Raw genomic sequence first — 56,468 nt, 5'->3', positions numbered from 1 at the left:
TTTCGATGTTGTAGCCGCGGCCCGAGAACAGGCCGATGACGCGCGCGAGCACGCCAGGCTCGTTCTGCACGAGCACGGCGAGCGTGTGCGTCTCGTTCGGATCGTGGCGCTCTTCGATGAAATAGGCGGATGCGGGCTGGTTCATTGTCGTCCCCTCAAATGTCGCTCGTCACACCAGCGCCTTGCCGCCGGCGAACGCCTTCGCGGTCGCCTCGTCGTTGGCCTGCTCCGGCAACAGCATCTCGTTGTGCGCCTTGCCGGACGGAATCATCGGGAAGCAGTTTTCGAGCGCCGCGACGCGGCAGTCGAACAGCACCGGGCGCTTGACCGAGATCATCTCCTTGATGGCGCCGTCGAGATCGCCGGGCTTGTGCACCTGAAGGCCGACGGCGCCATAGGCTTCGGCGAGCTTGACGAAATCCGGCAGCGCCTCCGAATAGGAATGCGACAGCCGGTTGCCGTGCAGCAGCTGCTGCCACTGCCGCACCATGCCCATGTACTGGTTGTTCAGGATGAAGATCTTGATCGGCAGCTCGTACTGCACCGCCGTCGACATCTCCTGCATCGTCATCTGCACCGAGGCATCGCCTGCGATGTCGATGACGAGACTGTCGGGATGGGCCACCTGCACGCCGACCGCGGCCGGCAGGCCGTAGCCCATGGTGCCGAGACCGCCCGACGTCATCCAGCGATGCGGCTCCTCGAAGCCGTAGAACTGCGCCGCCCACATCTGATGCTGGCCGACCTCGGTGGTTATGTAGGTGTCCCTGCCGCGCGTGGCTTCGAACAGGCTCTGGATCGCATGCTGCGGCAGGATGACGTCGTTGCTCTTCTTGTAGTAGAGCGAGTTGCGGGCGCGCCACTGCGCGATCTGCTGCCACCACGACTTGATGTCCGGCTTCTTCGCCTCAGCCTTGAACACCTGCAGGATGTCGCCGAGGACGTTGGCGCAATCGCCGATGATCGGCACGTCGACGCGGATGTTCTTGTTGATCGAAGACGGGTCGATGTCGATGTGGATCTTCTTCGAGCCAGGGGAGAACGCATCGACGCGGCCGGTGATGCGGTCGTCGAAGCGCGCGCCGACGCACAGCATGACGTCGCAATCATGCATGGCCATGTTGGCCTCGTAGGTGCCGTGCATGCCGAGCATGCCGAGCCAGTTCTTGCCCGAGGCCGGGTACGCGCCGAGACCCATCAGCGTCGACGTGATCGGGAAGCCGGTGACCTCGACCAGCTCGCGCAACAGCCTGGTCGCCTCGGGGCCGGAATTGATGACGCCGCCGCCGCTGTAGATCACGGGGCGCTTGGCGCCCGCCAGCAGCGCCACCGCTTTGCGGATCTGCGCCGCATCGCCCTTCACGCGCGGTGCATAGGAGCGGTGCACGTCGGACTTGCGCGGCGGATGATAGGTGCCGGTCGCGAACTGCACGTCCTTGGGAACGTCGACCAGCACCGGGCCGGGACGGCCGGAGGTCGCGACGTAGAACGCTTCGTGCAGCACCTTCGCAAGATCATTGACGTCGCGCACCAGCCAATTGTGCTTGGTGCAGGGGCGCGTGATGCCGACAGTGTCGCATTCCTGGAACGCGTCGTTGCCGATCAGATGCGTCGGGACCTGGCCCGAAATGCAGACCAGCGGGATCGAGTCCATCAGCGCATCGGTCAGCGGCGTCACCATGTTGGTGGCGCCGGGGCCGGAGGTCACCAGCGCGACGCCCGGCTTGCCGGTCGAGCGGGCATAGCCCTCGGCGGCGTGGCCCGCACCCTGCTCGTGACGGACCAGGATGTGCTGGACTTCGCTCTGCTGGAAGATCTCGTCATAGATCGGAAGCACGGCGCCGCCGGGATAGCCGAAAATGTCGGTCACGCCGTGATCGATGAGCGCGCGCACGATCATCGCGGCGCCGGTCATCTGGTTCGGATCGTGGCTCTTGTCGCTCATTGGCTTGCTCCGGATGCGCTGTTGTCAGCGGCTTCGTTCGTGTCGGGTTCGGGAAATAAAAAAGGCCCCGAAGAGGGCCCATGCACACCGCCTGTCTTGTGGATGGCAGCTAGCCATCCCCGGCGGTGTGCCTGGGTACGACGGCGATAAGGAGTTTGGTAATAATGTTACGCATGGCAGGCGCTCGGCTTCCCAAAGGTTGCGCGAACATAGCGGCCAAAGCCTGGATGTCAAGGCAATGCGGCCGTCTCCGCGCGATTTAGGCAGTGTAGCGGTGTTCCCCGAGTTCGGCGAGAGGTAAATTGGGGAACCGGACGGAAAAGCGCGTCAGCCGCGGGCGCGGACCGCGTTGACGTTCGCAGCGACCCATTCCCTCGCCTGCTCCGGCCTGACCCATTCGAACTCCGGCAATTGATGCCGGAACCAGGTGAATTGCCGCTTGGCATAGTGACGGGTGTCGGCGCGGCCGATTGCGGCGGCCTGCTCCAGGCTGAGCTCACCGCGCAAGTGCCGGATCAGGGCGGGCACGCCATGAGCCTTCATCGCCGGCAGCAGCGGATCGAGCTGTCTGGCGGCAAGGCGCTCGACCTCCTCCAACGCGCCGGCGGCCAGCATGGCGTCGAAACGGGCGTCGATCCGTGCGTAGAGCGTGTCGCGCTCGGGTGCGAGAAACACCGCGCGAAAACTGTCCTTGGGCAGCAGCGGAGGCTGGCCTTCCCGGTGCCAGTCGAGCAGCGAGCGGCCGGTCGCCTCGACCACTTCGAGCGCACGCGCGATCCGGGTGCGATCGCGCAGGTTCAATCGCGCTGCGGCAAGCGGATCGCGACGCGCCAATTCCGCATGCAGCGCCTCCGCGCCGTTCCGTTCCAGCCGCGCGCGCACGTCCTCGCGCACCTCGGCGGGAATTGGCGGCACCACGGAGAGCCCGGCGGTTAGCGCCTTGAAATAGAGCCCGGTGCCGCCGATGAAGATCGGCAGGCGGCTTTGCGCGCGCGCCTCGTCGAGCGCCTTTGCCGCGTCGGCCACCCAGGCGCCGGCCGAGAAATTCACGGCTGCATCGACATGGCCGTAGAGACGGTGCGGAGCGCGGGCCTCCTCATCCTGTGTCGGCCGTGCCGTGATGATGCGCAGGTCGCGGTAGACCTGCATGGAATCGGCATTGACGACGATACCGCCGCTGGCGAGCGCGAGCTCCAGCGCCAGCGCCGACTTGCCGCTGGCGGTCGGGCCTGCGATAAGCACGGCCTCGCCAACGGGCCTTCTGCCGACTTGCTCCTCGCTCACGAAAACCTCAAATGTCCCTCGTCGCCACGCTGATCTGCAACCCCGACAATCCCGCGCTCGATACGACCATCGTCGACGGCGCCCGCGCCGTGCTGCCGCAGGCCGCGCCCGCGCACTGGCTGTTCGACGGGGTCGCGGTCGATATCCCGTTCGGCGCCGACAGTCACCTCGAAGCCGACCGTCACGCCATCGAGCAGCGGCTCCGCGAGCTTCGCGGCGACCTGCCCATCGACATCGTCGTGCAGCCTGTCGGCGTCAGGCGCAAGAAGCTTTTTCTCGCCGACATGGATTCGACCATGATCGGGCAGGAATGCATCGATGAGCTCGCCGATCTGGTCGGGGTGAAGGCGCATGTGGCCGCCATTACCGAACGCGCCATGCGCGGCGAGATCGAGTTCGAGCCGGCGCTGCGCGAGCGCGTCGCGCTGCTGAAGGACTTGCCCGCCAGCGCGGTCGACGAGGTGCTGGCCAAGCGGATCACGCTGACCCCGGGCGGCCGCGAGCTGGTCGCCACGATGCGCAAGCACGGCGCCTATACCTGCCTCGTCTCCGGCGGCTTCACGCTGTTCACGACCGCGGTTGCCGCCAAGATCGGCTTTCAGGAGAACCGCGCCAACGAACTCGTCGTGCGCGACGGCAAGTTCACCGGCGAGGTGAAGGAGCCGATTCTGGGACGCGCGGCCAAGCTCGCCACGCTGGTCGACCTGATGGAATCGTTCGATCTCGACGACATCGACTCGGTCGTGGTCGGCGACGGCGCCAACGACCTCGCGATGATCCAGGCGGCGGGGCTCGGCGTCGCCTATCACGCCAAGCCGGCCGTCGCGGCGGCGGCAGCCGCGCGGATCGATCACGGCGATCTCACCGCGCTGCTCTATGCGCAGGGGTACCGGCGGGAGGAGTTCGTGGAGGGGTAACCGCTCTTGTTGCTCGCTCAGCGATCGTAGGGTGGGCAAAGCGAAGCGTGCCCACCATTCATCCATTACAGCAAGAGAGCGTGGGCACGGCGCAAGAGCGCCTTTGCCCACCCTACGGGACCGTACTTGCGGCTACTGCACGCTCAGCGCCACGAAGCGCAGCTCGCCCTCGGCGTTCGAGACCAGCAGCAGCACCGACTTCTTGCCGTCCTTCTTGAGCTGATCGACCCGTTTCTGGATGTCGGCGCCGCTCGACACCGCTTCCTGCGCGACCTCGACGATGACGTCTCCGGCCGAGAGGCGCTTCTCCGCCGCGTCGGAATTGGCATCGACACTGGTGACGACCACGCCCTTGACGCTCTCCTTGATCTTGTAGCGCGTGCGCAGATCCTTGTTCAGCGCGGCGAGATCGAGGCCGAGCGCCTTCTGCGTCACCGGCTTCTCGGGCGCCGGCTCGTCGGTCTTGACCGCGGCCTGCACCCTTTCGGGATCCTGGAGGCGGCCGAGCGTGACTTTCTTGGTCTGCTCCTGGCCCTTGCGGATGATGACGACGTCGACCTCCTTGCCGACCGCCGTGTCGGCGACGACGCGCGAGAGATCCTTCGGATCTTTCACGTCCTTGCCGTCGAACCTGACGACGACGTCGCCGGGCTCGATGCCCGCGGGCTTGGCCGGGCCCTTGTCGTCGATGCCGGCGACCAGCGCGCCGCGCGCCGGCTTGATGTTGAGGCTCTCTGCGATCTCGTCGGTGACGCTCTGGATGCGCACGCCGAGCCAGCCGCGGCGCAACTCGCCGAACTGGCGCAGCTGATCGACGACGCCCACGACCGTCTTCGACGGCACGGCGAAGCCGATGCCGATCGAGCCGCCGGAGGGCGAGATGATCAGCGTGTTGACGCCGATGACGTCGCCGTCGAGGTTGAACAGCGGACCGCCGGAATTGCCGCGGTTGATGGAGGCGTCGGTCTGGATGTAGCTGTCGTAGGGACCTGAGGAGATGTCGCGATTCTTCGCCGAAACGATACCGGCGGTGACCGTGCCTCCCAGGCTGAAGGGATTGCCGATCGCGACCACCCAGTCGCCGAGGCGAAGCTTGTCGCTGTCGCCGAACTTCACCGCGACGAGGGGCTTCGGCGGCTTGATCTTGAGCACCGCAAGATCGGTCTTCTTGTCGACGCCGACCAGCTCGGCCTTGATCTTGGTGCCGTCGTTGAGGATGACGTGGATCTCGTCGGCATCCGCGATGACGTGATTGTTGGTGACGACGACGCCCGCCGTGTCGATGATGAAGCCGGATCCGAGCGAGTTGGTCTTCTTCGGAGCGCTGCCGCCGTCGCCGCCCTTGCTGCCGCCGGGGCCCCTGCGGTTCTTGAAGAAATCGTCGAAGAACTCCTCGAAGGGCGAGCCGGGCGGCAATTGCGGCATGGTGTTGCTGCCGCCGCCGCTGCCCTTGGCCTCCACGGTCTGCGAGGTCGAGATGTTGACGACCGCGTCGATCACCTTCTCGGCGACGTCGGCGATGCCATCCGGTCCGCGCGCCTCGGCCGGTGTGCCAAACGCACTGAAAGCACTGACGACGAGCGCGGCCAGCCCTAAACGCAAGCGGGTCGGGGCAATGGTGGCAGCGGGCATTGGTATCTCCAGAGAATAAGGATTCGGTCCAGACTGCGCTCGAACGGGGGGACGGCGCAAGCACGGAGCTTAACGGGCCTCAAGAGCCCGATAATACGGCGAAAACCGGTCTTTCGGCTTCACTTTGGCGTTGGTGCGAGGCCTAGACCGGCCGCCGCATAACCCAGATCAGGACCAGGCCGACCACGGCGGAGCCGATCCCGACCGCCCGCAGGATGTTATCCGGCGTGGCGATGGCGCTCTTCATGGCCTTGCGCATCCAGTTTGGACTCGCCGCAAACATCAAGCCCTCCAGCACGAACAGGATGCCCAAGCCGATGAGGAAGTCGGCGAACGCAATGGACCTCATCGGATTGGAACCTCCCGTTGTGCTGTTCTTGTCTGGACGAAGGGCGGCCGGACCTGCCGCCCCCTGTCGCGCTTACGGCTTCGCCGGCGTATCGGTTGCCATCTTGCCGGACGGGTTGCTGAAGTACCGGAAGAAATCCGATTCCGGCCGCAGCAGGAAGCGGGTATCGTTCGACTTCAGGCCGTTCTCATAGGCGGTCATCGACCGGTAGAAGGCGAAGAAGTCGGCATCCTTGCTGTAGGCTTCCGCAAACAGGCGGTTGCGCTCGGCATCGCCCGCACCGCGGGTCTGCTCGGCCTGCGAGTTGGCTTCCGCGATGATCACGGTCGCCTCGCGGTCGGCCTTGGAGCGGATCTCCTGGGCCTTCTGGCCGCCCTGCGCGCGGAACTCGGCCGCTTCGCGCTCGCGCTCGGTCTTCATGCGCTGATAGACCGCCTGGCTGTTCTGCTCCGGCAGGTCGGCGCGTCGGATCCGGACGTCGACGACCTCGATGCCGTAACCGTCGGCCTCGCGATCGAGCTGGTCGCGGATGCGCTGCATCAGCCTCTCGCGTTCGTCGCGCACCACGTTGATGAAAGTGACTTCGCCGAGCACGCGGCGCAGTGCCGCGTTGAGGAGCGTGGTGAGCTGGATGTTGGCAGCCTGGATCGAGCCGACGCTCTGATAGAAGCGTAGCGCGTCCTTGATGCGGTAGCGCGCGAATGCGTCGACCACGAGCCGCTTCTGGTCGGACGCGATCGCTTCCTGCGAGGGGTTCTCCAGGTCGAGGATGCGCTTGTCGATGTTGATCACCGAATTCCACGGCGCCTTGAAGTGCAGGCCGGGCGCGGTGACCACGTCGACGGGGCGGCCGAACAGGAGCACGATGGTCTGCTCGGTCTGCTGCACCGTGAACAGCGACATGTAGCCGAGCACTGCGACGAGCAGGAGCGCGAGCAGGGTGACAAAACCCGTGACCGGAGACCTCATCGGTTGCCTCCGCTCGAGGGCTGCCCGGCGGTAGGCGGCCGCTTGCTGGTCAATTCGCCCAGCGGCAGATAGGGCACGATGCCCTGTCCCGAGGAGCCGCCGTCATAGATGAGCTTGTCCGCGCCACCGAGCACGCGCTCCATCGTCTCCAGATAGATCCGTTCACGCGTCACGTCGGGCGCCTTCTTGTATTCGTCGTAAACCTTCAGGAAGCGCGCGCTCTGGCCCTTGGCCTCGGCGACCGCCTGCTCCTTGTAGCCTTCGGCGGCCTGCTGAATCTGCGCCGCCCGTCCGCGTGCCTGCGGCACGACCTGGTTGGCGTAGGTCTGCGCCTCGTTCTGCAACTGCTCGAGATTGGCGCGCGCCGCCTGGACGTCGCGGAAAGCGTCGATCACCTGCGCCGGCGGATCGACCTTCTGCATCTGCACCTGGCTGATCTGGATGCCCGCGCCGTAGCTGTCCAGAGTCTTCTGGATCAGCTCGTGCACGTTCTGCTCCGTGACGTTCCGCGCACCGGTCAGGATCGGCTGGATCTGCGAGCGGCCGATCACCTCGCGCATCGCGCTCTCGGCGACCGCCTTCACCGTGCCTTCGGGATTCTGGATGTTGAAGAGGAAGTCACCGACGCCATCGGGCTTGATGCGCCACAGCACGGTGAAATCGACGTCCACGATGTTCTCGTCGCCCGTCAGCATCAGGCTCTCTTCCGGCACGTCACGGATGGAGCGGCCGCGCCGCGCCGGATCGTCGATCAGCGTCATGCCGATCGAGATGGTGTTGACGCGCAGCGCCTTGGGCAGCAGCACGGTCTCGATCGGATAGGGCAGATGATAGTTCAGGCCCGGCTGTACGGTGCGGACATGCTTGCCGAAGCGCAGCACGACGCCGAGCTCTTCGGACTGCACGCGGAAGAAGCCCGACAGCAGCCAGAACGCGATGATGAGCAGGACGATCAGCGTGATGCCGATGCCGGAGAAATAGCCGCCCGGCATGATCTGCTGGAGGCGGTCCTGGCCGCGCCGCAGAAGGTCTTCCAGATCCGGCGGCCTCGGCCCGACCGGTTGCGGACCTGAGCCCCACGGTCCCTTTGGACCCGAGCCCCATGGGCCACCGCCCTGATTCTTCCACGGCATTCGACGCTCTCCTCGGCAGGGTGGAATTGTCCCCGCCCGCTTTGTCCGGTCCGGCTTTATAGGGGACAGGCAGGTCCCTTACAACGCGGCCCTGACCGTCTTCCGAGCTATGCTCGGGCACGAAAAAGTCAATGTAAACATTGACGAAAGCGGTTAATGGCCGCGCCGCCGACGATATGTCACATAGGAGAAGTCGGCGCTGTCGTTGGGACCGGCAGGATGGCGGATACGGTCGACCTCGTCCCATTCCCCCTTGTTGATGTCGAAATGCGTATCCCCTTCGGGCCGGGCATGGACTTCGGTGATTTCGAGGCGATCGGCGCGATCGAGCCATTGCCGGAAGATCTCGGCGCCGCCGATTACCGCGATGTCAGTGGCCGAACGTCGCAGGGCATCCCCGCGCGCAACCGCGCCGGCGTCGGCGGAGGATGTCGTGACGATGGCCCCGTCGGCACGATAGGCCGGATCGCGCGTGATCACGATATTGGTGCGGCCCGGCAGGGGACGGCGGGGCAGCGATTCGAAGGTCTTGCGGCCCATGATCACGGGCTTGCCGATGGTCAGCGCCTTGAAGCGCGCCATGTCGGATTTCAATCGCCACGGCATCGCATTGCCCGCGCCGATGACGCCGTTCTCCGCGATCGCGACGACGAAGACGATCTCCATCAGGCAGAGCTCCCGGCAAGCCGCGTCAGCGCAGGCCCGGTGACGCGGCATAGCGTCCAGTCGTCCATCATGACGGCGCCGAGCGATTTGTAGAACGCGATCGACGGCGCGTTCCAGTCGAGCACCGCCCATTGCAGGCGCGCCCAGCCGTTGTCGACGCATTCCTTCGCGAGATAGACCAGCAGCGCCTTGCCGAGCCCCCTGCCCCGATGCGACGGCCGCACGTAGAGATCTTCGAGATAGATGCCGTGGCGGCCGCTGAAGGTGGAGAAATTCGTGAACCAGACCGCGAAGCCGACGGCCTCACCATCCCATTCGGCGATCGCGCAATAGAGTTGCGGTCGCTCGCCGAACAGCGCGTCAGCGACGTCGGTCTCGGTCGCCTCCACCTCGTGCGAGAGCTTCTCGTACTCGGCGAGCTCGCGGATGAAGGAGAGGACGAGCCCCGCTTCTCCGGGCTGCGCACGGCGGATGGTCAACGACATCGGCGTCAGACCGCGACTTCCGCCTTGATGTGCGGATGCGGGTCGTAGCCGACGAGCTCGAAATCCTCAAAGCGGAAGGAGAAGATGTCCTTCACTTCAGGATTGATCCGCATCACCGGCAGCGCACGCGGCGCGCGGCTGAGCTGGAGCTTTGCCTGCTCCAGATGGTTGGAATAGAGATGGGCGTCGCCGAACGAATGCACGAAATCGCCGGGCTTCAGGCCGGTGACCTGCGCCACCATCATGGTGAGCAGCGAATAGGAGGCGATGTTGAAGGGCACGCCGAGGAAGACGTCGGCCGACCGCTGGTAGAGCTGACACGACAGCTTGCCATTGGCGACATAGAACTGGAACAGGCAATGGCACGGCGGCAGCGCCATCTTGTCGACTTCGGCCGGATTCCACGCCGAGACGATCAGGCGGCGCGAGTCCGGATTGCGCTTGATCATGTCGACCACGTTCGCGATCTGATCGATGCTGCGGCCGTCGGGCGCGGGCCAGGAGCGCCATTGATGGCCGTAGACCGGGCCGAGATCGCCATTGGCATCCGCCCACTCGTCCCAGATCGTGACGCCGTTGTCGCGCAGATATTTGACGTTTGTGTCGCCCTTCAGGAACCACAACAGCTCATGCACGATCGCCTTCAGCGGCAGCCGCTTGGTCGTCAGCATCGGGAAGCCGGCGGACAGATTGAAGCGCATCTGGTGGCCGAACACCGAGAACGTGCCGGTGCCGGTGCGGTCGGTTTTCTCCGCGCCGTCTGAAAGAATCCGCTCGAGCAGGTCCTGATACTGGTGCATGTGCGACTATGCCTTTGGGAAGGCGGCGAACTTAGCGGCCACCCCCGCGCTGCAACAGCGGCGATTCGCTGTCCGCACCGATTATACCCGGAAAAGTGAGCGCTCCCGGCGCAAACGACAAGGGGCGGAACCCGGCGTCCCGCCCCTCTCCTATCGACCTGATCGCGTTGCCTAATTTGCCGCCTTCAGCACCGGGCTCCACTTCGCGATCTCGTTCTTGACGAGGGTCGCCAGCGCCTCCGGCGTGCGGTCCTTTGCCGCCGGGATGACGCTGCCGAGTTCGAGCAGGCGCTTCTTCACGGTCTCGTCGTCGAGCGCCTTGATGGCGGCTGCGTTCAGGCTCGCCACGATGGCAGGCGAGGTTCCCTTGGGCGCGAACATCGCGTTCCAGGCCTGGGCCTGGAATTTCGGCAGGCCGGCTTCAGCCGTGGTCGGCACGTTCGGCAGCGACGGATTACGCTCGGCCGTGGCGATCGCATAGGCCTTGATGGTGCCGGCGTTGATCTGCGGTACGGCGTTGACGATCTGGTCGCACATGTAGTCGACCTGCCCTGCCACCAGCGCGTTCATCGCAGGTCCGGTGCCGCTGAAGGGCACGCTGACCGGCTTGACGTCGAGGATCGAGTGCAGGAGCTCGCACGAGACGTGCGAGACCGAGCCGACGCCGGCATGCGCCGCGTTCACCTTCTCGGCGTTGGCCTTCACGTAAGTCACGAACTCGTTCAGGTCCTTGGGCGGGAAATCCTTGCGTGACAGGATCAGGATCGGCGTGCCTGCGAGCAGCGCGATCGGCTCGAAATCCTTCTCGGGATGATAGGCGAGCTTCGGATAGAGCGGCACCGAGGCGGCATGCGTGCCCATGTGCCCGGTGATCAGCGTATAGCCGTCATTGGCCGCACGCGCGGCGCGCGTGGTCGCGGTGGTGCCGCCGGCGCCGACCACGTTCTCGATGATGATGCTCTGCCCCAGCGTCTGCGCCATGTGCCCGGTGACGATGCGCGAGATCACGTCGGTCGGCCCGCCAGCCGCGAACGGCACGATCATCGTGATGCTGCGCGTCGGGTAGGTCTGGGCCTTTGCCGGTGCGACAAAGGCGCATAGCGAGGCAAGCGCTGCGGCACATGCACCCGAAACCAACGTGCGAATGGAAGTCATTTTCGGTCCCCCGGGACAAACTAAACGCCGGCCACAAGGGCCCCTATTTTCATTTCACGAAGCCGTCACGCAAGTCGATTCGACTTCCGAATGCGGCATGCCGACGCAGGTGCGCTGCGCCGGCACAAATGCGGTGCTCAGTTCTCGGATTCGGTGAACACCTCGTCGCGCTTCGATCGCAGCGAAGGCAACACGGTCAGGACGAGGAGGCCCGCCGCGACCGCCAGCAGCACCGCCGACAACGGACGCGTCAGGAACACACTCCAGTCGCCGCGCGAGATCAGCAGCGCCCGGCGCAGGTTCTCCTCCATCAACGGTCCCAGCACCATGCCGAGCAGCAGAGGTGCCGGCTCGAAATCGTGCTTGATCAGCCAGTAGCCGACCAGACCGAACACGCCGGCGAGGATGACGTCGACCGGCGCGTTGTTCACCGAATAGATGCCGATCGCGCAGAAGATCACGATCGAGGGGAACATCAGCCGGTAGGGCACGCGCAGCAGCCGCACCCAGATTCCGACCAGCGGCAGGTTGATGATGATCAGCATCAGATTGCCGATCCACATCGAGGCGATCATGCCCCAGACGAGATCCGGCTGCTTCTGCATCACCTGCGGGCCCGGCACGATGCCGTGGATGGTCATCGCACCCACCATCAGCGCCATCACCGCGTTCGGCGGGATGCCGAGCGTGAGCAGCGGAATGAAGGAGGTCTGCGCGGCGGCGTTGTTGGCGCTCTCCGGCCCCGCCACGCCCTCGATCGCGCCGCGGCCAAACCGCGACGGGTCCCTGGCGAGCTTCTTCTCGAGCGTATAGGCGCCGAAGGATGCAATCGTCGCGCCGCCGCCGGGCAGGATGCCGAGGATCGAGCCGAGCACGGTGCCGCGCAGGATCGCGGGCGTCGAGTCGATCAGATCCTTCTTGGTCGGCATCAGGCCGGTGATCTTCTGCTGCACGAGGTCGCGGCTCATCTCGGCGCCGGCATCGAGATTGCGGATGATCTCCGCAAAGCCGAATACGCCCATCGCCACCGTCGCAAAGCCGAGGCCGTCGGCGAGTTCCGGAATGTTGAAGGCCATGCGGGAGGCGCCGGTTTCGATGTCCGAGCCGACCATCGACAGCAACAGGCCGAACACGATCATCGCGATCGCCTTCAGCACCGAGCCCTTGGCCAGCACGACCGCAAAGATGAGGCCGAGCACCATCAGCGAGAAATACTCGGCCGGACCGAACGCCAGCGCCAGCTTGGTCAGGGGCGCCCCGAGCACGGCGATGAGCACGGTCGCGACGCAGCCGGCGAAGAACGAGCCGATCGCGGCGATCGCCAGCGCCGGGCCGGCACGGCCCTGCCTGGCCATCTGATGACCATCGATGGCGGTCACCACCGATGTCGCCTCGCCGGGTATGTTGACGAGGATCGACGTGGTCGAGCCGCCATACTGCGCACCGTAATAGATGCCGGCCAGCATGATCAGCGCGCCGACCGGCGGCAGTCCGAAGGTGATCGGCAGCAGCATCGCGACGGTCGCGATGGTGCCGATGCCCGGGAGCACGCCGACCAGCGTTCCGACGAGAGCGCCGATCAGGCACATCAAGAGATTGATCGGGGAGAACGCGACGGCGAAGCCGTGAGCGAGGTTGGCAAAAATATCCATCACGCCCTCACTGGATCAGGAAACGCGGGTACATCGGCATCGGCAGCCCGAGAATGTATGGAAACAGGATTGCGCAACCGATCGTCAGGCAGGCGCCGACGATCACCGCTTCCAGCCACCGCGTCTCCTGCGAGCCCGCCGCTGCGATCATGAAGCTCGTGAAGGCCGTGACCACGAGGCCAAGAGACCGGATCGACAGGGCGAAGAAGAGGATCGCGGCGACCACGAACAGCGGTCCCCGCCAGGAATAATGGGCCATCGCCGGCCCATTGGTCAGAAGGCCGGTCAGGGCGATGGCCGCGGACAAGGCAACCAGCAGTCCACCGAACATGCGCGGCGCGGTGCCGGCACCGAAGGAGAAGCCCGCATGCCCTGCAGATCGCTTCCCGCCCACAGCGCGAACAAGGCAACCGCCATCAGGACGACGCCGCCGACATAATCCTGCGCCGACCGTACCGTCATGAACAGCGTGAGGATCGCCACGACCAGCAGCGGATAGGAATAGATCAGGGCCAGCAGCACCTCGGACGACATTTTCTTGGTGCCGCCACCGAACGATCCGAAGATCGCACTGGGCGCACCTGCGAGCAGCGCCGTCACGTGACTGGTGACCACCGTCGCCGGACCGCGGCCGGTGCCCCAGCCGAAGATCGTCCCGATCGACCAAATCAATTCGAAGATCTGCGGCGCAATCGCCAGCAGACAAAAGCCGAGCGCCAACCGGGTATTTCGGTTGGCCGTCGCTGAGTGGCCCATCGTGTCGGCCATGCCTGTCTCCTCCGCGACCCGTAAGTCACGAGCACTGTTGTTCTAAATCGGCTGGAACTGGATCCCCCGCCCGGAACACTGCCTAGCGATTTTCATGACACAATGCCAGCAAAACCCAACAGCCCGCCGGCAAGCAGGAGCCACAGTGGATTGATGCGCGAGATGGATGCGATCACCGCAACCATTGCGGTCAGAAGCAGTGCAGCAATCGTGCGATCGGTCGACTGGGCCAGGATCAGGGCGCTCGCCGCCATCAATCCGATCGAGAGCGGAACCAGTGCAGCTTGGATCAAGCCGGGCCAGCGCGACTGGCTGGGCCGATTCAGGAGCCGGCTGACATAATAGGCAAGCAGCGCCGTCGGCAGGCACATCGCCAGCGTCGCCGCCAGCGCGCCGGGAATGCCGGCGACGGCATAACCGATTAACGTCACGATAAGAACGTTCGGACCCGGCGAGAGCTGCGCGATCGCATAGGCATCGGTGAACTGCTTGTCGGTCATCCAGTGATTCACCTCGACCGCGATGCGATGCATCTCGGGCACCGCCGCCGCGGCGCCGCCGACTGCGAACAGCGACATCAGTCCGAAGGTGGCGATCAGGGCCCAGATCGGATTGTCGGCGTTCATGCTGCTACTTTCCGCCGCAGGAAATAGGTGGCGCCGATGCTCACGGGGATCGCGACCAGCAGCACCGCCTGAAGCGGCAGGCGGAGCACCCCGATGGCGAGGAACACACCAAGCATCAGGATCAGCGCGAGGGGGTCCGTCCGCTTCAGCAGCGGCGTCATCATGCGGAAGACCACCGCGATCAGGAGACCGACGGCCGCGCAGGAGATGCCGGCGAGGCTGCGGCGCAGCACGTCGAGGTCGCCAACACGGGCGTAGATAATCGCGAGAACCATCATGATCAGCGTCGGCGGCAGCAGCAGCCCGGCAAAGGCGGCAATGCCGCCGGCAATGCCGCGCAGCCTCGATCCGAACACCATCGACAGATTGACGATGTTGGGCCCGGGCAGGAAATGGCAGAGCGCGAAGGTCTCGTTGAACTCGTCCGCCGTCATCCAGCGGTGCTGTTCGACGATGGCCCTCCGGGCAAACACCAGGACCCCGCCGAAACCGGCCAGCGACATCCTGGCGAAGGCCAGAAACAGTTCCGGCAGGCCGGGCGCAGCAACGCCGGGCGCCGGCTGATCCGGCAGTCGATCTGATGGTCCGCCGGCCGGTGCTGAATCCTCGGACATCTCAGAAGCTTAGACCGTCGGCGCCGATGCGGCCAAGATCAGGCCCGCCTCGGTGCGGAACCTTTCCAAAGAGAATTGGGAGAGGCGTGCAAAACCCCTGTTTTTCGAAACCCTTGCGCCCTATATTGGGAGTGCCGGTTCGCCGGCTATGGAAATAAACGGTCGTCGCAATAAACCATTCGGACCCGGGGGCGGTACCCGGCGCCTCCACCAAAGCCCACCAACGGACTATCCGGAAGCGGGCTTTGGCGGGGGCGAAATAGGATCGACGAGGGCGTAAAGGGCGTACTTTTTCCCGGTATTGTTCCGCCGTTATCGGGCTACTGCAATAGTTGCCAACGACAACTTTGCTCCGGTTGCTCAGGCTGCGTAACGCAGTTTGAAAGACCATCTTAAAGTCCTAACGGGTTAAGCTCCGTTAGGCGGGGTTCGGAGGCACCTGGCAACAGAAGCCTCCACTTGCCTTTATTTCTTCTCCGGCGGGGACTCCTGCTGACCCGTCAGGCGCGATATTGTTGCGGCTTGGCGAGTCGAGTCGGTAGGGTCCGGCTTCGGGGACGCAACAGGACCACCATGGCGACCGATCATATCCGATACGACGTGCTGGCCCGCGACGCGCTGCGCGGCGTGCTGCGGAAGGTGCTGACCGATGCCGCGGCCCATGGCCTGCCGGGCGAGCACCATTTCTTCATCACCTTCGTATCGAAGGCCGAGGGCGTGAAGCTGTCGCCCCGGCTGCTCGCGCAATATCCGGAAGAGATGACGATCATCCTGCAGCACCAGTTCTGGGATCTGACCGTGCTCGAGGACCGCTTCGAGGTTGGCCTGTCCTTCGGCGGCATTCCGGAGCGGCTCGTGGTGCCGTTCAGCGCCATCAAGAGCTTCCTCGATCCGTCCGTGAAGTTCGGCCTCCAGTTCGACACGTCCGATGTCGCCGAGGTCGCGCCGGAGACTTTGCCGGCGGCCCCTGCCCCTTCGGCCGTAACGGTGCCCGCCGCCGCCACTGAAAAGGCGGAGACCGCGGAAGAGCCGACCCCGCCGAACCAGGGCGGCGCCGAGGTGGTGAGGCTCGATCGTTTCCGCAAGAAATGATCTAGGTTGGCCTTGCAGCCGTCGCGGCCGGCCAAACTGCCTATATAGAAGAGCACATGAAGAGGCCGCGCGGCGTTTCGCGCGGCGGAATGGATGTGCTCATGGCCAAAGCTTCCCGCCCGAAGACCGCTCCTCCGGCGACCCGCACCGAGACCGACAGTTTCGGTCCCATCGAGGTCCCTGCCGATCGCTATTGGGGCGCGCAGACCGAACGCTCGCGCCAGAATTTCCGCATCGGAACGGATCGCATGCCGATCGCGCTCGTCCACGCGCTCGGCATCGTCAAGCTCGGCGCCGCACAGTCCAATCTGGAGCTCGGCCTGCTCGACAAGCGCCGCGCCGGCGCCGTCATCCGCGCAGCGCGCGAGGTGATCGAGGGCAAGCTGGATGACCATTTTCCGCTGGTCGTGTGGCAGACCGGCTCCGGCACGCAGACCAACATGAACCTCAACGAGGTGATCGCCAACCGCGCCAACGAACTGCTCGGCGGCGAGCTCGGCGCCAAAAAGCCGGTGCATCCCAACGACCACGTCAACATGAGCCAGTCGTCGAACGATTCGTTCCCGACCGCGATGCACATCGCGGCCGCAAGCCGGATCAATGCCGATCTCATCCCCGCGCTCACCGAACTGCTGCGCGCGCTGCGCAAGAAGGAAAAGGCGTTCGCAAAAATCGTCAAGATCGGCCGCACCCACACCCAGGATGCGACGCCCCTGACGCTCGGCCAGGAGTTTTCCGGCTACGCCGCGCAGGTCGAAAGCGGCATCGCCCGGCTCAAGTCCGCGGTGAAGGAGCTTTATCCGTTGGCGCAGGGCGGCACCGCCGTCGGCACCGGCCTCAATTCGAAGCCGCGCTTTGCAAAGCTGTTCGCGAGGCACGTCGCCGCGATCACGAAACTCCCGTTCACCAGCGCCGCCAACAAATTCGAGGCGCTGGCCTCGAACGATGCCTACGTGCTGGCGCATGGCGCCATCAATTCGGTGGCGACGGGCCTGTTCAAGATCGCCAACGACATCCGCCTGCTCGGATCCGGCCCGCGCTCGGGGCTGGGCGAGCTGATCCTGCCGGAGAACGAGCCGGGCTCGTCGATCATGCCGGGCAAGGTCAATCCGACCCAGTGCGAGGCGATGACCATGGTGTGCTGCCAGGTGTTCGGCAATCACACCGCGATCACGATGGCCGGCAGCCAGGGCCATTTCGAGCTCAACGTCTACAAACCCGTGCTGGCCTACAATATGCTGCACTCGATCCGCCTGCTGGCGGATGCGGCGCGATCCTTCACCGAGCATTGCGTCAGCGGCATCCGCGCCGACGAGAAGCGCATCGACGAGCTGATGCAGCGCTCGCTGATGCTGGTGACGGCGCTGGCCCCGAAGATCGGCTACGACAACGCCGCCAAGGTGGCCAAGACGGCCCATGCCAACGGAACCACGTTGAAGGAGGAGGCGCTGCGGCTCGGCTTCGTCTCGGCCGACGAGTTCGATCGCCTGGTGCGCCCCGAGAAGATGACCAGCCCGGGATAAATTCCGAATTCCGATAGCCATCCGTAATGATACGGACCCCCTGCGCCCAGAAATGTGCGGCTTTGGGGGTGGGATTTGATTACCGTCAATGTTCCGGCGGGACGGCGTGCTACGCAACCCTTCCGCCCCCCGACGGGGCCGAATTCATCCTTTGATGGCCCAAGGGGCTGATTGACGAGGACGAGCGAATGGCGATCAAGTCTTGTAGGGCGCAACGCGGCGCTCTGTTTCTGAATGTTTCATCCCGCCTGACGAGGATCGGATGATGGAGACGCGGCATGGGGAACGTCATCAACCTGAATCGTTTCAGGAAGCGCGCCGAGCGGGAAGCCTCGGCGAAGCAGGCGGACGCCAACCGGTCGAAGTTCGGCCGCACGAAGGCGGAACGGTCGGCGGAGGAGACGCGCGCGGACAAGGCGAAGGCGCACCTGGACCGGCATCAGATCGACCGCGAGGAGCAGCCATGAAGTCGCCCGTCGTGAAGCGGTCGATCGTCGTCGCCGGGCACAAGACCAGCGTCAGCCTGGAAGAGGCGTTCTGGAACGGCATGAAGGAGATCTCCGGCCTGCGCAACATGACGTTGTCGGAGCTGGTCGGCGAGATCGACAACAACCGCCAGCAGGGCAATCTGTCGTCGGCGATCCGCCTGTTCGTCCTGGACTACTTCAAGAGCCGGGCGATGGCCGCGCAGCCGGACAAGGTCCCGGCCCAATAGCCAGCCCTCGGGGGCGCCTGTGAGGCGCCCCGCCATCCGCGCTCTTTAAAATCACTCTAAGGTGCGGTTTCGGCGAGCGCCCGAGCTTGACCTCAATGCCTTGCGTTGAAAATACAGGGCATGACCGACACCAACGACACGCGCCCGCACATGCCGCTCGGCCTGGCCCAGCGCGGCTATTCCGGCGTCATCCAGCACCTGTCAGCTAGCCAGGCGGGCTCGGCGCTTTCGGACATCGAGCTCGAGAGCCGCCTGATCGAACTCGGCTTCGTCGAGGGCGCCCGGGTCGAGGTCCTGCACGAGGGGCTGGTCGGGCGCGATCCGATTGCGGTGCGGGTCGACAGCATCACGATCGCGGTCCGCCGTCGCGAAGCCATGGCGGTCATCGTCGCTTAGCCTGCGGCCGGACGCCTCATCACAAGCCGTTTGCCAGGCCTTGATCCCATGGAATTACCCCTGCTGCATCTCGCCCTGGTCGGCACGCCAAACAGCGGCAAGACATCGCTGTTCAACGCCCTGACCGGCAGCCGGCAGAAGGTCGCGAACTATCCCGGCGTCACCGTCGAGCGCAAGGAAGGCTTCTTCGTCACCCCCCTGGGGCGCCAGGTCTCGGTGGTCGACCTGCCCGGCACCTACTCGCTGCGCGGCCGCAGCCCGGACGAGGAGATCACCCGCGACTTCGTGCTCGGCAAGGCCTCCGGCGAGGCCGTGCCCGATCTCGTCCTGTGCGTGGCCGATTCGACCAATCTGCGGCTGACCATCCGCCTGCTGCTCGAGCTCAAGCGCACCGGCCGGCCGATGGTCCTCGTGCTCAACATGTTCGACATCGCGGCCCGCCGCGGCATCAATGTCGACGTCGAGCGGCTCGCCAAGGAGCTCGGCCTGCCCGTGGTCACCTCGATCGCGGTGCGCAAGGGCGGCACGGCGGAGCTCTTGAAGCTGACCGACGAGATCTCGGCGAAGCTCGCCGCCGAGGCCGAGGCGAACAGCTGGCGCGCGCTCAGCGTCGCCGAATTGCGCGCGACCCAGCGCGAGGCCGACCGCATCATCGCCGACTGCGTCAGCCTGCCTGCGAGACCCGACACCTGGACCGCGCGGATCGACGCGGTCGTGCTGCATCCCGTCGGCGGTCTCGTCGTGCTGACGCTGATCCTGTTCGTGATGTTCCAGGCGGTGTTCGCCTGGGCGCAACCGGCAATGGACCTGCTCAAGTCCGGCTTCGACGCGCTCGGCGAGCTCGTGCACGCGACCCTGCCCGAGGGCCTCTTGCAGAGCTTCCTGGAGAACGGCGTGATCTCGGGCGTCGGCAGCGTCATTGTGTTCCTGCCGCAGATCATCCTGATCTTCCTGTTCATCCTGCTGCTGGAAGATTTCGGCTACATGGCGCGCGCCGCGTTCCTGATGGACCGCATCATGGGCGGCGCCGGCCTGCACGGCCGCGCCTTCATTCCGCTGCTGTCGAGCTTTGCCTGCGCCATCCCCGGCATCATGGCGACCCGCGTCATCGACAACAAGCGCGACCGGCTGACCACGATTCTGATCGCGCCGCTGATGACCTGCTCGGCGCGCATTCCGGTCTACACACTGATCATCTCCGCCTTCATTCCGGCGAAGGAGGTCTGGGGCTTCATCAATCTGCAGGGCCTCGTGATGTTCGGCCTCTACGCTGCCGGCATCGCCAGCGCGCTGATCGTCTCGTTCCTGATCAAGTTCTTCATGCTGCGCGACTTTGCGCCGGCGCCGTTCATGCTGGAGCTGCCGGACTACAAGATGCCGCGGCTGAAATCGATCGCGATCGGTATCTACACCCGCGCCAAGATGTTCCTGGTGCGCGCCGGCACCACCATCTTCTCGATGATGGTGCTGATCTGGTTCCTAGCCTCGTTCCCGCGGCCGCCGGCGGGCGCCACCGGGCCCGCGATCGACTTCAGCCTGGCGGCGATGATCGGCAAGGCGCTCGAGCCGCTGCTGGCGCCCGTCGGCTTCAACTGGCAGATCGCGGTCGCGCTGATCCCGGGCATGGCGGCACGCGAGGTCGCGGTCGCAGCGCTGGGCACCGTCTACGCGATCGAAGGCGGCCAGGAAGCGGCCGAGCAGATCGGCCAGGTGCTGGCGACGAAATGGTCGCTGGCGACCGCACTGTCGATGCTGGCCTGGTACATCTTCGCCCCGCAATGCGCATCCACCCTGGCCGTGATCCGGCGCGAGACCGGCAGCTGGGCCTGGATGGGTGTGACCTTCACCTACATGCTGGTGCTGGCCTATGCGGCGAGCCTGTTGACGTACAACGTCGCCGTCGCGCTGGGGGCGGGATAGACCCCTGAAGCCAAAACTGAGAAAACAACCCCATGCACAGTAGACGGGGTCAGTGAAATCAATGGCTTGAGTCGGGCGCGAAAATCATCTGACCCGAGACCCCGCACCGGTTGCTCCGTCGGCCAAAACAACGGCATGATGTCATCATCGACCGCAGCGACAGCGGCATGAACGGCGACACGCCACGGAAGCGGCGACCGCGACCGCGATGACGCGCATCGGCCAGTCCGAACTCGCCCTGCCATCCCTCATCGGCATCGTGAGCGTCGCAAACGGCGCGTCGCGCCGCGTGCTGCCAATTACCTGCTCGAGCGGAGCACGAACCGTCATGGCAAGGACGTGGTGATCTACCGCATCCGCCGCAGACCGTTGCAATGACCAGATCGACGCACGTTGACCGGCGGGACTGTGTTCAATTTTGAACCGACATTGCTGCCGCTGCCGCCACTGCCCACAGCCAGACACGCCCCCGGCCCCGGAACCGGCTCGCTGCTCAAGAGTTCCTTGTACGGACCTACTGTGGTCCCGGCCCCAGCCTGTCGATGCCTGGGGGCTAGCGCTCTTCCGACATGTGCTGAGGGGGTTCAATGAGTGATCCATCAGGGGCTGCTTCGGCCAGTGCCCTCAAGGATTTGCCGAGAATTTCGACGGGTAGCGAAGGTCTGGACGACATCCTGGGCGGCGGCTTGGACCCCAACCGGATGTATCTCTATGAGGGACGTCCGGGCACCGGCAAGACCACGATCGCGCTGCAATTCCTTCTCCGGGGCGCGCGCGACGGCGAACGCGTGCTCTATATCTCCCTCTCCGAGACGAGGCGGGAGCTCGAGCTTGTCGCGCATCGGCACGGCTGGTCTCTGCAAGGAGTCGACATCTTCGAGCTGGTCCCGCCGGAGACGACACTCGACCCCGATCGGGAGCTCACGGTCTTCCATCCTGCCGAGATGGAGCTCAGCGAAACGACCGGCCTCATCTTCAAGGAGGTCGAGCGGCTCAACCCCACCCGCGTCGTGCTCGACAGCCTGTCCGAGCTGCGCCTGCTGGCCCAGAACCCGCTTCGCTACCGGCGCCAGGTGCTGGCCTTGAAGCACTTCTTCACCAACCGCAATTGCACTGTCGTGCTGCTCGACGATCTGTCCTCCTCCCAGGACGATCTGCAGCTGCATTCGATCGCACACGGCGTCGTCATGCTCGAGCAACTCGCGATCGACTACGGCGCGGAGCGGCGCCGGCTTCGCGTGATCAAGATGCGCGGCATTCGATTCCGCGGCGGATACCACGATTTTACGATCTCTCAAGGCGGCTTGCGGATCTTCCCGCGGCTCGTCGCGGCCGAACATCACAAGACGTTTCCCGGCGATTTCGTCTCCAGCGGCAATGCGCAGCTCGATCAGCTGCTGGGGGGCGGGCTCGAGCGCGGCACCAACGCGCTTCTCCTCGGATCCGCCGGTGTCGGCAAGTCGTCGGTCGCGCTGACCTATGCCATCGCGGCGGCCGAGCGCGGCGAGCATGCAGTCTTTTTCGCCTTCGACGAAGGCCGCGGCACGGTGGAAGCACGGGCCCGGACGCTCGGTCTGCCCCTGGAGAAACATCTCAATACCGGGGTCATCCGGTTTCAACAGGTCGATCCGGCCGAATTGTCGCCCGGTGAGTTTGCGGCGACGCTCCGCCGGAGCGTCGAGGTCGACAATGCCCGCCTTGTCGTCATCGACAGTCTGAACGGTTACCTGAACGCGATGCCGGACGAGCGCTTTCTCATCCTGCAGATGCACGAGCTCCTCAGCTATCTGGCACAGCAGGGCGTGCTTACGATCCTGATCCTCGCTCAGCACGGACTCGTCGGCCCGATGGAGACGCCGCTCGACATCAGCTATTTGAGCGATGCGGTGGTGATGCTGCGCTATTTCGAGTTCGGCGGCACGGTGCGGCGCGCACTCTCCGTCGTCAAGAAGCGCAGCGGCAATCACGAGCACAGCATCCGCGAGTTCCGGCTCGGCAGCACAGGGATCAGGCTCGGTCCGCCTCTCCAGGAGTTCAGCGGCATTTTTTCCGGCAATCCCCATTACACCGGCACGGTGCTGCCCGAAGGACCGGCCGAATGAGCGCGGAACGGGGTAACCGTGTGCTGATATTCGCCCCGATCGGCCGCGACGGACCGGCATCGGCGGAGCTTTTTCGCGGCGCGAACCTGGAGGCGGTCAATTGCCGAGGTCTGCCCGAACTCGTCACCGAGATGACGGCCGGCGTCGGAGCGGTCTTTCTGGCCGAGGAGGGATTGTTCGGCAAAGACACGGCGCCGCTCGCGCAATGGATCGCGAGCCAGCCGCCATGGTCCGACCTCCCCTTCGTCGTACTCACCAGCCATCGGGAGCAGCCGGCCGTCGTCGCATGGAGGCGCAGCATCGTCGAGCTGCTGCGTAACGTTTCGCTGCTCGAGCGACCGGTCCAGCCGATCACGCTGACCAGTGCGATTCAATCGGCGATCCGCGCCCGGCGCCGTCAATATGAAATTCGGGCCCTGCTCGAAGCGCGCGAGCAGACGGCGCAGGAGCTCGAGAAACTGGTCGTTGAGCGGACGCGAGAACTGAAAGAAGCCAACGAGCAGCTTCGCCTCGAAATGAACGAACGCGCGCGCGTCGAGGAGACGCTTCGCCAGGCTCAGAAGATCGAGGCGATCGGCCAGCTCACCGGCGGCGTCGCGCACGACTTCAACAATCTGCTGATGGTGATTTCCGGCGGCCTCGACATGCTCGATCGCCAGGCAGACCCGAACCGGCGCCGGCGGCTGATGGACGGCATGATCCAGGCCGCGCAGCGCGGCGCCAGCCTGACGAGGCAGCTCCTCGCATTCTCGCGCCGGCAGAAGCTGCGGCCGGAGCCCGTCGATGTCGCTGCACAGATCGGCGGCATGCGGGAGCTGCTCGATCGCAGCCTGCGAGGCGACGTCCACGTCGAATTCGATTTCCCGGACTCGCTGTGGCCGGTCGAGGTCGATCCCGGGGAGCTCGAGCTGGTCATCCTGAACCTCGCCGTCAACGCCCGCGACGCCATGCCCAACGGCGGGACCATCGTCGTGCGCGGAGAAAATCTGCCAGGCCTGAACGACGATCAGATCTCGGGCGACTATGTCCGTCTGTCCGTCGTCGACACCGGTGTCGGCATGGCGCCAGAGATCCTGACCCGCGTATTCGAGCCGTTCTTCACCACCAAGGACGTCGGTAAAGGTTCGGGGCTCGGGCTAGCGCAGGTCCATGGATTCGCCACCCAGTCACAGGGCACGGTCCGCATCCGATCGGAGGTCGGCCGCGGCACCAGCATCGAGCTGTACCTGCCGCGATCGTTCGACGTTCCTTCGAAGGAGCGGCATCTCATCGACCTCACCCGCATACGGCCGAAGAAGAACAATCATGGCCGAATCCTCCTGGTCGAAGACGACGACGAGGTTGCCGCTCTGGTCGGCGAGATGCTCGGCCAGCTCGGTTACGAGGTCACGCGCGCGGCGAGCGCCGCGGCGGCGCTCGGCGCTTTGGCCGATGGTCGCTCCGTCGACCTGATCTTTTCGGACATCATGATGCCGGGCGGCATGAACGGGGTCGAGCTCGCGCGGGAAATCAAGAAGCGACGAAGCGACATCCCGGTGCTGCTGACCAGCGGATACGCCGAAGCCTCGGTCCATGAAGCGCAGAGGGCGGGTATCCAGATCCTGGCGAAACCTTACCACATCGACGAGCTGGCCGCGGCGCTGAGCACGGCAAAGTCGAACCTTGGGCTCAACCCAGAATCCCAGCGCTCCGGGTCCTGTTGACGTCAGCCCTGATCGGGCCGTGTCCCCTCGGGCTGCGGAGCTCTACCGGAAATATCCGAGCACGAGATCGACGTCGGCGCTGCGGGCCACCGTGCCGGTGAGCTCGGCGTCGATGACGCGGCGACAGGCTTCGATCGCGGCGTGGTCGCCGAGGTCATTGGCAGCTTCGAGCACGAGCCAGGCCGCGTCGACCGAGGCCTTGTCCGGAGCTCCGCCGCCGAGATCGCCGGGGGCGGCGCTGTTGAGGTTCTTCTTGCGAACGGCAGTGCCGAATTGAGGCAACATTGCAGATACTCCCCTGTCCTTCATGTACCTGTCAGTGAACTTGGAGCTGGAGCTCGGGCTGGCGGCCCGCATCGGCACCCGCGCCGGTCTTGCGCGACTGGTAGAACTTCAAGATGCTGCGCGAGGTCTCGATCTTGAGCCGGCCGTACTCGCGCTCGTTGTCCTGGAGCTCGCGCGCCGTGATCAGATGATCCTTGGCGCCGAGGAAGAGCAGTGACATCGTCGTATCCCAGGAGAAGTCGAGCGCCTTGCACAAGACCAGGATCATCTCGCGATTGCGGTCCATCAGCGCGCGCTCGATCACGTCGACCGGTAGCGACGAGAGCAGCGACAGGCCGATCTGCACCTCGTCGAAGCGGTGCTGGCGGGCATAGTTCGAAATCGAATCCTGGTTGAGATTGCCCTGACGGTATTGCGTCGTGACCACGCGCTTGGCGACGAAATAGCTGCGCGAGGACGGACCGAACTTGGACTGAAGGTCGCCGGTGACCTCGGTCACCGAGCTCTGGATCTGCGCCATCATCTCGGGCCGCTCGGTCTCGAGGCGGCGGCGGACGTCTTCCGAGGCCTTCGAGATCAGTTGCTGGAAGATATGGCGCGGCACGTCCTTGCGCAGGCCGAGCTGCTCGGCGAGGATCGAATCGCCCTCGGCGCGGCGGACCATGTGCAACAGGCCCGAGCCGGAGAAGCGCGCGCCCTCGTTCTTCGCGACCGACGTCACGACTTCCTGGTTGCCGCGCTTGACCAGCACGTCGGTCACGGCTTCGCCGATCGACTTGCGCTGGGCGATCGCGAGAAGATGCGACTGGCCCTTGGTCATGGCGCTCTCGACCAGCATCCTGTCGTCGATGCGATTGGAATCGCGCAGCACGGGACCGGCGACCGCGATCTCGTCGTCGAGGGCGAGCTTCTCGATCACGTTCAGGGGCGCGTGGTCGCACGCCGACATCACCTCCGACAGCTGCGTTCGCGCCGCGACCTCGATCTCTTCGGCGAGCCGGCCGATCACCTCGCCGAACGTGCTGATCTCGTCGTCGCTGTAGCGGCCGGTGATCAGAATGTCGGTCGCATGCCACAACGCTTTCGCCCGGCTTTCGTCGGTGCCGCGCGCGATCGCGTCGTCCAGATCCTGCAGAAGCGATTTCGCCCCGTTCATCTCGATCACCCCAGTTCTTGGTCGTTCTCTTGCGGACCGTTGCGCCGCAATCGACGCGACGCCGAATTCCTCTGGAACCGACGCTAGAGAGGAAACGCGAGAATTCGGTAAAATCGGCAAATCAGTTTTGCCGGGCAAAATTCATTCAAATGCGAGGGAATGGGTTAACCGATGGACAGTCTTGCAAGTGCCGGGAAGCTAAAGGCACCAAAGCCTTTCCAGCGTCATGGCCGGGCTTGTCCCGGCCATCCACGCCTTGCCGCACGACGCGAAGAACGTGGATGCCCGGGACAAGCCCGGGCATGACGAGGGAATTTCATGGGTTTTGCGGCGTCAGCACCAGCGGCGGCTTTGGCCTCGGCTTGGCCGGCGGCGGGCCCGGGGCAGGCTTGACGTCGATGGCCGGCGGCAGCGGCGCGAGCTGCTGGCTCGCGAGTGGCGGGCTTGTGAGTGAAGGACTCGGGGCAGCGGGAGCCGCTTGCGGCGGTCTCGGCGTCGGCGCAGCCTTCGGCTTTGCGGGCGGGCGGCGCGGATCCTGGCCGGGCAGCGGCACATGCGCGGGCGCCTGCTCGGGCGTCGGATCCGGCGACACCAGCGTCGGAAGCGCCGCGGTCGCCGGCGGCGGCTCGCCGCGTTCGATGGCGTCCAGCCGGCGCGTCTCGCGGTCGATCGTGCGCACCGCAAGCCAGGACGACAGGGGCGCCAGATCGATGGTGCGGTTGAGCTTGTCGGGCGGCCCCGCGGCGAACAGCTGAATCTCCGGCGGGGCGCCGGAGAGGCCGGTCATGATCGGCGTCAGGCTGGCGCGGATGTCGGCCTGGTCGGCGGGAATGTCGTAGCCGCCGGACACGATGGCGCGGGCGTTCTTCGCTTCCAGCGGCGTCGCGCCGACGCGCAAACGTCCGTCGCGGATCGTGAAGGGAATCTGGGCCGACGCCACCGCGATCGGTGCGGCGGCAAGCGCGGGCTCGACCAGCTGCCGCAAGCGGTTGTCGTCGGCGACCTGACCGCCGTCGCTGGCGCGGATCGCGATCTCGAAGGCGCGCGGATTGAGGCCGCCGATTTCCGCAGCCTCCAGCGTCACCGTGCCGTTGCCGGCGAGCGCGCCGGTCAGCGCCGCGACGCTGCGGCCCTGGCTGGTCAGCGCCATCTGCACCGAGGCGCGTCCCTTCGGCAGCGCAAGCTCGCGGTAGCGCAGCGCCGCCGCATCGACATTGGCGAGCTCGATGCGCGCATTCACAGCGAGGCCATTGGCGCTGTTGCGCGCGTCGAAGCTCGCCGACATCTCGCCGCCGCCGAGCGTGCCCTTGAGCCCATCGAGCGCGAACGACTGGCCGTCACCGCGGAGCGTGCCGCCGAACGGACGCAGCTCGATGCCACCGGGCAAGGTCCCGCGCAACGCCTGGAAGGCGATCCGGCCGCGCCAGCCGGTGACGAGCCCAGCGCTGAGCGGCTCGCTCGCATCGCGCCCGGCCGCGCCGACCGCCAGCGCGAGCGCCGGCGCAAGATCGAGCGTATCGAGGCCGACTTCGCCGTCGACGCTTCTGTCGGCATCCAGCATCACCGCCAGACGGCCGCGCAGATGCGCCCCGGCCGCATTGCCGTCGAGATCGTCGAAGGTCAGCCGATTGCCCGTCAGCGTGAGGCGGGAGGACAGGCTGACGTTCTGCACCGATTTGTCGGTCCGGCTGGTCCCGAGCAGCGGCGCCAGATTGACGTTGCGCACGCGCAAGTTCACGCTGCCCTTCGGTTCCGACAATTCGACACTGCCCTGCGCGTCGGCATCCAGCCCGCCGCCGCTCAGCTTCGCGCTCAGTTGCAGCGGCCGCCGCCAGGCGCCGGTCAGCTTGCCCTCCAGCTGCGAAGCGCCCTCGCCTGCGGCCACCATGCGATCGAGCCCGAGCAGCGCCAGCAGAGCGCCCGCCTGCGGCGTCGACACTTTCGAGTCCAGCGTGAAGTCGCTGCTGCGCAGACGCTCGAGGTCGATGCCGCCGATCGCGGCAGCCGGCGTCTGCGCCGCCAGCGCCGCCGTCGCCTTGAGCTGCGGGGCGTCGAGCTCGAGCACGGCGCGGGCGTTGCTGCGATCGGCATGCTCGGCGTTCTTGTCGAGGCTGAGATCGAGCTTGAGGCGGGTCGCGCCTGATGCAGCCGGGATGGCATCCATGCGCGCGCGCAGCGCGGGCGCAAACGGCTCGATCAGCGCGGTAAGCTCGCGCAGCGAATTGGCCGAGGATTGCAGCGCGAGCTTGCCGGTGATCCTGGCGCGGTCGAAGCTGCCGCTCGCCACGGTGGTCACGCCGCCGGCCTGGCCGAATCGCAGCTGCTCCAGCGACAGCGAGGCGGGGCCGTAAGCGAGCTTGGCAGTGAACGGACGCAGCTCCTGCCCGGCGGAGATCGCGCGGCCGATATCGAGCGAGAGCTTGGCTTCCTCCGGCCACTCGCCCTGCGGTCCCGCGAGCGCGCGCACGAAGCTTGCGGCGGAGTCGAGATCGAGCCGATCGGCCTTGAGGTCGGCGTCGATCCGCGAGCCCTTGCTCGCGCCCGTCTGCACGAAGGCGATGCGGCCTTCCACGGTGCCGCCTTCGATGTCGGCCTTCAGCCGGTCGATGGCGAGATGGTTGGCGGCGATCGTGACCTCGCCGGCGAGGCGCAGCGGCCGCGTGCTGCGGCGGTTGACCTCGCTGCGGCCCTGGAGCCAGGCCACCAGCGTGTCGGGATCGGAGGATTCGACGCTGAGACGGCCGCTGAAACTGTCGGCGCCCGGCGTCGCGCCGTTGAGCGAGAGCTGCGTCATGCCGGGCGCGCGCAGCTCGAGGCGCTGGAAGGTCCAGGACCGTCCGTCGGTCTGGAGCTCGGTCGTGATGTTCTGCAGCGGACGGCCGCCGAGCATGATCTGGTCGGAGTTGAACTCGATCTGGGCCGGGATCGGCGCCTGCGGAATGGCAGCAAGCCCCGCGCGCAGCGCCGGCAGGATGCGGAGCGGCTCGGCATCGTCCTTGTCCGTATTCTTGGCGGCAAGCCTGTCGGCATCGACCTGGCGCGCCGACAGCACCGCGCGCAGCAGCGGCGAGGCACCGAATTTAAGGTCGCCGACGCCGCCGAGCTTCAGCGCGCTGTCCTCAGGGCCGAAGCTGGCGTCGATCTGCTCGAACTTCGCCCCGGCCGGATCCGCCCTAAGCTTGGTCGTCAGCTTCCAGGGGGCCGGCCCGGCTGCGCCGGCCTTCTTGACCGCCGGCACCGCCAGCGTCAGCGCGCCGTCGAATTTCGGCAGGCGGTTGTCGAAGGCGAGCACGCCTTCGAGATCGGCAAGGATGGCGCGCTCGCCGGGATCGATGTTGAGGTGGAGACGGGTGGCGTTGCCGTCGGCGCTCGGGCCGGACGAGACGCGGAACGGATAGCGCACCCCGTTGGCGGTGAAGCCGCCATCGCCGCGCACCGAGCCCGCGAGCGAGCGGACGTCACCGGAAAAGGTGATGTCGTTCAGCTCCAGCGTGGAGCGGCTGGCGGCATCGTGCAGGGCGATGCGGCCGGTGAGATTGAGCCGTTCGATGGCGAGCGAGGCCAGATTGAAGGTGCCGCTCGCGGTGGAGGGCAGATCGACCCGCCCACGCGCATCGAGGCCGAGATCGACCGCCATGCCGCCTACCGAAAGCTCGGTGGCGCGCCATTCCCCGCGCATCAGCGAGCCCAGGCTGAACTCCACGTCCAGCTTGTCGGCGCGCAGGCGACCGAGATCATTGTTGCCGCCGAAGGTGACCTGGCGCAGCCGCAGCGTCGGCGCCGGCAGGAGCCGCGCGTCGAGCTCGCCCGCGACCCGCACCGGCACGCCGATGATCTTGCCGGCCTCCGCCTCGAACTGGGGCCTGAACTGGTTCCAGTCGACGTAGTAAGGCCCGATCAGCGCGGCCAGCAGCGCAATGATGAAGGCAATCGCCAATCCGAGCAGCGTCGTCTGCACGGGTCTCCCCTCGGCCAAACCGGCACCCGGACCAAACCCTGGCCTTAGCGGACTTCAGGCGTGCCGGAACAGCCCCTTATATAGGGGGAAGTGTGGCGAAGTCACAGCGACTGTTGCGCGCGGAGGTTAACGCTGGAAGGCGACCCTCATGGTGAGGAGGCGCACCAAGCGCCGTCTCGAACCATGCAGGCCCCGCTCTCGCCCGCGGCCATCCTTGGAGACGCCCGCTTCGCGGGCCCTCAGGATGAGGGCAGCGCGTGCAGAATCAGCCCCGAAACCTCACCAGCTCGCCGGCAGCCGCTTCAGGCCGCGCAGCACGAAGGTCGGCCGCCATTCCGGGTTCTCGACGTCGTCGATGCGCAAGTCCGGCAGCCGCCGCAGCAGCGTGGCAATGGCGATCTCGGCCTCGATGCGCGCCAATTGGGCCCCGAGGCAGAAATGGATGCCGCCGCCGAACGAGAGCGGCTTCACGTTCTGGCGGGTGACGTCGAGCCGGTCGGGCCGGTCAGGATAGACCGCCGGATCGCGGTTGGCCGAGCCGAGCAGGCACAGCACGGTCTCGCCCTTGGGGATCCGCTTGCCGCCGAGATCCTCGATCTCCTCCAGCGCGACGCGTCCGGTCATCTGCACCGAGGAATCGTAGCGCAGGAATTCCTCGATCGCGCCCTCCGTCAGCTCCGGGCGTGCCTTGAGCAGCGCGAGCTGGTCCGGGTTGCGATGGAGCGCGAGCAGGCCGTTGCCGATCAGGTTGACCGTGGTCTCGTGGCCGGCGCCGAACAGCAGGATGATGTTGGCGGTCAGCTCCTCGTTGCTGAGCTTGTTGCCGTCCTCCTCGGCCTGCACCAGCTGGGTGATGAGGTCGTCGGCGGGACTTTTGCGGCGCAGCTCGAACAGCTGCTGGAAATACATCTGCGCCATGAGGTTGCCCTCGTTGCCCTTCTTGATCTCCTCCGGCGTGAGGGGCACGGGGTCGAGCAGCCGCCCGCCATCGCGCGAGCTGTTGTAGAACACCTCGCGATGCTCCTCGGGGATGCCCAGCATGTCGCAGATGATGGTGATGGGCAGGCGGAAGGCGAAATCCTCGATCAGGTCCATGTGGCCGCGGTCGATCACGGCATCGATGGCCTGGTCGACGATCTCCTGGATGCGCGGCCGCATGTCCTCGACCCGGCGTGCGGTGAAGGCCTTGACGACGAGACCGCGCAGGCGGGTGTGGTCCGGCGGATCGGCCTGCAGCATCCAATGGCTCATGCTGCGGAACACCGGCTCGTCCATGATCTTGTCGCTGTAGCGGCGTTTCGAGCGCTCGACGAAATCCTTGCCGAAGCGCTTGTCGCGCATCACCAGGCTGACGTCGGCGTGGCGGCTGGCGACGAACTGGCCGAACGGCGTCACATGGATCGGATCGAGCGTGCGCAGCCGGTCGTAATGCGGATAGGGATCGCGGATGAAGTCCGGCGAGAGCGGGTTGAACAGCGGCGCGCCGCCGGCGCCTTGCACGTGCTCGTTCATGGTGACCTCAAACCGGTTGCCGCATGACACGAATACGCCGACGCTTGCCTGCTCGCGCGGCGTAACCATCCCTTGAAATTATCAACTCGATACATTGTTGTATCGAGTTGCATTCTGCCCTACCCTGCTCCGATGTCAAGGGTGAGAACCAGGCCGACCAGGGACGATACGCGCGACAAATTGTTCGAGGCGGCCGCGCGCGTGTTCGAACAGGACGGCATCGGCGGCGCCAGCATCGAGGCGATCGCGGCGGCGGCGGGCTTCAGCCGCGGCGCGTTCTATTCGAACTTCAAGAGCAAGGACGAGCTGATCATCGCCATGCTCGAGGACCATGTCGAGCAGTCGATCCGGCGCAACATGGACATCCTCGCCCAGCACGACAATCTCGACGATTTCATCGCCGCGCTGAAGGCGATGGACCGCACGCGGCAGGATCCGCTCGGCCGCTCCCCGCTGCTGCACATCGAGATGATCCTGTTCGTCGCGCGCGCCGAGAAGCGCCGGCCCGAACTCGCCAAACGCCTGCGCGCCCGCCGCAAGCTGGTCGCCGACATCGTCGAGGCCACGCTGAAGAGCAACGGCAAGAACGGCAATCTGGACCCGCCCTGGATGGCCTCCGTCGTGCTCGCATTGGAGGACGGCTTCCGCCTGCACCGGCTGATCGATCCCGAGACCACGCCGGCCGACAGCTTTTTGCGCGCGATCACCGATCTTCGGCGCCGGACGGGATTGGCGGCGAGCCAGGGTACATCTTCATAAGGCGCGAGCCGGCTTCATCTCGAATGCGGCTGCGACATAGGGTCGAGCGCCTCCGTCGCGGCGTCAAATCCATCCGCGCTGGCGCGCGCTGCAGCTCGCCTACTTCTTCTTTGCGGGTCCGAAATCCGGCTGCCAGGCGGCTTCCTTGCGGCTCGGGGCCGCGGCGATGACCTTGGACTTTTCCTTCTTCGGCTTCTTGGCTTCGCGATTGCCGCGTTGTTGGCCCTTCGCCATCTCGCTCTCCTTTGCCGGTTCAAGTTGGTCGAATTCATCGGGTTGCAGGACAAGTCCGCGCGGGGTGCAGACCCTGACATCCATGTAGCCTTCACGCAGCAATTTTCGCGCGAGCCGCAACGCGACCGCCGCGGTGCCGCGCCCCAGATTGGAACTGCCGTATTCGTTGGTCCCACTGACCAGATACGGCACGCGTATCGCCCTACCCATTGAGGATGGCAGCTCCGCACACGAGAAGCAGAAGGAACAGGGGAACGATCACCGGCGGCACGACCCATTCCGAGATGCGAACAGGCGACATCGAATGCTCCTGCGAAGCCTTCGGCGGGAGCACACGTGACCCTCAGTCACCGGTCGAAGCCGTTGAGACGTGCGGTGATGGCCGCGACCTTACGCCCGCACTGAGGCGATAGCGAGCGTTTAAATGCCTCGCGTGCGTTTGTCGCGCCGTGACACCGGCGTCGACGGCGCGGTGACGATAGTGCTGGCAATTGCCGCGCCAAGAGCGCATGCTCGCGACGCCGGCACCGGTTGGGGCTTCACTTGCGAAAGGCAGGCGTGCATGACCATCCGCTCGCGGCGAGAAACCGTCACGTTCAGGCATCCGTTCCGCATGCGCGGCATCGATCGCGTGTTGCCGGCCGGCGCCTATGAGGTCGTCACCGACGAGGAAACGATCGAGGGCCTGACCTTCGCCGCCTATCGCCGCATCGCCACGATGATCACCGTGCCCGCCGAAGGCGCCGGCGGCGTGATGGAGATGCTACCGATCGGCTCGGTCGATCTCGCGAACGCGCAAGCTGCAGACGCGAGCATTGCCAATGACTGATCATCCCGTGGACCTCGACAAGCACCGCGGCATGGCCGCACAGAAGGCCACCGACCTGCGCCGCGCGCTGGCCGAGGTCGAGGCCAACACCAGAGAGCTGCGCGAGCGCGAGGCCGATCTTGAGCACCGCATGATGACGGTGCCCGCCGCGTCCTGGTCGGAGGCCGCGGTGAAGGCCCGCCATTTGCTCAACCTTTATGCCGCGAGCCTGCCCGCAGAGGACACGCGCCATCGCGCGCTGGTGGCCGCGCTGTTTGACGATTTTGCCCGGCTGTCGGGGGAGAGCTGAGGCGAACGACCGCCGCCTGCATTCTCAACGTGCCATGCGCTACGGGAACGCAGGCGGCCGGTCGCCGCGCTGATCTGAGGGCGATCGTGCCTGGCAATCACGCAACGGAGCACGCCATGACATTGACCAGCGGCCGCTTTATCGGCCACGAATACGACCGGATGATCGTCCGGTTCTCGATGCATGACGGCACCAGGGAGATTCCTTGCGCCGTCTCGACTTCCGCGATGGACGATCTCGAGCGCGGCCCCCAAGTCAAGCCCGAGCAGCGGGAGGCTCAGTTCACTCGCCTGCGGGACCGCATCGAAGCACGCGCGGCGAGCAAATATCACGCGACGGAGTTCGAAGGAACGCCGCCGGGCATCGTGCTGCGCGCATCGATTTCAGGTCATAGCGACGGCAGCTCTCTCTACTCCGCCCGCGCCTTGATCTCCGGCAAGGGCGGCTTGCGTTCAAAGGGCTTCTTTTTCGGCGGCGCCGGCAGCAACCCCTCTCTGATCGCTTGTTTCCGGGCCAGCTTGCGCGCGCGACGAATGGCTTCGGATTTCTCGCGGGTCTTTCGCTCGGACGGCTTTTCATACGAGCGCCGCTGCTTCATTTCGCGAAACACGCCCTCGCGCTGCATCTTCTTCTTGAGAACGCGGAGTGCCTGCTCGACGTTGTTGTCTCTGACGAGTACGTGCAATTGATTCTCCCGACCGGGGCTGCGAATGGCGACACGTCCTGCAGGCAGCCAATTGCGCAGGAGCTTCATTGCGAATTTTGAGGATAGCAGCGGCGACGTTGGTCGCGGCTTCGGACGCAGGTCTGCTTGTCACGGCGATCAGACACCGTGACCATTGTCATGCAGCGCTGTCAATCGCTAACGTCCTGCTGGCAGATCGATGGATTCCATGCAAAGCGCCTCGATCGGAACAGTCGATCCGCTCTTTCGAAAACAAACCGGCCTGGCTCCTTGCAAAATCCTGGGGATCATATATATAGAAGACGTTCGATTAGCCGCTGTGCCTTGTTGAATGCGCCCGCGGGCTCCTTTTCCAAAGACATCGACGAAGTTGAAGATGACCGCGTGATTGTCGCGCGGAATGCGCTTGCGCGCTTTGGAGAAGAAGATGACGACAGGTACGGTCAAGTGGTTCAATGGCCAAAAGGGCTTCGGTTTCATTCAGCCGAACGACGGCGGCAACGATGTGTTCGTTCACATCAGCGCCGTTGAACGGGCTGGTCTTGCAGGTCTCGGAGAAGGCCAGCAGGTCAATTTCGAGGTCAAGACCGACAAGATGCGAGGCAAGGTCAGCGCTGAGAATCTCTCGCTGGCTTGATATCGTGGCACCGTTTCACGGATGTACTGAAACGGTCGCCCTGCCCGCTCAATCCCAGGATTGAGCGGGTTTAGTCGTTTGCGGAGCCGGGTGGACGATGAGCACCAAGAAACCGGCAGAGCCGTCACCCGAAAGCGTCGCGCGATCCGATCGTCGCCGCGTGGCCGCTGAAGACGGAGCACGGGCAATGGCCGACGCCGAACGGCAGGCCATCGAAGTTCGCAAAAACATGGCGCGGCTGCGAGCCGCGCGCGAGGCCAAGGAAGCGGCTGACGAAGCTGTTCGGCTGGCTTTGCCGGCGCCGGCGCCAAAGAAACGCTCGAAGAAGCCGGCACGATAATCTTCAAGCTGCCGCAGCCTCAAGGGGCCGATCACATGCCGGAGGGTGCAGATCGTGCCTAGAATCAAGCCAGACCACGGAACCATCACGTTCTTTCTCGCGTCCGGCGCCAATCGGCAGATGTGCCAGCTTGCCACGACATTCAACACGCAGAAGCAGGCCTTCAGCTATCTGCAGAAGCATCGAACTGAGTTCGAGCGCATGGCGCGGGCACGGCTCGCTTCAGGCGAGCTCCAAGACGGGATCGTCGTGCTGTCCATGCTTTAGCCGCAGCGCTGCGATTGTGTGGCGCTTCTCGCAGGAGAAGTGCGACGTCTAGGGCGTCCTCTCGGACCGGCTTCGTCGTTCAGCCTCCCTCGCCAGCCGTTCGGCCTTCAGTCGTTCCCGATTTGCCTGGAAAGCCTGTTCCGCCTTCTCGTAATCGGTCGCCGGCTTCGCCGCGGTCTGTTTGAAGTGGCTGTTCGCCTCGTTCGCTGCACGCGATGGGGAATGCGGTTTCATTTGTCATCCTCATGTCTCTGGCGGCTCGAAGTCCTCCGGTGCCGGGGCCTCCTGCTGCTCGCCTTATTCCTGGATCGGCTTGCTGCGTTTGGCTCGATCGATTCGCACGTGGTCGAATTCCTTGGGTCCATCGAGCAGAACCCGCTTGCGGATCGCCCGATCATCGGCCGTCGTGGTGGTGTCCGCCATGCGATCGATCGCATCCCCAGCCATCTCGCGGGCGCGCAGCTTCTGTCGATCCTCGTCGGTGTGCGCAAGTCCCAGCTCCACCAAACGACCTATTGCCTGGGACAGGCTGGGCCTTTCGTCCTGAAGCGCCATCCATGCTGTGATGGCTCTGAGCAGCGATTGCGAAGGCCGAAAACCTGCCGAATGAACCAAGGCGGTGGCATTTTCCGGTCTTTTCGTCGCAGCCATGCAATCTCCAGACTGGATACGGCGTGGCGCCCCTCCGGCAGGTCTCACTCAAGCAAATCGCCGATCTGCCGATGGGTTCCTAATTGCCGAGAATATCGCCAGAAAGCAATCGATTATGCTGACCGCCTTACGGCGCCGGGACCGGTCGGCGCGACGTCGAGTTTCCCCAGCATCGACTTCGCCTGCTCGGCGCAGTGATCGATCAGCCAGCGCTCGAAGGCGACGGGCGGAAGCGCGGGGGCGTAGAGAAAGCCTTGCACGACGTCGCAGCCGAGTTCGGCCAGCGTCTTGCGCTGGCCTTCGGTCTCGACGCCCTCGGCGACGACGGTCATGCCGAGGCCCTGGCCGACGCGCACCACGGCGGTGGCGATGGCGAGCGCACCCGCGTCGCGCTCGATGTCGCGCATGAAACTGCGGTCGATCTTGAGTTCGCGGATCGGCAGATGCGCAAGGCGGCTGAGGCTGGAATATCCGGTGCCGAAATCGTCCACCGCGAGCCCGACGCCGAGCGCGCGGATCGCGGTCATCGTCTCCAGCGCGGCGACGCTGTCCTGCATGAACGCGCCCTCGGTGATCTCCAGCATGAGCGCATCCGCCGGCAGGTCGTATTCGGCGAGGACGTCCTTGAGGCGCGCGGCGAGCGTGACGTTTCGGAAATTGATCGGCGACAGGTTCACCGACACGCAGGGAATGTTGAGGCCGGCACGGCGCCAGCTCGCCATCTGCCGGCAGGCTTCACGCACCGACCACAGACCGATTTGCTCGATCAGGCCGCACTCCTCCGCGAGCGGAATGAACTTTGCCGGCGAGACGTCGCCGAGCACGGCATCGTGCCAGCGCGACAGCGCCTCGACGCCGTGGATCGCGCCGTCGCAGCTGCGGATCTGCGGCTGGTAGCTCAGGCTCAGCGCGCCTTCCGCGATGGCGCGGCGGAGCGCCGCGATCAGCGCCAGGCGCTGCTCGGTGAGCCCGTTCATCTCGGCACTGAAGATGCGATAGGTCGAGCGTCCGGCCTGCTTGGCCATATACATGGCGGCGTCGGCCTGCTGCATCAGCGTGTCGATGTCGGTGGCATGGTCGGGGTAGAGGCTGATGCCGATGCTGGCCGACATCGGCATCAGCTTCGATCCGAGCTTCAAGGGGGCGGCCAGCGCCTCCGTGATGTCGGCCGCGACGCCTGCGGCGCTCTCGGCATTGCGTTGCGGCAGCAGGATGACGAATTCGTCGCCGCCGAGCCGTCCCAGCATGTCTTCGGGCCCGATCTGCTCGCGCAGACGCTGGGCGAGCTGGACCAGCAGCTCGTCGCCGGCCGCGTGACCGAGCGTGTCGTTGACGTCCTTGAAATGGTCGACATCGAGGAAGGCCAGCGCGACATGGCTGCCGGTCGGGCAGGCATCGATCGCGGTGGTGATCAGGTGCCGCAGCTGCGCGCGGTTCGGCAGGCCGGTGAGGATGTCGTGATAGGCGAGCCGCGCGATCTCGGCGCGGGCCTCCTTGCGTTCGATCGCGAAGGCGCCGAGATTGACGCAGGCCTCGACGATGCGCCGGTGCCAGTTGCTCGGCGCGCGAGGCTCCCGAAAGTAGAAGGCGAAGGTCGCGATGACCCGGCCGTCCTTGGACTTGATCGGCGTCGACCAGCAGGCGCGCAGGCCGATCCCGAGCGGCATGGCCTTGTAGGGCTGCCAGCGGGCATCGGTCTCGAGGTCGGTCGCCAGCACCGGCTCGCCGTAGAAGGCGGCAGAGCCGCAGGAGCCGACATTAGGGCCGATCCCAATGCCGTCCAATGCGCGGGAATATTCCTCCGGCAGAGAGGGACCTCCGAGCGGGTGGAGCAGGCCGGCGGCATCGACGTGGAGCAGCGAGCAGACGACGTCGGGCGCGATCTGCTCGACGCGGCGGCACAGCCTGTCGGCGATGTCGGCAATCGGAATCTCGTCCGCGAGCGAGGCCATGATGAGCTGCTGCAGCGAGCGCAATTGCCTGGTCTCGGTGATGTCCTCGATCAGCGCGAGGATGTGCTTGACCCGACCCTTGCTGTCGCGGAACGCGTCGATCCGGGCCCAGATCCAGATCTCCTCGCCGTGCTTGTCGTAGGCGAGCACCTCGGCCTCGCCGCGGCGGCCGCCACGCATCAGACGCTCGACCAGCTTCGCGATCGCCTTGCGGTCGGTGTGGCGGCCGGCGATGAGCTCATCTGCGCGGTGGCCCTCGGCCTCGGCGCTGCTGTAGCCGAACAGCGTGGTGAAGGCCGTGTTGACGTAGACGATGTTCTGCTCGGTGTCGGCGATGATCACTGCCCGGTTGCTCTGATCGGCGACGGCGTGGAGAAGCCCGATTCTGGCGCGGCGCTCGGCATCCGCGGTGACGTCGCGCGCGAACACGATGCGATGGGTCGCGCCGTCATGCGCAATGGACGAGAGCGATATGGCCGCACGGATCCGGCTGCCATCGTGCCGCACGAGGCTGATCTCGTCGCGGAATTCCGCGACCGGATCGGCCTGAAGACATTTGAGGGTGAGAATTTCGGCATCGCTGCCGAGCGCGTCGGTGCGCGCGAGCTTCCAGATCCGTTCCGCACTGGCATTGAAATGCGTGATGCGGTGCGCACCATCGACAATGACGACGCCATCGTCGGCGCGTTCAAGTGCAGCCAACAGCACGTCCGGAGTTTCTGTCGCAAGATGATCGGAGGCAGACATCGGAAACCGGGAACATCGGGAAGAAGCGGCAATCGGCCCGAAGCTACGCTCCGATGGTGTCCAAGACGTTTTTGAAAATCGCCTCGCATCTGCCAAGCCGCGACATGCTTAACATTCGGCAAAAGCAGCGCAGGTAATGCAGTGTGTGTCCGCAACTCACTCCGCGGTTCGGCTCTGCGGTTTGTGCAGCCGGCCGGCCACCGCCCTCACCTTGCCCGGCGATGCCCGCCAGATCGCGAGCGCCGACAATCCGCTCACGATGATCGCGAGGCCGAAGGCGAGCGTGTAGTCGCCGGTGCGATCATGGAGCACGCCGGTCAGCCATGGTCCGGCCGCTCCGCCCGCGAGCGCCGCCAGCATGATGGTGCCGAAGATGCTGCCCTGGTGCTTGCCCTGGAAAATCTCGAACACCACCGCGCCCATGATCGAGGTGAGACCGTAGCCGAGCGCGCCTTGCGCGAGCACCATGAGGTAGACGAGCCAGAGCGAGGGTTGATATTTCAAGCCGATCAGCGCGGCGAAGCAGATCACGAAGCCCGCGCAGCTGATCGCCCAGACCCACTCCCGCCCGATGCGGTCGGAGACATGGCCCAGCACGATCTGCCCGGGAATGCCGAGCAGGCTGACGGTGCCGAGCGCCCACACCGCGACGGAAGGGCTGAAGCCGATGTCGAGCAGGAACTTGGTCTGGTGCACCTGCACCGCGTACCAGATGTACAGGCCCGAGAAATAGCCGAGCGCGATCCACCAGAAGCGCGCGGTCGCGACGGCGCGCTTCAGCGTCCAGTCGGTATTGACCCAAACCGGATCGACGACGTTGGAGACGGGTTGGGCACCGCCCGCGACCGGGGCGGCATCGCCGTCGGGTTCGAGGCCGATATCCTGCGGGCGCCTGTGCAGCAGCAGGTTCACCGGCGCCAGCACGATCAGGATGAGCAGGCCCATCGCGGTGCAGGCGGTGCGCCAGCCGGTCGCTTCGATCATGTGCTGCACCCATGGCAGCAGCGTCACCGAGCCGATGCCGACCCCGGCGAAAGCGATGCCGATGGCGAAGCCGCGCTTGCGGATGAACCAGTTCGGCAGGAACAGCGACTGGCCGGAATAGCCAAGACACACCGAGCCGGCACCGACCATGACGCCGATGGTGACATAGAGATGCCAGGGCGCGCTGGTCAGCGGCGCAAGCAGCAAGCCGCCACCCATCAGCACCACCCCGAGCTCCATCACCGCGCGCGGGCCGGCGCGGTCCATCAGGCGGCCGATCAGCGGGCTGACCACGCCCGACACCACGAAGCCGAAGGAGAAGGCGCCGGCGGTCACGCCACGCTCCCAGCCGAACTCCGAGACGATGGGCGGAAAGAACAGCGAAAAGGCTGTACGCGCGTTGACGCCGATGGCCATGGTGACGAAGGTCACGGCGACCACGACCCAGCCGTAGAAGAACGGAAGCCGCATGATGTGGTTGTTTCATCCCTGGACGATCCTTCCGACCATCCGGGGTTGCTCCGGTCAAGCGCTTTTCGTGCATGCCCGTCGCGCCGGGCGCTCAGGCGGCGTCGCGCCGTGACCGTTTGACGGGGGCGTCGAACAGGATCCGCTCGATCGGCTGCGGGCGGCCGAACAGATAGCCCTGGGCGAAATTGACGCCGAGCGCCTTCAGCCGCTCGTACTCCTCGCGGGTCTCGACGCCTTCGGCCGTCACCGACATGTCGAGCCCGCGCGCCAGGGTCACGATCGCGGAGATGATGGCGGAGCTGCGCGGCTGATGCGTGAGGTTGCGGATGAACGACTTGTCGATCTTGATCTTGTCGAACGGGAACGCGGTCAGATAGCTGAGCGAGGAATAGCCGGTGCCGAAATCGTCGAGCGCGAGCTCGATGCCGAGACGCTTGAGCCGCTCCATGAAGGCGTGGTTCTCGCTGCCGCGCTCCAGCAGGACGGATTCGGTGATCTCGATCTCCAGCCGCTGGGGCGGCAGGCCGGAATCCGCGAGCGCCGCGCCGATCATCTCGAAGAGCTCGGCTTCCTTGAACTGGATCGGTGACAGGTTGACCGCGACCGACAAATCGGAGGGCCAGCCGGCCGCATCCGCGCAGGCGCGCCGCAGCACGAATTCGCCGAGCGGCACGATCAACCCGGTCTCCTCCGCAAGCTGGATGAACTGGTCCGGGGGGATCAGGCCGCGCGTCGGATGCCGCCAGCGCACCAACGCCTCGAAGCCGCACCGCGCCCCGCTGAGAGCGTCGACGAACGGCTGGTAATGCACCTCCAGCTGGCACCGCGCGATGGCATCGCGCAAATCCCCCTCCAGCGTGTTGCGGGCCTCCAGCTCGGCCGACATCGCCTCGTCGTAGATGGTGAAGCAATTGCGACCCGCCGATTTCGAGCGATAGAGCGCAAGGTCCGCCTTCTTCAGCAATTGCTCCTGATCGCTGCCGTGATCCGGCGCGATGGCGATGCCGATGCTGGTGCCGATCTCGACGCGGTGGCCGGGCAGGAGGAACGGTTCGGTCAACAGCTTGGCGATCCGCGCCGCCAGCTCGGTCGCACAGGCGCGCTGATCCGCACCGGCTTCCTGGATGATGGCGAACTCGTCGCCACCGAGCCGGGCCAGCACGTCGGTGGCGCGCAATGCGGATTTCAGCCGCTGTGCCACCTGGCGCAGCAGCGCATCGCCGGCCCCGTGACCGAGGGAGTCGTTGACGTTCTTGAAGCGGTCGAGGTCGAGCATCAGGATCGAGAACGGCAGTCCCCGCACCCCCAGCTGGTTGTTCATCTCGTCGAGCCGGCTGAGGAAGAAGGCGCGGTTCGGCAGTCCGGTCAGGACGTCGGTTTGGGCGAGCTCGAGCACCCGCCGGTTGGCCAGTGACAGGCGCCGCGAGTTGCGGCTCGCCAGCATGAGATAGGTCGACAGCGACAGCGTGAGCAGCATGCCGACGATCAGCACCGCGACCGCGCGATCGTAAGTCGTCTCCAGCGGACCGCCGGCGGTGGGAACGGCCCGCACCTGCCAATCGGTATCGCCGATCTTGAGGCTGCCCGACCAGTGCAGTGCCCGGGCGACGTCCCGCATCGACTGCGGCGCCCTTGCCGCCGACGAATAGTCGGGCAGCATCTGCTCCAGGCTGACGATTTGCCCCGTGAAGGGCGGATAGACGTTGATGCTGACCGCGGGGCTTGCTCCCGTGGTCACGCGAATGGCCTGAATCAGCAGCGGCAGATCGAAGATTCCGACCACGTAGCCGGCGAGATTGCGACGCCGGTCCGCGATCGTCTCGCGCGACGTCCCCTTGGCGTAGACGGGAACGGCAACGAGGACGTCGGGCAGCCGGCCTCCCTCCCTCGGTTCGAACAGGCGGGTGCGGATGGCTGCGACGCTGTCGTGATCGCGCGCGCGCTCCAGAACCGCGCGGCGCTCCGGAACGGTGGCGTAGTCCATGCCATAGACCGACGAGGTCTTGGGCTGGGTCGAATAGAACACCGGAAAATATTCGTCGCTCTGCGGCGCCGTCGCGAAGCTTTCGCCCTGAAGCGACTTGATGCGATAGCCGGAGACGCCGTCCGTGATCGCCGCGGCCTCGTAATCGGAGCGCTCTTTTCGGTTGACGCGCGGCACCCAGGCCACACGCAGCATGCCGGGATGGCGTTCGAACAGGCGGACACTGAAGGTCTCGAACTCGCTGCGGGTAACTTCGTCGTTGGTCGATTCGAACAGCGTGCGCAGAGCGAGCAGCCTCGATATGTATTCGCCCATGCCGTTCTGCATGACGATCGCTTCGGTCTCGGCCGCGTTCTCGAACTCGATCCTGTTGACGCGATCTTCCCACCGCGCCACGGCGGCCGCGCCGACGACCGAGAACAGAAGACCGACGCCGACCGCGACGAACGCGGGGCGATACAGCCCGAGCAGCAGCGCGGCACGCCACCATCCGGTCATGCGCCTCCGATCCTGATCGTGCTGATCGTGACCGCCCATCTCGAAGCCGCCGTCCCCTCTCCCGCGACAAACCGAACCTCTGGTTGAGGCATCGGTTTGGCTATCGGAACAAGACCGCGGTTAAGAAACTGCACAATTTCGGAACCGGATCATGCCGCAATGCACCGGATTAGTTAATGAAGTGCGCGAGCGATGCGGTAGTGTGGAAACAAGTTGCCGATTTTGCCCGGAGTCCTACGGGGCGCCGACACGGTGCCGATTAGCCAGCTGTTCAGGCTCGCAGGGATATGTTGCGCAAGGTTTCTCAACTATCCGGCAAGACCCGATGCATCGATTTCGATCGACGAGATCCGTGATCCTGACCTGCGTGCTCCTGGCAGCGACCACGCTCACGGCCGGGGCCGAGGAGGCCGGCGTCAGCGAGGATGCGATCCTGTTCGGCCAGGCCGCCGCGCTGGAAGGTCCGTCCTCCGCGCTCGGGCAGCGTATGCGGCAAGGCATCGTCGCAGCATTCACCGAGATCAACGCCAAGGGTGGCGTGCACGGCCGCAGGCTCCAGCTCATCAGCCGCGACGACGGCTACGATCCCGATCGTTCGGCGGCGGAGACGCTGCGGCTGATCGAGGACGACAAGGTGTTCGCGCTGATCGGGGCGGTGGGCACGCCGACCGCGATGGCGACAATTCCGATCACCAGCCCCAGGAACATTCCCTTCATCGGCCCGTTCAGCGGTGCCGAATTCCTGCGCGACCTCGAACTCGCGAACGTCGTCAACATCCGCGCGAGCTACAGTGCGGAGGCCGAAGCGTGGATCAAGCACCTCACCGAGGATCGCCACTTCACCCGCATCGGCATTTTCTACCAGGACGATGCCTTCGGCCGCGACGGTCTGACCGGTGTGAAGCGCGCGCTCGCCAGGCGCGGCCTCGAGCTCGCCGCCGAAGGCACCTTTGAGCGCAACACCCGCGCGGTCAAGGCCGCCTTGCGAACGATCAAGCGCGCCGAGCCCGAGGCCATCGTGATGGTCGGGACCTATGGCCCCTGCGCGGAGTTCATCAAGCTCGCGCACCGCAGCGGCTTCTATCCGACCTTCGTCAACATCTCCTTTGTCGGCGCCAACGCGCTCGCCAGGGAGCTAGGCCCCGAGGGCGAAGGCGTCGTCGTCTCGCAGGTCGTGCCATTTCCGTGGGACCGCTCGCTCAAGCTCGTCGCCGACTATCAGGCGGCGCAGAAGGCGGTCGATCCGACGCAGACACCGGACTTCGTATCGCTGGAAGGCTACCTCTCCGGCCGCCTCGCGGCCGCAGCGCTGGAACAGGCCGGACCTGAGCCGACCCGCGCAAGCCTGCTGCGCGCCATCAACGATGTCGGTCGCTTCGAGATCAGCGGCAGCATTGTCAACGTCGGCCTCCGCATGATCGACGCGCCGCCGAAGGTGTTCTTGACGGTGATCCAGAAGGACGGGACGTTCAAGGCGGTGGACCGGCTGTAGGGCCGTTCATGGCCGCCGCGTCCAGTGCTCGGCGTTCACCGCGCCCGGCGGCACCTCGCCCTTCGCGATCGCTTCGACCTGCCGCACGGTTTCCAGCGACTGATATTCGATCGCCTGCGGCGTCAGCCCGCCGACATGCGGGGTGGCGATCACGTTCGGAAGCTTTGCGAGCTCCGGTGTCGGCATCTGGTCCGGCGCGCGGCCGACGTCGATCGCTGCACCGGCAATGCGGTTCTCGCGCAACGCCTGCGCCAGTGCCGGCTCGTCGACGAGATTGCCTCGCGAGAGGTTGATGAAGAACGCATGCCTCCGCATGCGCGCCAGCGCCGCCGCTCCGATTAGATTCTCGGTCTGCTCGTTGGCGATCGCAAGGCAGACGACATAGTCCGAAGAGGCAAGCAGCTCGTCGAGGCCGACCTGCCGGATCGCGGCATCGCCGACATCGGCGAAGGGGTCGCAGACCAGCACCTCCATGCGCAGCACCTTTGCGATCCCCGCGAGATAGCGCCCGATGCTGCCATAGCCGATGATGCCGATCGTGCTGCCGGCAAGCTGGCGGCCCATCCGCGCCTCCGGCTTGCGGCCGGCCTGGTAGTCCGCCGTCGTCCGCGACACGCCGCGGGAGAGATCGACCATGAAGCCGAGCGCGAGCTCGGCGACGGCCTGCACGAAGCCGGGACCGGCGCGGGTGACGAGCACGCCGGCCTTCGAGGCCGCTTCCACATCGACGTTGCGGATATCGACGGCACAGCGAACGAAGGCGCGCAGATGCGGCAGCTCGGCGAAGATCCGGCCGCGGCCTTCCGTCATGCGATCGGCGACGATGATGTCGGCGTCTTTCGCGACCTGCACGAGGCCGGCGGCGTCGAGGGGCTCGTCGCTTTCGTGCAGGATCACCTCGGCGGCCGCACGCAGGCCGTTCAAGCTGCGGTCGCCGTAATAGTTGCGCCGCATCTCCGGCGTGTGAGCAAGCAGAACCTTCACGACTGGACTCCTTCCATCCCCGAATGCCCGCGGCAGCGACCGTCGAAACCTGGCACAACGCCGGCTGCGGCAGGCATCCTGTCACAATTTGCCGCAGCGCGCAGCGTGACCCAGCGCACAGACGGATCCATGGCGGCTCCCTAGGAAAAGTGACATCATCGCGCGTATTGCCGTTGGAGGTGACATCATGCGCCACCCAGTCTTTTCCAATCTGCTCGTTGCGTCCGGTTTTTTCGCCCTCGCCCAGTTGATGACGCCGACGGAGGCCGTGGCCGAAGCGCGGCTTGCGCTGGTGATCGGCCAGTCCGCCTATCGCACCGTGCCCGAGCTGCCCAACGCCGCCAACGACGCCAAGGGCATGACGGAGCTGCTCGGCAATGCCGGCTTCACCGTCACCACGGCGGCCAATCTGGGGCAGAATGAAATGCGCGCGGCGATCTCGGATTTCGCCGGCAAGGTCGGCGCCAGCGGCGCCGACACCGTCGCGCTGGTGTTCTATGCCGGCCACGGTCTGCAAATCGACGGCGAGAACTATCTCGTTCCGGTCGACCTCGACCCCAAGCGCGAGGCCGACATTCCGCTCCAGGGCGTGCGCCTCAACGACCTGCTCAACACGCTCGGCGCGCTGCCGACACGCGCGCGCATCTTCATGCTCGATGCCTGCCGCAACAATCCGTTCCCCGCGCTGAGCGGCGCCGGCCATGGCCTTGCGATCGTCGACACCAAGGCCGGCGCGCCCGGCTCCTTCATCTCCTATTCGACCTCGCCCGGCGCCGAAGCCGAGGACGGCAACGGCATCGACAGCCCCTACACCGCGGCCGCGCTGACCATCGCCAAGCAGCCCAATCTGCCGATCGAGGAAGTGTTCAAGCGCATCCGCGTCGCCGTCGCGCAATCGACCGACGGACGGCAGATCCCGTGGGAAAGCTCCTCGCTGACCACCGACTTCAGGTTCTTCGGCGAGAGCAGCGGCAACACGCCCGCTGTTCCCGGCGCATCCGCGATGGCGCTCGCCGGCGGCACGCGCAGCGTCGAGGACTGGCGCAAGACCTTGCAGGGCAAGCCGGCCCTGACCGCCTATGAGCTCGTGATCACCGAGGACACCGTGGAGGCGTATCAGGCCTATATCGAGCTGTACGCCCAGGACGCCCGCACGCCGCGCCTGCGCACGGTGCTGGAACGGCGCCGGCAGATGCTGGCCTGGGAGCGCGCCACCGCGATCAACACCCGCGCCTCGTTCGAGGCCTATCTGGCCAACTGGGACAACAGCGACCTCGCCGCGACCGCTCGCCGGCTGCTGCTGCGCGTGCAGAACCGCAATTATGCCGTGCCTGTCGCCGCCGCGGCGACCCCGGTCGCGGTCGCGATGGCTCCGACCTGCCCGTGCTCGGCCCCGACGGCGCCGGCAACGCCGGCCAATCCGAGCGTCGCGCCCGTGATCAAGAAGCGCGTCGACGACACGCCGCCGAAGCGCAAGGTGGTCGAGACGCCGCCGAAGCGCCGGCCTCCGCCCGACGACGTGGTCTACGAGCGCGCCCCGCCCCCCGGCCCGCCGCCCGGTGCCATCATGCAAGGCGTCGGCATCGGGATCGGCATCGGCGTGGGAATGGGCAGCCGCGGCGGCGACGACCATTACCGCGGCGACTACAACCGCAGGTACTAAGACGATCTCCAGCGTGGACGTCGCACCGGCTCGCGCCTCGCGCGAGCCGGTCCTATTGCGCCAGCGCCGGATAGTCGCGCTGCACCGCCTCCCGGACCCAGCCGGCCTGAATCGCGCGAAACAGGATCTGCGCGGTCTTGGCGTCGTCGGCCTTCATGCAGAGGTCGACGATGCGGCGGACCGCATCGTCGCGCATCAGATCGTCTGCGATCTTCATCGCGATTTCCATCGCGACGCGGGCGGCACGTTCGTAGCGCTCACGCTCGCGCCCGGCGGTCCGTGCGGAGCCTCCGACGGCCTCGGCGCCCGCTTTCGCAGCCTCGCAGATGTGACGAATGCGCTCCGCCGCTTCGATGTCGCCGATCGGCCCCTGGATCGGCTCATCCCAGATGTCGGCCGGCCGCCGCCTTGCGAACCAATTCATTGCCCCCACCAATGGCCTTCCTTGGCTTGCGCCGTTCAGGACGTGCGGCGCGGCCCGATCGCCTCGAACTGCGCCTTCTGCTCGTCATTGAGCGTGGCATAGAAATCTTCGAGCGCCGCGCGCACCGACCTGATCCCGTCCAGCATCGCATCGAGCCGCTTGCGGATCGTGGCCATGCGGGCCGGCGGTGTCATCACCTCATTGGGCTCGCAGGCCGCCTTGAGCGATGTGCTAACCCTTGTGCTGGTATCCTGCAGCACCTGGAGCGCCGCGCGCTGGGTGTCGCTGGGGCGAAGTCTTTCCTCGATCGTGACGCCGGGCCAATCGAATGCGGCGGGCACGCTGCAGGTCTGCACCGACGATCCGCTCGCATTGTTCGCACGACGCTGATCCTCGGCCAGCGCATTGAAGCGCGCCTTCTGTTCGTCGCTGAGCGAACCGTAGAACCGGTCGAGCACGGGCTGGACCAGATCGACCGCCTTCTGCATTGCCTCGATGCGCTGCTGCATCGCCGCGAGCCGGCCTGGCGCCGTCGCGGCAGCCTGCGTCGGACAGGACGTGCGGATCAGCGCCGCCGCGTCGACGGAGGCGTTGCCGAGCGCATCGAGAGCGGCGCCCTGCGCATCGGTCGGCTGCACCGCGGATGCAATCTGATCAATCGGCAGTCCGGCGATGGCACGGCGATCACTGCCGCAGAGCTGATCGAGCGGCGCGCTGCGGGCTCGCCGACGACCCTGCGGCTTCTGCGGCAGATAGGCCGACAGGCGATCATAACCGTAGGGGCCGAATATTCCTGCATAGATGTCCGGATAGCCGTAACCCCAGAAGCCCAGCCCGTCGCCCCAGATCGTGTAGTCGTAGAGGTCGTTGTAGGCGAACGGCCAGAACAGCGGCCCGACCCAGCCGTAGCCGCCCCCCTGATGTTGCCACCAGCCGCTGCTTGCGCCGCTCCAGCCTGCCAGCGCGGCGGCCGCAGCGAGTTGCGCACGCGCCGCCGGATTGCTGATCAGCCGGCCATTGCGGAATGCGCTGGCGTTCAGGGCGTTGCGGAAGTTCGCCGGCCGGATCGCGGCATTGCGGATCCGACCGAAATTGGGGCCGCCGCGTCGGGCGCCCGCGGTGAACCGCATCGCGCGATGATGCCCGCCATGTGCATGCCCGCCGCCGTGACCGCGGACATGGCCGCCGTGGTGACCGCGGACATGGCCGCCGTGGTGACCGCCGCCACGTCCGCCTCCATGGCCGCCGCCATGTCCGCCCTTCGCGAACGCCGCCCCCGCCAGCATGCAGGCAAGAGCCACCGCGGCAATTCCCATGACCGGTCGCACCATCGCACCCTCCCGCGCAAAGCCCTGCCATCGAGGCATGGGAAATTGGCGGGAATTGGAACCGTCAGCATTGCCGAAAGTTCCCGGTCCTTGGCTGCGGCCGGCGCTACCCCTCCGGCACGATCTTGCCCGGGTTGAAGATGTTGAGCGGATCGAGCGCCTTCTTCAGGGCCCGCATGGCGTCGAGCGCCTCAGGGCCGAGCTCCGCCTTCAGATATTTCTGCTTGCCCTGCCCGATGCCGTGCTCGCCGGTGCAGGTGCCGTCCATCGCCTGCGCGCGCTCGACCAGGCGATGCATGAATTCTTCGCCGCGCGCCATCTCGTCCGCGTCGTTGGTGTCGCAGACCAGCGAGCAATGGAAATTGCCGTCGCCGACATGGCCGACGATCGGCGACAGCAAATTGAGCCGCTTGAGATCCTCCTCAGTCTCGCTGACGCAGTCGGCGAGCCGCGAGATCGGCACGCAGACGTCGGTCGCGACCACGCCGATGCTGTCGCCGGGCCGCAGCGCCTTCACCGACCAATAGGCGTCGTGCCGCGCCTGCCACAGCTTGGTGCGGTCCTCGGGCTTGGTGGTCCAGGAGAAATCGCCACCGCCGCAATCCCGGGCGATCTCGCCGAACGCCTTGGACTGCTCGGCGACCTCGATCTCGCTGCCGTGGAATTCCATCAGCAGCAGCGGGGTCTCCGGCAATGTCAGCTTCGAATAGGCGTTGCAGGCTTGCACCTGCGCCGCGTTGAGCAGCTCGATGCGCGCGACGGGAATGCCGGTCTGGATCGCCAGGATCACGGCCTGGCAGGCCCCGTGCACACTCGCGAACGACACCGCGCCCGCCGCGATCGTCTCGGGAATGCCGCGCAGTCGGATGGTCAATTCCGAGATGATGCCGAGCGTGCCCTCGGCGCCGACGAACAGATGCGTGAGGTCGTAGCCCGCCGATGACTTCTTGGCGCGCGTGCCCGTGGTGATGATCTCGCCATCGCCGCGCACAACCTTCAGCGCCAGCACGCTGTCGCGCATGGTGCCGTAGCGCACCGCGTTGGTGCCGGAGGCGCGGGTCGAGGCCATACCGCCGAGCGAAGCATCGGCGCCGGGATCGATCGGGAAGAACAGGCCCTGGTCGCGCAGATGCTCGTTGAGCGCCTTGCGGGTCACGCCGGGCTGGATCACGCAGTCGAGGTCCTCGGCATGCACCGCGAGCACCTTGTTCATGTCGCGCAGATCGATCGAGATACCGCCGGCGGGCGCATTGACCTGGCCCTCGAGCGAGGTGCCGGTCCCGAAGGGAATGACGGGGACACGGTTCCTGGCGCAGATCCGCACCACGTCCTGGATGTCGGCGGTCTCCTGCGCCATCACCACGCCGTCAGGCGGCTGGTTGGGAAGCCAGGTGGTGGTATGGCCGTGCTGCTCGCGGACGGCCTGCGAGGTGACGAGGCGGTTGCCGAAGCGTGCGGCGAGCTGCTCCAGCGCGCTCGCGAGGGCTTTCGGCTCCGGCCGCGGCGGATTATTGGTGATGGTGGTGCCCACGGAATTCCTCCCGACAGAAGAACCGTGGCAAAGGACATAAAACCGGTCAAGTCAAGCGACCGGACGCATAGCGGGAAGGAAACATGCCGGAGACTGCCGCCCCGACGCCCAAAGCCGCGCCATTCCGCGCCTCGATCATGCAGATCGAGCCGCAATGGATCGACTATAACGGCCATCTCAACATGGCCTATTACAACGTGATGTTCGACCGCGCGATCGACCAGCTCTGGGCCGAGCTCGGGATCGGGCCTGCTTACATGAAGGAGCGGGGCGGCTCGACTTTCACGGCCGAATGCCATGTGCGCTACTTGCGCGAGATCCACCTCGGCGATCCCGTGCAGATCTTGGTCTGGCTGCTCGAGGCCGACGACAAGCGGCTGCACACTTTCGAGGAGATGCGGCACGCGAGCGAAGGCTGGCTGTCGGCCACGTCCGAGAACATGTCGCTGCATATGGACATGAATGCACGGCGCGTCGCGCCGTTTCCGCCTGATATCAGCGAGCGCATCGCTGCGGTCATAAAGGCCCACAGCGCGGTTTCCCGCCCCGAGGGCATCGGCCGCAACGTGGCGATGCCCTCGAAGCGGTAGGTTCAGCAAGCAGCATCTAAGTGAGACCTGAGCGCGCGCCTCGTCCTTCGAGACGACCGCTTCGCGGTCTCCTCAGGATGAGGCTAAGCCGCATTGTGCTCTTCGAACTGCTGCCGCACACTCTGCCCTCATCCTGAGGGCCCGCCGAAGGCGGGCGTCTCGAAGGATGTGCCGCGGAGATGGCGCTATATCCTGTTGCGGCCGCGCGCCAGGCCGACGACGGCCGAGACCAGGAACAGAACGACCGCGATGAAGAAGATGATCTTGGCGATCTCGATCGAAGCGCCGGCGACGCCGCCGAAGCCCAGGATGCCGGCGATCAGTGCGATAACCAGAAACGTCACAACCCAGCCTAGCATGGTCAAACCCTCGTCTTGATGTTGTCTGCGTCCGGCGCGGCTTGCCGCACCACCTGCCAGACAATCTCAAGGCGGGAACGATGGTTCCGACCCGGTCAAGGAGGAAATTCGCAAGGCGCGCGGGAACAAATTGGCCCGCCACGCACGTGGAAAACCTGTTTTCGCCGCCCCATATAGGCACCATCCCTGTTAGAAGGCTCCCTTCCGCCACCCCGCGGTGCCATCGTGGGGCCAATGATTCGCATGACCGAGCCGAGCAAAATCACCAGCGTACCCGACCACCAGCCCGCAGCCGGCGGCATCGCCGCGCGTGCGCGCGCCTCGGTGGGCCCGCAATATCTGTCCGGGCTCAATCCGGAGCAGCGCGAGGCCGTGGAGACGCTGGAGGGCCCGGTCCTGGTGCTGGCCGGCGCCGGCACCGGCAAGACCCGCGTGCTGACGACGCGCATCGCCCATATCCTGAGCCAGGGCCGCGCCCGTCCCGCCGAGATCCTGTCGGTGACCTTCACCAACAAGGCCGCGCGCGAGATGAAGCACCGGCTCGGCCAGATGCTCGGCCATGCCGTCGAGGGCATGCCGTGGCTCGGCACCTTCCACTCCATCGGCGGCCGCATCCTGCGTTTCCATGCCGAGCTGGCGCAGCTCAAGTCGAACTTCACCGTGCTCGACGTCGACGACCAGGTCCGGCTGCTGAAGCAGCTGCTTCAAGCCGAGAACATCGACGACAAGCGCTGGCCTGCGCGCATGCTCGCCGGCCTGATCGACGGCTGGAAGAACCGCGGCTTGACGCCCTCGCAGGTGCCCTCGGGCGAAGCCGCCACGTTCGCCAACGGCAAGGGCGGCAAGCTCTATGCGAGCTATCAGGAGCGGCTGAAGATTCTGAACGCGGCCGATTTCGGCGATCTCCTGCTGGAGAACATCCGCATCTTCCGCGAGCACCCGGATATCCTCCGGCAGTACCAGCAGCGCTTCAAGTACATCCTGGTCGACGAGTACCAAGACACCAACGTCGCGCAATATCTGTGGCTGCGGCTGCTGTCGCAGGCGCCGGCAGCGGCCAAAGCCGTCATTCCGGGGCGCGTCGAAGACGCGAACCCGGAATCCCGAGCTGAGGACTCATCTCGAGATTCCGGGTCTGCGCCTTTGGCGCATCCCGGAATGACGGAGCGCGCGGGGATCGCAACTGCTCCGGGTCCCACCAAGAACATCTGCTGCGTCGGCGACGACGACCAGTCGATCTACGGCTGGCGCGGCGCCGAGGTCGACAACATCCTGCGCTTCGAGCAAGATTTCCCCGGCGCCAAGGTCATTCGCCTGGAGCGCAATTATCGCTCGACCGGCCACATCCTCGCCGCCGCCTCGCATCTGATCGCGCACAACGAAGGCCGGCTCGGCAAGACGCTGCGCACCGAGGACCAGGACGGCGAGAAGGTCACAGTCACAGGCTCGTGGGATTCCGAGGAGGAAGCACGCGGCATCGGCGAGGAGATCGAGCAGCTGCAGCGCCGCGGCGAGAAGCTCAACGAGATCGCGATCCTGGTGCGCGCCTCCTACCAGATGCGCGAGTTCGAAGACCGCTTCGTCACGCTCGGCCTGCCCTACCGCGTCATCGGCGGCCCACGCTTCTACGAGCGCGCGGAAATCCGCGATGCGCTGGCCTATTTGCGTGTCATCAACTCGCCGGCCGACGACCTCGCCTTCGAGCGTATCGTCAACGTGCCCAAGCGGGGCCTCGGCGATGCCACGGTGCAGATGCTGCACGACCACGCCCGCAAGCGCCGCATTCCCCTGTTCGAAGCGGCACGCGCGGTGGTCGAGACCGACGAGCTGAAGCCGAAGGCGCGCGGCTCGCTTCGCGACGTCGTCGCCCAGTTCGACCGCTGGCGCGCCCAGCGCGAGGTCACCGCACACACCGATCTCGCCCAGATCGTGCTCGACGAGAGCGGCTATACCGAGATGTGGCAGAAGGACCGTTCGGCGGACGCCGCGGGCCGGCTGGAGAACCTGAAAGAGCTGGTGCGCTCGATGGAGGAGTTCGAGAACCTGCAAGGGTTCCTCGAACACATCTCGCTGGTGATGGATCGCGAGGGCGGCGCCGAGGAGGATGCGGTGTCGCTGATGACATTGCATTCGGCCAAGGGACTCGAGTTCGACAACGTGTTCCTGCCGGGCTGGGAGGAAGGCCTGTTCCCGAGCCAGCGCACGCTGGACGAGCAGGGCCGCGCCGGCCTGGAAGAAGAGCGCCGGCTCGGCCATGTCGGCCTGACCCGCGCCCGCCGCCGCGCCATGATCTATTTCGCCACCAACCGGCGCATCCACGGCACCTGGTCCACCACGATCCCCTCGCGTTTCCTCGACGAATTGCCCGCGGCCAATGTCGAGATCACGGAATCTAAGGGCGGCTCGGCCTGGGGCGGCACCGGCGGCTACGGCGCCTCGCGCTTCGACGACATGGAGGCGTTCGGCTCCAGCTACACCACGCCAGGCTGGCAGCGCGCCCAGGCCAACCGCAACCGCGGCGGCGGCCGCAATAGCGGCGGTTACGGCGGCTTCGAGGACGAGACCGCGACGTTCTCATCGTCCTCATCGGCCGGCCCCGATTTCGGCAGCTTCGCCTCGCGCCGTCGCGGTCCGCTGACGATCGAGGGCGAGTTGGTCGCCAAATCGACCGGCACGACGTCGGAATTCTCGCTGTCCGATCGCGTCTTCCACCAGAAGTTCGGCTACGGCCGCGTCACCAAGATCGACGGCAACAAGCTCACCATCGCCTTCGACAAGGCCGGCGAGAAGAAGGTCGTGGACAGTTTTGTGCAGCGGGCGTGAGGCCCCGATTTGGCTCAGTACGTCGCCATCATCGAGGATACCGATCCGGACGAAGCCGTTAGCCTGTGGTTTCCGGACCTGCCCGGCTGCTTTTCGGGAGGTGACGATATCGACGAAGCGCTGGAGAATGCGCCCGAGGCCCTCGCGCTCTACGCTCAGGACCTCGCCGCTGACGGCCGAGAGCTTCCCCCGCCGCGGACATTGGACGAGCTCAAGGCAGACGTCGATGTGGCCGGTGACCTCAGAGACCACACGGTCGCCTTGATCGAATGGCCGCCCCTCGACGCCGCCGAGTGAGGATTGTTCGCCGCACTCCCCTTGCCTTCGACGGTTCTGCGCCGAACAGGTCTTGACCATCGCCAACTTCCCCGTATCAGATGCGGCCATGGTCCGGGGCATCGCACTGATCTTGCTGGCATTGGGGATGCCGTCGCTGGCGGCGGCGGAGACCATGAGCTTTGGCGATTCGATCGGCAAGCTGGCGGCGAGCTGCGGCGCGGAAATCGTCGCCAATTGCCGCGGCGTCAATCCGGATTCAAACCGGCTGAAAGAATGCCTGTCGCGCAACCGCGACGTGCTCTCGCCGCAATGCGCGAGCGACTATCTCGGCGTCTTCGACGCCATTCAGAAGCGCGTTGCCGCGCGCGTCACCGTGGCAAACGCCTGCCAGCGCGAGATCGTCAAGGTCTGCGGCGGCTCGACCAAGGAGACCAGCAAGTCGGTCCCCTGCCTGGTCTCGACGCCCAAGGGCATCAGCAACAACTGCCTGAAGGCTGTTGACGATGCGGGGTATCGCTGATGCGCGCGAAGGGGCTCACCACCGCGGCACTGGGCATCGCGCTGGGCTTCGCGCTGCTCGCCGGCCCTGCACGTGCGCAGACGGCGGCACCGACCCGCGACGACATCGTCGCCAAGCTGAACCGTTTCGAGCAGGCTGCCGAGGTCGATCTGCCCGCGCTGAAGCAGCAGGTGATGGAGCGCGCCAAGACCAGGATCAAGAACGATCCGGGACCGGTGAACCGGCCGCTGATCGCGCCTGATCTCGCCAGGCTGCCGGCCTTCAACGCGCAGATCCAGTTCGATGCCGACACGCCCATCATCCAGCCGGCCTCCTACCAGACCGTCGGCCGCATCGCGGACGCGCTGGTTCATTCCTCGCTGCTGCCCTACACGTTCCTGATCGTCGGCCATGTCGAATCCAATTCGAAGACGCGCGAGGCCAATGCGATCCTGAGCCAGCGCCGCGCCGACGCGATCCGCGACGTGCTGGTGAACACGTTCAAGATCTCGACCAAGCGGCTGCATCCGATCGGCCTCGGCGAGGAGCAGTTACTCGACCGGGCCAGGCCGACTTCGGCCGTCAACGGGCAGTTGCAAATCCTGACCTATGCCAAGCTGCCGGAGGAGGCGCCACATCCGGCGGCGCCGGCGCCTGCGGCGAAAAAGCCCGCCAAGAAGCGCTAAGCGGAGACGGCCGCGCGCCTGGCGGAACCTTTTGAAATCCTGCTCGTTTTGGTGCCTGTCTGCCGCGCACCAATGCCGCCTTGCGCGACAATAGTGCCGGTTTGTGCACCGCCCGGTCCAGTGCTATAGCGACTGTTCGCCCTTCCCGATCCCGTGCTGCATGAGACCAAAATGGGTGGCTTGTTTCAGCGCCAACTTGCCGTTTACGTCGAGTACCATCGCGATCCCCGCAACACGGCGATGCATGTGGTCGGTATTCTCCTGTTGTTCACCGGCGCGGTGCTGCCGCTGACGCTGGTCAGGCTTCCGCTGTTCGGTTTCGATGTCAGCCTGGCGGTGATCCTGGCCTTGCCGGTTCTGGTCTATTGGCTGCTGCTCGATGTGGCGCTCGGGATCGGCATTCTGGCGGTCTCCATCGTGCTGTTCTCGGTTGCGTCCAGCATCGCGGCGCAGGTCAGCACCGCGGCGATGTGGGCGATTTTCGCCACGCTGGTGGTGCTCGGCCTCGCCGCGCAGACCATCGGCCACAAGGTTTTTGAGGGGCGCGAAGCCTCGCTGTTCACTTTTCCTTCGCATCTTTTCCTTGGACCGATGTTCGTGATGGCAAAATTGTTCATTGCTTTGGGCTTCCGTCGCGACCTTGCCGCGATTCTGGCGCCTCTTCCGACCAATTCCCTTTCAACCCGATAGCTCTAGAAGCGAAACAACAACCTTCTGCATGGCTCTCGTCCTGGTTACCGGTGGCTTTGGCTTCATCGGACATCATCTCGTCGAAGCGCTCCGCGCCCGTGGGCAGCGGGTGCGTGTTCTCGACGTCCGTGCGCCGGCCGCGGCGAACGCCGACGTCGAACACGTCCATGGCTCGGTGCTGGACAGCGCCGCGGTCGATGCGGCGCTCGCCGGGGTCGATCAGGTCTATCACCTCGCCGGCCTGCCCGGCATGTGGGTCGCCAACAAGCAGGACTTTCACGAGGTCAATTGCCGCGGCACCGAGATCGTGCTCGCGGCCGCAATGAAGCGCGGCGTGTCGCGCTTTCTGCACTGCTCGACGGAATCGATCCTGTTCCCCTATTCCGACCTCAAAGGGGTTCCCGCCGAAGAGGCGCTGCAGCCGGCCGACGCCATG

53 protein-coding genes, 1 other RNA gene and 2 pseudogenes (2 of these 56 running past the window's edge) are annotated in these 56,468 nt (G+C 65.8%); 26 read left to right on the top strand and 30 right to left on the bottom strand.

Annotated features, from left to right (window positions below):
* The 3 genes from ilvN to miaA form a co-directional block, all read right to left on the bottom strand.
* A protein-coding gene (gene ilvN / locus WI560_RS07120) for an acetolactate synthase small subunit (protein ID WP_028137987.1) crosses the window boundary here: on the bottom strand, positions 1-145 show its 5' end (the start). It extends 398 nt beyond the left edge of the window; 145 of the gene's 543 nt are visible here — the first part of the coding sequence; its start codon is at positions 143-145; its stop codon lies beyond the left edge, outside the window.
* Positions 146-169: 24 nt separating this feature from the next.
* Entirely contained in the window at positions 170-1,945 is a 1,776-nt protein-coding gene (locus tag WI560_RS07115) for an acetolactate synthase 3 large subunit (RefSeq protein ID WP_375307427.1), read from the bottom strand.
* A gap of 327 nt (positions 1,946-2,272) precedes the next feature.
* Positions 2,273-3,229 (bottom strand): tRNA (adenosine(37)-N6)-dimethylallyltransferase MiaA, encoded by a 957-nt coding sequence (gene miaA / locus WI560_RS07110; protein WP_375307426.1) that lies wholly within the window; start codon positions 3,227-3,229, stop codon positions 2,273-2,275.
* An 11-nt stretch (positions 3,230-3,240) separates the two neighbouring features.
* On the opposite strand from miaA, the gene serB reads away from it, so the two are divergent.
* Positions 3,241-4,146, top strand: a complete 906-nt coding sequence (gene serB, locus WI560_RS07105) for a phosphoserine phosphatase SerB (RefSeq protein WP_375307425.1) — start codon at positions 3,241-3,243, stop codon at positions 4,144-4,146.
* A 132-nt stretch (positions 4,147-4,278) separates the two neighbouring features.
* Here serB and WI560_RS07100 read toward each other — a convergent pair whose 3' ends face one another.
* From WI560_RS07100 to WI560_RS07045, 12 genes and pseudogenes are all read right to left on the bottom strand, one after another.
* Positions 4,279-5,778, bottom strand: a complete 1,500-nt coding sequence (locus WI560_RS07100) for a Do family serine endopeptidase (RefSeq protein ID WP_375307424.1) — start codon at positions 5,776-5,778, stop codon at positions 4,279-4,281.
* A gap of 142 nt (positions 5,779-5,920) precedes the next feature.
* Positions 5,921-6,127: a DUF2065 domain-containing protein gene (locus tag WI560_RS07095; protein WP_028137993.1), complete on the bottom strand. Its 207-nt coding sequence runs from the start codon at positions 6,125-6,127 to the stop codon at positions 5,921-5,923.
* Between the two features lie 72 nt (positions 6,128-6,199).
* Entirely contained in the window at positions 6,200-7,096 is an 897-nt protein-coding gene (gene hflC / locus WI560_RS07090) for a protease modulator HflC (protein WP_375307423.1), read from the bottom strand.
* Complete coding sequence (hflK, locus tag WI560_RS07085; RefSeq protein ID WP_375307422.1) at positions 7,093-8,229, bottom strand: FtsH protease activity modulator HflK; 1,137 nt, start codon at positions 8,227-8,229, stop codon at positions 7,093-7,095. The genes hflC and hflK overlap by 4 nt, the downstream gene beginning before the upstream one ends.
* Positions 8,230-8,382: 153 nt before the next feature.
* Entirely contained in the window at positions 8,383-8,895 is a 513-nt protein-coding gene (locus WI560_RS07080; RefSeq protein ID WP_375307421.1) for a dihydrofolate reductase, read from the bottom strand.
* Positions 8,895-9,380, bottom strand: a complete 486-nt coding sequence (locus WI560_RS07075) for a GNAT family N-acetyltransferase (RefSeq protein WP_375307420.1) — start codon at positions 9,378-9,380, stop codon at positions 8,895-8,897. The genes WI560_RS07080 and WI560_RS07075 overlap by 1 nt, the downstream gene beginning before the upstream one ends.
* A gap of 5 nt (positions 9,381-9,385) precedes the next feature.
* On the bottom strand, positions 9,386-10,180 hold the full coding sequence (locus tag WI560_RS07070; RefSeq protein WP_375307419.1) for a thymidylate synthase: 795 nt from the start codon (positions 10,178-10,180) through the stop codon (positions 9,386-9,388).
* Positions 10,181-10,351: 171 nt separating this feature from the next.
* Positions 10,352-11,335 carry a tripartite tricarboxylate transporter substrate binding protein BugD gene (locus WI560_RS07065; RefSeq protein ID WP_375307418.1) on the bottom strand — a complete coding sequence of 328 codons (984 nt, stop codon included), beginning with the start codon at positions 11,333-11,335 and terminating at the stop codon, positions 10,352-10,354.
* A gap of 137 nt (positions 11,336-11,472) precedes the next feature.
* On the bottom strand, positions 11,473-12,987 hold the full coding sequence (locus tag WI560_RS07060) for a tripartite tricarboxylate transporter permease (protein ID WP_375307417.1): 1,515 nt from the start codon (positions 12,985-12,987) through the stop codon (positions 11,473-11,475).
* A 7-nt stretch (positions 12,988-12,994) separates the two neighbouring features.
* Positions 12,995-13,755, bottom strand: a pseudogene (locus WI560_RS07055) (tripartite tricarboxylate transporter TctB family protein).
* A 92-nt stretch (positions 13,756-13,847) separates the two neighbouring features.
* The gene (locus WI560_RS07050) at positions 13,848-14,381 is read right to left on the bottom strand and encodes a chromate transporter (protein ID WP_028138002.1); all 534 of its coding nucleotides are present in this window, start codon (positions 14,379-14,381) and stop codon (positions 13,848-13,850) included.
* Positions 14,378-14,995 carry a chromate transporter gene (locus tag WI560_RS07045; RefSeq protein WP_375307416.1) on the bottom strand — a complete coding sequence of 206 codons (618 nt, stop codon included), beginning with the start codon at positions 14,993-14,995 and terminating at the stop codon, positions 14,378-14,380. The genes WI560_RS07050 and WI560_RS07045 overlap by 4 nt, the downstream gene beginning before the upstream one ends.
* Before the next feature lie 94 nt (positions 14,996-15,089).
* On the opposite strand from WI560_RS07045, the gene ssrA reads away from it, so the two are divergent.
* The 9 genes from ssrA to WI560_RS07000 all read left to right on the top strand — a co-directional run bounded on the left by ssrA (position 15,090) and on the right by WI560_RS07000 (position 24,446).
* Positions 15,090-15,455: a transfer-messenger RNA gene (gene ssrA / locus WI560_RS07040) on the top strand.
* A gap of 113 nt (positions 15,456-15,568) precedes the next feature.
* The gene (locus tag WI560_RS07035; RefSeq protein ID WP_375307415.1) at positions 15,569-16,087 is read left to right on the top strand and encodes an SspB family protein; all 519 of its coding nucleotides are present in this window, start codon (positions 15,569-15,571) and stop codon (positions 16,085-16,087) included.
* Positions 16,088-16,176: 89 nt separating this feature from the next.
* A complete protein-coding gene (gene fumC, locus WI560_RS07030; protein WP_375308788.1) occupies positions 16,177-17,610 on the top strand; it encodes a class II fumarate hydratase in 1,434 nt (477 codons plus the stop codon).
* A gap of 278 nt (positions 17,611-17,888) precedes the next feature.
* On the top strand, positions 17,889-18,077 hold the full coding sequence (locus WI560_RS07025) for a DUF4169 family protein (protein WP_135162941.1): 189 nt from the start codon (positions 17,889-17,891) through the stop codon (positions 18,075-18,077).
* On the top strand, positions 18,074-18,325 hold the full coding sequence (locus WI560_RS07020) for a ribbon-helix-helix domain-containing protein (RefSeq protein ID WP_025038043.1): 252 nt from the start codon (positions 18,074-18,076) through the stop codon (positions 18,323-18,325). Before WI560_RS07025 ends, WI560_RS07020 begins: the two co-directional genes overlap by 4 nt.
* A 120-nt stretch (positions 18,326-18,445) precedes the next feature.
* On the top strand, positions 18,446-18,721 hold the full coding sequence (locus WI560_RS07015) for a FeoA family protein (RefSeq protein ID WP_028138007.1): 276 nt from the start codon (positions 18,446-18,448) through the stop codon (positions 18,719-18,721).
* A 48-nt stretch (positions 18,722-18,769) separates the two neighbouring features.
* Entirely contained in the window at positions 18,770-20,641 is a 1,872-nt protein-coding gene (locus tag WI560_RS07010) for a ferrous iron transporter B (RefSeq protein WP_375307414.1), read from the top strand.
* 587 nt (positions 20,642-21,228) lie between these two features.
* The gene (locus tag WI560_RS07005) at positions 21,229-22,743 is read left to right on the top strand and encodes an ATPase domain-containing protein (protein ID WP_375307413.1); all 1,515 of its coding nucleotides are present in this window, start codon (positions 21,229-21,231) and stop codon (positions 22,741-22,743) included.
* On the top strand, positions 22,740-24,446 hold the full coding sequence (locus WI560_RS07000) for an ATP-binding protein (RefSeq protein ID WP_375307412.1): 1,707 nt from the start codon (positions 22,740-22,742) through the stop codon (positions 24,444-24,446). Before WI560_RS07005 ends, WI560_RS07000 begins: the two co-directional genes overlap by 4 nt.
* 42 nt (positions 24,447-24,488) lie before the next feature.
* On the opposite strand, the gene WI560_RS06995 is transcribed toward WI560_RS07000, so the two are convergent.
* The 4 genes from WI560_RS06995 to WI560_RS06980 all read right to left on the bottom strand — a co-directional run bounded on the left by WI560_RS06995 (position 24,489) and on the right by WI560_RS06980 (position 31,357).
* On the bottom strand, positions 24,489-24,731 hold the full coding sequence (locus tag WI560_RS06995) for a hypothetical protein (protein WP_028138011.1): 243 nt from the start codon (positions 24,729-24,731) through the stop codon (positions 24,489-24,491).
* Positions 24,732-24,762: 31 nt separating this feature from the next.
* Entirely contained in the window at positions 24,763-25,887 is a 1,125-nt protein-coding gene (locus WI560_RS06990) for a DUF2336 domain-containing protein (protein ID WP_375307411.1), read from the bottom strand.
* A 316-nt stretch (positions 25,888-26,203) separates the two neighbouring features.
* On the bottom strand, positions 26,204-29,845 hold the full coding sequence (locus tag WI560_RS06985) for an AsmA-like C-terminal region-containing protein (RefSeq protein WP_375307410.1): 3,642 nt from the start codon (positions 29,843-29,845) through the stop codon (positions 26,204-26,206).
* Between the two features lie 279 nt (positions 29,846-30,124).
* Complete coding sequence (locus WI560_RS06980; protein WP_375307409.1) at positions 30,125-31,357, bottom strand: cytochrome P450; 1,233 nt, start codon at positions 31,355-31,357, stop codon at positions 30,125-30,127.
* Between the two features lie 132 nt (positions 31,358-31,489).
* Here WI560_RS06980 and WI560_RS06975 point away from each other — a divergent pair, with 132 nt between their 5' ends.
* Entirely contained in the window at positions 31,490-32,116 is a 627-nt protein-coding gene (locus tag WI560_RS06975; protein WP_375307408.1) for a TetR/AcrR family transcriptional regulator, read from the top strand.
* Between the two features lie 99 nt (positions 32,117-32,215).
* Here WI560_RS06975 and WI560_RS06970 read toward each other — a convergent pair whose 3' ends face one another.
* Positions 32,216-32,560, bottom strand: coding sequence for a hypothetical protein (locus tag WI560_RS06970; RefSeq protein ID WP_375307407.1), 345 nt, complete (start codon positions 32,558-32,560; stop codon positions 32,216-32,218).
* Between the two features lie 352 nt (positions 32,561-32,912).
* On the opposite strand from WI560_RS06970, the gene WI560_RS06965 reads away from it, so the two are divergent.
* The 3 genes and pseudogenes from WI560_RS06965 to WI560_RS06955 all read left to right on the top strand — a co-directional run.
* A complete protein-coding gene (locus tag WI560_RS06965; RefSeq protein ID WP_028138017.1) occupies positions 32,913-33,179 on the top strand; it encodes a hypothetical protein in 267 nt (88 codons plus the stop codon).
* Positions 33,172-33,468 (top strand): hypothetical protein, encoded by a 297-nt coding sequence (locus WI560_RS06960; protein WP_028138018.1) that lies wholly within the window; start codon positions 33,172-33,174, stop codon positions 33,466-33,468. Before WI560_RS06965 ends, WI560_RS06960 begins: the two co-directional genes overlap by 8 nt.
* A 116-nt stretch (positions 33,469-33,584) precedes the next feature.
* A pseudogene (locus WI560_RS06955) lies at positions 33,585-33,755 on the top strand (DUF1488 family protein); the annotation flags it as partial.
* A gap of 122 nt (positions 33,756-33,877) precedes the next feature.
* Here WI560_RS06955 and rpsU read toward each other — a convergent pair.
* Entirely contained in the window at positions 33,878-34,153 is a 276-nt protein-coding gene (gene rpsU / locus WI560_RS06950) for a 30S ribosomal protein S21 (RefSeq protein WP_027572522.1), read from the bottom strand.
* Between the two features lie 427 nt (positions 34,154-34,580).
* Between rpsU and WI560_RS06945 the strand changes: the two genes are divergently transcribed.
* From WI560_RS06945 to WI560_RS06935, 3 genes are all read left to right on the top strand, one after another.
* Positions 34,581-34,790, top strand: a complete 210-nt coding sequence (locus WI560_RS06945) for a cold-shock protein (RefSeq protein WP_028138021.1) — start codon at positions 34,581-34,583, stop codon at positions 34,788-34,790.
* Positions 34,791-34,887: 97 nt separating this feature from the next.
* On the top strand, positions 34,888-35,130 hold the full coding sequence (locus WI560_RS06940; RefSeq protein WP_375159121.1) for a transcriptional regulator: 243 nt from the start codon (positions 34,888-34,890) through the stop codon (positions 35,128-35,130).
* Positions 35,131-35,175: 45 nt separating this feature from the next.
* Positions 35,176-35,397, top strand: a complete 222-nt coding sequence (locus WI560_RS06935; RefSeq protein WP_375307406.1) for a hypothetical protein — start codon at positions 35,176-35,178, stop codon at positions 35,395-35,397.
* 297 nt (positions 35,398-35,694) lie between these two features.
* Here WI560_RS06935 and WI560_RS06930 read toward each other — a convergent pair whose 3' ends face one another.
* From WI560_RS06930 to WI560_RS06915, 4 genes are all read right to left on the bottom strand, one after another.
* Positions 35,695-36,048, bottom strand: a complete 354-nt coding sequence (locus WI560_RS06930) for a hypothetical protein (protein ID WP_375307405.1) — start codon at positions 36,046-36,048, stop codon at positions 35,695-35,697.
* Positions 36,049-36,161: 113 nt separating this feature from the next.
* Positions 36,162-38,747: an EAL domain-containing protein gene (locus WI560_RS06925; RefSeq protein WP_375307404.1), complete on the bottom strand. Its 2,586-nt coding sequence runs from the start codon at positions 38,745-38,747 to the stop codon at positions 36,162-36,164.
* 156 nt (positions 38,748-38,903) lie between these two features.
* Positions 38,904-40,202 (bottom strand): MFS transporter, encoded by a 1,299-nt coding sequence (locus WI560_RS06920; protein WP_375307403.1) that lies wholly within the window; start codon positions 40,200-40,202, stop codon positions 38,904-38,906.
* Positions 40,203-40,293: 91 nt separating this feature from the next.
* Positions 40,294-42,684: an EAL domain-containing protein gene (locus WI560_RS06915; RefSeq protein ID WP_375307402.1), complete on the bottom strand. Its 2,391-nt coding sequence runs from the start codon at positions 42,682-42,684 to the stop codon at positions 40,294-40,296.
* Between the two features lie 325 nt (positions 42,685-43,009).
* On the opposite strand from WI560_RS06915, the gene WI560_RS06910 reads away from it, so the two are divergent.
* Positions 43,010-44,176, top strand: coding sequence for an ABC transporter substrate-binding protein (locus WI560_RS06910; protein WP_375307401.1), 1,167 nt, complete (start codon positions 43,010-43,012; stop codon positions 44,174-44,176).
* Between the two features lie 6 nt (positions 44,177-44,182).
* On the opposite strand, the gene WI560_RS06905 is transcribed toward WI560_RS06910, so the two are convergent.
* On the bottom strand, positions 44,183-45,160 hold the full coding sequence (locus tag WI560_RS06905) for a hydroxyacid dehydrogenase (RefSeq protein ID WP_375307400.1): 978 nt from the start codon (positions 45,158-45,160) through the stop codon (positions 44,183-44,185).
* Between the two features lie 187 nt (positions 45,161-45,347).
* On the opposite strand from WI560_RS06905, the gene WI560_RS06900 reads away from it, so the two are divergent.
* Positions 45,348-46,823, top strand: coding sequence for a caspase domain-containing protein (locus WI560_RS06900; protein WP_375307399.1), 1,476 nt, complete (start codon positions 45,348-45,350; stop codon positions 46,821-46,823).
* Between the two features lie 52 nt (positions 46,824-46,875).
* Here WI560_RS06900 and WI560_RS06895 read toward each other — a convergent pair whose 3' ends face one another.
* The 3 genes from WI560_RS06895 to WI560_RS06885 all read right to left on the bottom strand — a co-directional run bounded on the left by WI560_RS06895 (position 46,876) and on the right by WI560_RS06885 (position 50,106).
* Positions 46,876-47,247 carry a hypothetical protein gene (locus WI560_RS06895; protein ID WP_375307398.1) on the bottom strand — a complete coding sequence of 124 codons (372 nt, stop codon included), beginning with the start codon at positions 47,245-47,247 and terminating at the stop codon, positions 46,876-46,878.
* A gap of 35 nt (positions 47,248-47,282) precedes the next feature.
* Entirely contained in the window at positions 47,283-48,578 is a 1,296-nt protein-coding gene (locus WI560_RS06890) for a Spy/CpxP family protein refolding chaperone (RefSeq protein ID WP_375307397.1), read from the bottom strand.
* Between the two features lie 103 nt (positions 48,579-48,681).
* Positions 48,682-50,106: an FAD-binding oxidoreductase gene (locus WI560_RS06885; protein WP_375307396.1), complete on the bottom strand. Its 1,425-nt coding sequence runs from the start codon at positions 50,104-50,106 to the stop codon at positions 48,682-48,684.
* Positions 50,107-50,189: 83 nt separating this feature from the next.
* Between WI560_RS06885 and WI560_RS06880 the strand changes: the two genes are divergently transcribed.
* Positions 50,190-50,696: a thioesterase family protein gene (locus WI560_RS06880; protein ID WP_375307395.1), complete on the top strand. Its 507-nt coding sequence runs from the start codon at positions 50,190-50,192 to the stop codon at positions 50,694-50,696.
* Between the two features lie 185 nt (positions 50,697-50,881).
* Here the strand turns inward: WI560_RS06880 and WI560_RS06875 are convergent, their stop codons facing one another.
* The gene (locus WI560_RS06875; RefSeq protein WP_036006471.1) at positions 50,882-51,055 is read right to left on the bottom strand and encodes a DUF1328 domain-containing protein; all 174 of its coding nucleotides are present in this window, start codon (positions 51,053-51,055) and stop codon (positions 50,882-50,884) included.
* Positions 51,056-51,289: 234 nt separating this feature from the next.
* On the opposite strand from WI560_RS06875, the gene WI560_RS06870 reads away from it, so the two are divergent.
* From WI560_RS06870 to WI560_RS06845, 6 genes are all read left to right on the top strand, one after another.
* Positions 51,290-53,878, top strand: a complete 2,589-nt coding sequence (locus WI560_RS06870; protein ID WP_375307394.1) for an ATP-dependent helicase — start codon at positions 51,290-51,292, stop codon at positions 53,876-53,878.
* 9 nt (positions 53,879-53,887) lie between these two features.
* Positions 53,888-54,175, top strand: a complete 288-nt coding sequence (locus WI560_RS06865; protein ID WP_375307393.1) for a type II toxin-antitoxin system HicB family antitoxin — start codon at positions 53,888-53,890, stop codon at positions 54,173-54,175.
* An 88-nt stretch (positions 54,176-54,263) separates the two neighbouring features.
* Positions 54,264-54,677 carry a hypothetical protein gene (locus WI560_RS06860; RefSeq protein WP_028138037.1) on the top strand — a complete coding sequence of 138 codons (414 nt, stop codon included), beginning with the start codon at positions 54,264-54,266 and terminating at the stop codon, positions 54,675-54,677.
* The gene (locus WI560_RS06855; RefSeq protein WP_375307392.1) at positions 54,677-55,342 is read left to right on the top strand and encodes an OmpA family protein; all 666 of its coding nucleotides are present in this window, start codon (positions 54,677-54,679) and stop codon (positions 55,340-55,342) included. Before WI560_RS06860 ends, WI560_RS06855 begins: the two co-directional genes overlap by 1 nt.
* 171 nt (positions 55,343-55,513) lie before the next feature.
* On the top strand, positions 55,514-56,032 hold the full coding sequence (locus WI560_RS06850; RefSeq protein ID WP_306594650.1) for a DUF962 domain-containing protein: 519 nt from the start codon (positions 55,514-55,516) through the stop codon (positions 56,030-56,032).
* Positions 56,033-56,060: 28 nt separating this feature from the next.
* Positions 56,061-56,468, top strand: partial view of an NAD-dependent epimerase/dehydratase family protein gene (locus WI560_RS06845; protein WP_375307391.1) — the 5' end (the start) only. Its footprint extends 624 nt past the window's final position; 408 of the gene's 1,032 nt are visible here — the first part of the coding sequence; the start codon lies at positions 56,061-56,063; its stop codon lies beyond the right edge, outside the window.

Origin of the sequence: Bradyrhizobium sp. A11 (genome assembly GCF_042077125.1) — a bacterium.
Lineage (GTDB): Bacteria > Pseudomonadota > Alphaproteobacteria > Rhizobiales > Xanthobacteraceae > Bradyrhizobium > Bradyrhizobium japonicum_B.
This window is presented reverse-complemented; position numbering and strand designations above follow the sequence as displayed.

Bases quoted from the DNA above. Each gene is read 5' to 3' on its own strand.
- WI560_RS07080 (WP_375307421.1), bottom strand. From the start codon at position 8,895: ATGGAGATCGTCTTCGTCGTCGCGATCGCGGAGAACGGCGTCATCGGC.
- WI560_RS06895 (WP_375307398.1), bottom strand. From the start codon at position 47,247: ATGAATTGGTTCGCAAGGCGGCGGCCGGCCGACATCTGGGATGAGCCG.
- WI560_RS07015 (WP_028138007.1), top strand. From the start codon at position 18,446: ATGACCGACACCAACGACACGCGCCCGCACATGCCGCTCGGCCTGGCC.
- WI560_RS06855 (WP_375307392.1), top strand. From the start codon at position 54,677: ATGCGCGCGAAGGGGCTCACCACCGCGGCACTGGGCATCGCGCTGGGC.
- WI560_RS06880 (WP_375307395.1), top strand. From the start codon at position 50,190: ATGCCGGAGACTGCCGCCCCGACGCCCAAAGCCGCGCCATTCCGCGCC.
- WI560_RS07060 (WP_375307417.1), bottom strand. From the start codon at position 12,987: ATGGATATTTTTGCCAACCTCGCTCACGGCTTCGCCGTCGCGTTCTCC.
- WI560_RS06910 (WP_375307401.1), top strand. From the start codon at position 43,010: ATGCATCGATTTCGATCGACGAGATCCGTGATCCTGACCTGCGTGCTC.
- WI560_RS07115 (WP_375307427.1), bottom strand. From the start codon at position 1,945: ATGAGCGACAAGAGCCACGATCCGAACCAGATGACCGGCGCCGCGATG.
- WI560_RS06945 (WP_028138021.1), top strand. From the start codon at position 34,581: ATGACGACAGGTACGGTCAAGTGGTTCAATGGCCAAAAGGGCTTCGGT.
- WI560_RS07070 (WP_375307419.1), bottom strand. From the start codon at position 10,180: ATGCACCAGTATCAGGACCTGCTCGAGCGGATTCTTTCAGACGGCGCG.
- WI560_RS06850 (WP_306594650.1), top strand. From the start codon at position 55,514: ATGGGTGGCTTGTTTCAGCGCCAACTTGCCGTTTACGTCGAGTACCAT.
- WI560_RS06890 (WP_375307397.1), bottom strand. From the start codon at position 48,578: ATGGTGCGACCGGTCATGGGAATTGCCGCGGTGGCTCTTGCCTGCATG.
- WI560_RS06970 (WP_375307407.1), bottom strand. From the start codon at position 32,560: ATGGGTAGGGCGATACGCGTGCCGTATCTGGTCAGTGGGACCAACGAA.
- WI560_RS07100 (WP_375307424.1), bottom strand. From the start codon at position 5,778: ATGCCCGCTGCCACCATTGCCCCGACCCGCTTGCGTTTAGGGCTGGCC.
- WI560_RS07075 (WP_375307420.1), bottom strand. From the start codon at position 9,380: ATGTCGTTGACCATCCGCCGTGCGCAGCCCGGAGAAGCGGGGCTCGTC.
- WI560_RS07010 (WP_375307414.1), top strand. From the start codon at position 18,770: ATGGAATTACCCCTGCTGCATCTCGCCCTGGTCGGCACGCCAAACAGC.
- WI560_RS06960 (WP_028138018.1), top strand. From the start codon at position 33,172: ATGACTGATCATCCCGTGGACCTCGACAAGCACCGCGGCATGGCCGCA.
- WI560_RS06920 (WP_375307403.1), bottom strand. From the start codon at position 40,202: ATGCGGCTTCCGTTCTTCTACGGCTGGGTCGTGGTCGCCGTGACCTTC.
- WI560_RS07005 (WP_375307413.1), top strand. From the start codon at position 21,229: ATGAGTGATCCATCAGGGGCTGCTTCGGCCAGTGCCCTCAAGGATTTG.
- WI560_RS06965 (WP_028138017.1), top strand. From the start codon at position 32,913: ATGACCATCCGCTCGCGGCGAGAAACCGTCACGTTCAGGCATCCGTTC.
- hflK (WP_375307422.1), bottom strand. From the start codon at position 8,229: ATGCCGTGGAAGAATCAGGGCGGTGGCCCATGGGGCTCGGGTCCAAAG.
- WI560_RS07050 (WP_028138002.1), bottom strand. From the start codon at position 14,381: ATGAACGCCGACAATCCGATCTGGGCCCTGATCGCCACCTTCGGACTG.
- WI560_RS06940 (WP_375159121.1), top strand. From the start codon at position 34,888: ATGAGCACCAAGAAACCGGCAGAGCCGTCACCCGAAAGCGTCGCGCGA.
- WI560_RS07025 (WP_135162941.1), top strand. From the start codon at position 17,889: ATGGGGAACGTCATCAACCTGAATCGTTTCAGGAAGCGCGCCGAGCGG.
- WI560_RS07000 (WP_375307412.1), top strand. From the start codon at position 22,740: ATGAGCGCGGAACGGGGTAACCGTGTGCTGATATTCGCCCCGATCGGC.
- fumC (WP_375308788.1), top strand. From the start codon at position 16,177: ATGGATGTGCTCATGGCCAAAGCTTCCCGCCCGAAGACCGCTCCTCCG.
- WI560_RS07020 (WP_025038043.1), top strand. From the start codon at position 18,074: ATGAAGTCGCCCGTCGTGAAGCGGTCGATCGTCGTCGCCGGGCACAAG.
- WI560_RS07045 (WP_375307416.1), bottom strand. From the start codon at position 14,995: ATGTCCGAGGATTCAGCACCGGCCGGCGGACCATCAGATCGACTGCCG.
- WI560_RS06975 (WP_375307408.1), top strand. From the start codon at position 31,490: ATGTCAAGGGTGAGAACCAGGCCGACCAGGGACGATACGCGCGACAAA.
- hflC (WP_375307423.1), bottom strand. From the start codon at position 7,096: ATGAGGTCTCCGGTCACGGGTTTTGTCACCCTGCTCGCGCTCCTGCTC.
- WI560_RS07095 (WP_028137993.1), bottom strand. From the start codon at position 6,127: ATGAGGTCCATTGCGTTCGCCGACTTCCTCATCGGCTTGGGCATCCTG.
- WI560_RS06875 (WP_036006471.1), bottom strand. From the start codon at position 51,055: ATGCTAGGCTGGGTTGTGACGTTTCTGGTTATCGCACTGATCGCCGGC.
- WI560_RS06860 (WP_028138037.1), top strand. From the start codon at position 54,264: ATGGTCCGGGGCATCGCACTGATCTTGCTGGCATTGGGGATGCCGTCG.
- WI560_RS06930 (WP_375307405.1), bottom strand. From the start codon at position 36,048: ATGGCTGCGACGAAAAGACCGGAAAATGCCACCGCCTTGGTTCATTCG.
- WI560_RS06990 (WP_375307411.1), bottom strand. From the start codon at position 25,887: ATGAACGGGGCGAAATCGCTTCTGCAGGATCTGGACGACGCGATCGCG.
- WI560_RS06980 (WP_375307409.1), bottom strand. From the start codon at position 31,357: ATGAACGAGCACGTGCAAGGCGCCGGCGGCGCGCCGCTGTTCAACCCG.
- WI560_RS06995 (WP_028138011.1), bottom strand. From the start codon at position 24,731: ATGTTGCCTCAATTCGGCACTGCCGTTCGCAAGAAGAACCTCAACAGC.
- WI560_RS07035 (WP_375307415.1), top strand. From the start codon at position 15,569: ATGGCGACCGATCATATCCGATACGACGTGCTGGCCCGCGACGCGCTG.
- WI560_RS06915 (WP_375307402.1), bottom strand. From the start codon at position 42,684: ATGACCGGATGGTGGCGTGCCGCGCTGCTGCTCGGGCTGTATCGCCCC.
- WI560_RS06900 (WP_375307399.1), top strand. From the start codon at position 45,348: ATGCGCCACCCAGTCTTTTCCAATCTGCTCGTTGCGTCCGGTTTTTTC.
- serB (WP_375307425.1), top strand. From the start codon at position 3,241: ATGTCCCTCGTCGCCACGCTGATCTGCAACCCCGACAATCCCGCGCTC.
- WI560_RS06870 (WP_375307394.1), top strand. From the start codon at position 51,290: ATGATTCGCATGACCGAGCCGAGCAAAATCACCAGCGTACCCGACCAC.
- WI560_RS06925 (WP_375307404.1), bottom strand. From the start codon at position 38,747: ATGTCTGCCTCCGATCATCTTGCGACAGAAACTCCGGACGTGCTGTTG.
- WI560_RS07065 (WP_375307418.1), bottom strand. From the start codon at position 11,335: ATGACTTCCATTCGCACGTTGGTTTCGGGTGCATGTGCCGCAGCGCTT.